Source organism: Streptomyces sp. NPDC057565 (assembly GCF_042801455.1).
Lineage (GTDB): Bacteria > Actinomycetota > Actinomycetes > Streptomycetales > Streptomycetaceae > Streptomyces > Streptomyces yanii.
This window is the reverse complement of record NZ_JBHVFU010000025.1, coordinates 1-56,873: the sequence shown is the minus strand read 5'-3', so window position 1 is coordinate 56,873 and position 56,873 is coordinate 1. Positions and strand designations below refer to the sequence as shown.

General features: G+C 69.8%; 53 protein-coding genes and 1 pseudogene (1 of these 54 running past the window's edge). 9 read left to right on the top strand and 45 right to left on the bottom strand.

Annotated features, from left to right (window positions below):
* On the bottom strand, window positions 1–246 hold the beginning of the coding sequence (gene rlmN / locus ACFU8W_RS31745) for a 23S rRNA (adenine(2503)-C(2))-methyltransferase RlmN (protein ID WP_384044387.1). Its footprint begins 861 nt before the window's first position; the window shows 246 of its 1,107 coding nt (coding positions 1–246); it begins with the start codon at window positions 244–246; the stop codon falls past the left edge of the window.
* 417 nt (window positions 247–663) lie between these two features.
* On the opposite strand from rlmN, the gene ACFU8W_RS31740 reads away from it, so the two are divergent.
* A complete protein-coding gene (locus ACFU8W_RS31740) occupies window positions 664–909 on the top strand; it encodes a hypothetical protein (RefSeq protein WP_384044384.1) in 246 nt (81 codons plus the stop codon).
* A gap of 286 nt (window positions 910–1,195) precedes the next feature.
* Here the strand turns inward: ACFU8W_RS31740 and ACFU8W_RS31735 are convergent, their stop codons facing one another.
* The 5 genes from ACFU8W_RS31735 to rpsB form a co-directional block, all read right to left on the bottom strand.
* The gene (locus ACFU8W_RS31735; protein WP_384044381.1) at window positions 1,196–2,281 is read right to left on the bottom strand and encodes a phosphatidate cytidylyltransferase; all 1,086 of its coding nucleotides are present in this window, start codon (window positions 2,279–2,281) and stop codon (window positions 1,196–1,198) included.
* Window positions 2,281–2,838, bottom strand: a complete 558-nt coding sequence (gene frr, locus ACFU8W_RS31730) for a ribosome recycling factor (RefSeq protein ID WP_093899080.1) — start codon at window positions 2,836–2,838, stop codon at window positions 2,281–2,283. The genes ACFU8W_RS31735 and frr overlap by 1 nt, the downstream gene beginning before the upstream one ends.
* A gap of 181 nt (window positions 2,839–3,019) precedes the next feature.
* Complete coding sequence (gene pyrH, locus ACFU8W_RS31725) at window positions 3,020–3,796, bottom strand: UMP kinase (RefSeq protein WP_358860122.1); 777 nt, start codon at window positions 3,794–3,796, stop codon at window positions 3,020–3,022.
* A gap of 160 nt (window positions 3,797–3,956) precedes the next feature.
* Complete coding sequence (tsf, locus tag ACFU8W_RS31720; protein ID WP_266981015.1) at window positions 3,957–4,793, bottom strand: translation elongation factor Ts; 837 nt, start codon at window positions 4,791–4,793, stop codon at window positions 3,957–3,959.
* A gap of 102 nt (window positions 4,794–4,895) precedes the next feature.
* Window positions 4,896–5,789, bottom strand: a complete 894-nt coding sequence (gene rpsB / locus ACFU8W_RS31715) for a 30S ribosomal protein S2 (RefSeq protein WP_326792734.1) — start codon at window positions 5,787–5,789, stop codon at window positions 4,896–4,898.
* Window positions 5,790–6,067: 278 nt separating this feature from the next.
* Between rpsB and ACFU8W_RS31710 the strand changes: the two are divergent.
* A pseudogene (locus ACFU8W_RS31710) lies at window positions 6,068–6,649 on the top strand (murein hydrolase activator EnvC family protein); the annotation flags it as partial.
* A gap of 74 nt (window positions 6,650–6,723) precedes the next feature.
* On the opposite strand, the gene ACFU8W_RS31705 reads toward ACFU8W_RS31710, so the two are convergent.
* The 18 genes from ACFU8W_RS31705 to proS all read right to left on the bottom strand — a co-directional run bounded on the left by ACFU8W_RS31705 (window position 6,724) and on the right by proS (window position 21,189).
* Window positions 6,724–7,281, bottom strand: a complete 558-nt coding sequence (locus tag ACFU8W_RS31705; RefSeq protein WP_384044481.1) for a TetR/AcrR family transcriptional regulator — start codon at window positions 7,279–7,281, stop codon at window positions 6,724–6,726.
* A gap of 94 nt (window positions 7,282–7,375) precedes the next feature.
* Complete coding sequence (gene whiG / locus ACFU8W_RS31700) at window positions 7,376–8,212, bottom strand: RNA polymerase sigma factor WhiG (protein WP_266981018.1); 837 nt, start codon at window positions 8,210–8,212, stop codon at window positions 7,376–7,378.
* A gap of 280 nt (window positions 8,213–8,492) precedes the next feature.
* Window positions 8,493–9,695, bottom strand: coding sequence for a DNA-processing protein DprA (gene dprA / locus ACFU8W_RS31695; protein WP_384044478.1), 1,203 nt, complete (start codon window positions 9,693–9,695; stop codon window positions 8,493–8,495).
* A 32-nt stretch (window positions 9,696–9,727) separates the two neighbouring features.
* On the bottom strand, window positions 9,728–11,353 hold the full coding sequence (locus tag ACFU8W_RS31690) for an ATP-binding protein (RefSeq protein WP_345510612.1): 1,626 nt from the start codon (window positions 11,351–11,353) through the stop codon (window positions 9,728–9,730).
* Window positions 11,353–11,712 carry a YraN family protein gene (locus tag ACFU8W_RS31685; protein ID WP_266981022.1) on the bottom strand — a complete coding sequence of 120 codons (360 nt, stop codon included), beginning with the start codon at window positions 11,710–11,712 and terminating at the stop codon, window positions 11,353–11,355. Before ACFU8W_RS31685 ends, ACFU8W_RS31690 begins: the two co-directional genes overlap by 1 nt.
* A gap of 120 nt (window positions 11,713–11,832) precedes the next feature.
* On the bottom strand, window positions 11,833–12,141 hold the full coding sequence (locus ACFU8W_RS31680; protein WP_055699425.1) for a DUF2469 domain-containing protein: 309 nt from the start codon (window positions 12,139–12,141) through the stop codon (window positions 11,833–11,835).
* A 64-nt stretch (window positions 12,142–12,205) separates the two neighbouring features.
* Window positions 12,206–12,694 carry an NUDIX hydrolase gene (locus ACFU8W_RS31675; RefSeq protein ID WP_384044374.1) on the bottom strand — a complete coding sequence of 163 codons (489 nt, stop codon included), beginning with the start codon at window positions 12,692–12,694 and terminating at the stop codon, window positions 12,206–12,208.
* A complete protein-coding gene (gene lepB / locus ACFU8W_RS31670; protein ID WP_384044371.1) occupies window positions 12,684–13,433 on the bottom strand; it encodes a signal peptidase I in 750 nt (249 codons plus the stop codon). The genes ACFU8W_RS31675 and lepB (ACFU8W_RS31670) overlap by 11 nt, the downstream gene beginning before the upstream one ends.
* Before the next feature lie 51 nt (window positions 13,434–13,484).
* The gene (gene lepB, locus ACFU8W_RS31665) at window positions 13,485–14,378 is read right to left on the bottom strand and encodes a signal peptidase I (protein ID WP_384044475.1); all 894 of its coding nucleotides are present in this window, start codon (window positions 14,376–14,378) and stop codon (window positions 13,485–13,487) included.
* Window positions 14,284–15,354 (bottom strand): signal peptidase I, encoded by a 1,071-nt coding sequence (gene lepB / locus ACFU8W_RS31660; RefSeq protein ID WP_384044368.1) that lies wholly within the window; start codon window positions 15,352–15,354, stop codon window positions 14,284–14,286. The genes lepB (ACFU8W_RS31665) and lepB (ACFU8W_RS31660) overlap by 95 nt, the downstream gene beginning before the upstream one ends.
* The gene (lepB, locus tag ACFU8W_RS31655) at window positions 15,347–16,114 is read right to left on the bottom strand and encodes a signal peptidase I (protein ID WP_384044365.1); all 768 of its coding nucleotides are present in this window, start codon (window positions 16,112–16,114) and stop codon (window positions 15,347–15,349) included. The genes lepB (ACFU8W_RS31660) and lepB (ACFU8W_RS31655) overlap by 8 nt, the downstream gene beginning before the upstream one ends.
* Window positions 16,115–16,159: 45 nt before the next feature.
* A complete protein-coding gene (gene rplS, locus ACFU8W_RS31650) occupies window positions 16,160–16,510 on the bottom strand; it encodes a 50S ribosomal protein L19 (RefSeq protein WP_093899094.1) in 351 nt (116 codons plus the stop codon).
* A gap of 128 nt (window positions 16,511–16,638) precedes the next feature.
* A complete protein-coding gene (gene trmD / locus ACFU8W_RS31645) occupies window positions 16,639–17,460 on the bottom strand; it encodes a tRNA (guanosine(37)-N1)-methyltransferase TrmD (protein WP_384044362.1) in 822 nt (273 codons plus the stop codon).
* Window positions 17,460–18,029, bottom strand: a complete 570-nt coding sequence (gene rimM, locus ACFU8W_RS31640) for a ribosome maturation factor RimM (protein ID WP_384044359.1) — start codon at window positions 18,027–18,029, stop codon at window positions 17,460–17,462. Before rimM ends, trmD begins: the two co-directional genes overlap by 1 nt.
* Window positions 18,030–18,108: 79 nt before the next feature.
* On the bottom strand, window positions 18,109–18,348 hold the full coding sequence (locus tag ACFU8W_RS31635; protein WP_005311361.1) for an RNA-binding protein: 240 nt from the start codon (window positions 18,346–18,348) through the stop codon (window positions 18,109–18,111).
* A gap of 2 nt (window positions 18,349–18,350) precedes the next feature.
* On the bottom strand, window positions 18,351–18,794 hold the full coding sequence (rpsP, locus tag ACFU8W_RS31630; protein WP_037689851.1) for a 30S ribosomal protein S16: 444 nt from the start codon (window positions 18,792–18,794) through the stop codon (window positions 18,351–18,353).
* A gap of 157 nt (window positions 18,795–18,951) precedes the next feature.
* A complete protein-coding gene (locus tag ACFU8W_RS31625) occupies window positions 18,952–19,545 on the bottom strand; it encodes a hypothetical protein (RefSeq protein ID WP_030928573.1) in 594 nt (197 codons plus the stop codon).
* A 228-nt stretch (window positions 19,546–19,773) separates the two neighbouring features.
* Window positions 19,774–21,189 carry a proline--tRNA ligase gene (gene proS, locus ACFU8W_RS31620; protein ID WP_384044356.1) on the bottom strand — a complete coding sequence of 472 codons (1,416 nt, stop codon included), beginning with the start codon at window positions 21,187–21,189 and terminating at the stop codon, window positions 19,774–19,776.
* A gap of 228 nt (window positions 21,190–21,417) precedes the next feature.
* On the opposite strand from proS, the gene ACFU8W_RS31615 reads away from it, so the two are divergent.
* Complete coding sequence (locus tag ACFU8W_RS31615; protein WP_384044353.1) at window positions 21,418–22,287, top strand: methyltransferase domain-containing protein; 870 nt, start codon at window positions 21,418–21,420, stop codon at window positions 22,285–22,287.
* A 28-nt stretch (window positions 22,288–22,315) separates the two neighbouring features.
* Here the strand turns inward: ACFU8W_RS31615 and ftsH are convergent, their stop codons facing one another.
* From ftsH to ACFU8W_RS31585, 6 genes are all read right to left on the bottom strand, one after another.
* Window positions 22,316–24,229 carry an ATP-dependent zinc metalloprotease FtsH gene (ftsH, locus tag ACFU8W_RS31610; RefSeq protein WP_384044350.1) on the bottom strand — a complete coding sequence of 638 codons (1,914 nt, stop codon included), beginning with the start codon at window positions 24,227–24,229 and terminating at the stop codon, window positions 22,316–22,318.
* Between the two features lie 191 nt (window positions 24,230–24,420).
* Window positions 24,421–25,971, bottom strand: a complete 1,551-nt coding sequence (gene ffh, locus ACFU8W_RS31605; RefSeq protein WP_345510624.1) for a signal recognition particle protein — start codon at window positions 25,969–25,971, stop codon at window positions 24,421–24,423.
* Window positions 25,972–26,103: 132 nt separating this feature from the next.
* Window positions 26,104–28,557: a [protein-PII] uridylyltransferase gene (locus ACFU8W_RS31600; protein WP_384044347.1), complete on the bottom strand. Its 2,454-nt coding sequence runs from the start codon at window positions 28,555–28,557 to the stop codon at window positions 26,104–26,106.
* 31 nt (window positions 28,558–28,588) lie between these two features.
* Window positions 28,589–28,927 (bottom strand): P-II family nitrogen regulator, encoded by a 339-nt coding sequence (locus tag ACFU8W_RS31595; RefSeq protein ID WP_069170469.1) that lies wholly within the window; start codon window positions 28,925–28,927, stop codon window positions 28,589–28,591.
* Window positions 28,924–30,279, bottom strand: a complete 1,356-nt coding sequence (locus tag ACFU8W_RS31590) for an ammonium transporter (protein ID WP_384044344.1) — start codon at window positions 30,277–30,279, stop codon at window positions 28,924–28,926. Before ACFU8W_RS31590 ends, ACFU8W_RS31595 begins: the two co-directional genes overlap by 4 nt.
* Window positions 30,280–30,635: 356 nt before the next feature.
* Window positions 30,636–32,111 (bottom strand): hypothetical protein, encoded by a 1,476-nt coding sequence (locus ACFU8W_RS31585; RefSeq protein ID WP_384044341.1) that lies wholly within the window; start codon window positions 32,109–32,111, stop codon window positions 30,636–30,638.
* 413 nt (window positions 32,112–32,524) lie between these two features.
* Here ACFU8W_RS31585 and ACFU8W_RS31580 point away from each other — a divergent pair, with 413 nt between their 5' ends.
* Window positions 32,525–33,172 carry a bifunctional DNA primase/polymerase gene (locus ACFU8W_RS31580; RefSeq protein ID WP_384044338.1) on the top strand — a complete coding sequence of 216 codons (648 nt, stop codon included), beginning with the start codon at window positions 32,525–32,527 and terminating at the stop codon, window positions 33,170–33,172.
* Window positions 33,173–33,251: 79 nt separating this feature from the next.
* Here ACFU8W_RS31580 and ftsY read toward each other — a convergent pair whose 3' ends face one another.
* The gene (ftsY, locus tag ACFU8W_RS31575; RefSeq protein WP_384044335.1) at window positions 33,252–34,463 is read right to left on the bottom strand and encodes a signal recognition particle-docking protein FtsY; all 1,212 of its coding nucleotides are present in this window, start codon (window positions 34,461–34,463) and stop codon (window positions 33,252–33,254) included.
* A 109-nt stretch (window positions 34,464–34,572) separates the two neighbouring features.
* On the opposite strand from ftsY, the gene ACFU8W_RS31570 reads away from it, so the two are divergent.
* Together ACFU8W_RS31570 and ACFU8W_RS31565 are read left to right on the top strand one after the other, a co-directional pair.
* Window positions 34,573–35,964: a purine-cytosine permease family protein gene (locus ACFU8W_RS31570; protein WP_384044332.1), complete on the top strand. Its 1,392-nt coding sequence runs from the start codon at window positions 34,573–34,575 to the stop codon at window positions 35,962–35,964.
* Between the two features lie 58 nt (window positions 35,965–36,022).
* The gene (locus tag ACFU8W_RS31565; RefSeq protein WP_384044329.1) at window positions 36,023–36,982 is read left to right on the top strand and encodes an LLM class flavin-dependent oxidoreductase; all 960 of its coding nucleotides are present in this window, start codon (window positions 36,023–36,025) and stop codon (window positions 36,980–36,982) included.
* A gap of 79 nt (window positions 36,983–37,061) precedes the next feature.
* Here the strand turns inward: ACFU8W_RS31565 and ACFU8W_RS31560 are convergent, their stop codons facing one another.
* The 4 genes from ACFU8W_RS31560 to ACFU8W_RS31545 all read right to left on the bottom strand — a co-directional run bounded on the left by ACFU8W_RS31560 (window position 37,062) and on the right by ACFU8W_RS31545 (window position 43,555).
* Window positions 37,062–38,480: a sugar porter family MFS transporter gene (locus ACFU8W_RS31560; RefSeq protein WP_384044326.1), complete on the bottom strand. Its 1,419-nt coding sequence runs from the start codon at window positions 38,478–38,480 to the stop codon at window positions 37,062–37,064.
* Window positions 38,481–38,697: 217 nt separating this feature from the next.
* Window positions 38,698–42,327, bottom strand: coding sequence for a chromosome segregation protein SMC (smc, locus tag ACFU8W_RS31555; protein ID WP_384044323.1), 3,630 nt, complete (start codon window positions 42,325–42,327; stop codon window positions 38,698–38,700).
* A gap of 294 nt (window positions 42,328–42,621) precedes the next feature.
* On the bottom strand, window positions 42,622–42,834 hold the full coding sequence (locus ACFU8W_RS31550; RefSeq protein ID WP_018551753.1) for a hypothetical protein: 213 nt from the start codon (window positions 42,832–42,834) through the stop codon (window positions 42,622–42,624).
* Window positions 42,835–43,273: 439 nt separating this feature from the next.
* On the bottom strand, window positions 43,274–43,555 hold the full coding sequence (locus tag ACFU8W_RS31545) for an acylphosphatase (RefSeq protein ID WP_384044320.1): 282 nt from the start codon (window positions 43,553–43,555) through the stop codon (window positions 43,274–43,276).
* 148 nt (window positions 43,556–43,703) lie between these two features.
* Here ACFU8W_RS31545 and ACFU8W_RS31540 point away from each other — a divergent pair, with 148 nt between their 5' ends.
* Together ACFU8W_RS31540 and ACFU8W_RS31535 are read left to right on the top strand one after the other, a co-directional pair.
* Entirely contained in the window at window positions 43,704–44,636 is a 933-nt protein-coding gene (locus ACFU8W_RS31540; protein WP_384044316.1) for a CAP domain-containing protein, read from the top strand.
* A 938-nt stretch (window positions 44,637–45,574) separates the two neighbouring features.
* A complete protein-coding gene (locus ACFU8W_RS31535; RefSeq protein ID WP_384044313.1) occupies window positions 45,575–45,979 on the top strand; it encodes a winged helix-turn-helix transcriptional regulator in 405 nt (134 codons plus the stop codon).
* On the opposite strand, the gene mutM is transcribed toward ACFU8W_RS31535, so the two are convergent.
* The 9 genes from mutM to ACFU8W_RS31490 form a co-directional block, all read right to left on the bottom strand.
* Window positions 45,969–46,838, bottom strand: a complete 870-nt coding sequence (gene mutM / locus ACFU8W_RS31530; protein ID WP_384044310.1) for a bifunctional DNA-formamidopyrimidine glycosylase/DNA-(apurinic or apyrimidinic site) lyase — start codon at window positions 46,836–46,838, stop codon at window positions 45,969–45,971. The genes ACFU8W_RS31535 and mutM overlap by 11 nt on opposite strands.
* Before the next feature lie 143 nt (window positions 46,839–46,981).
* Entirely contained in the window at window positions 46,982–47,806 is an 825-nt protein-coding gene (gene rnc, locus ACFU8W_RS31525) for a ribonuclease III (protein ID WP_266981073.1), read from the bottom strand.
* A 19-nt stretch (window positions 47,807–47,825) separates the two neighbouring features.
* Complete coding sequence (rpmF, locus tag ACFU8W_RS31520) at window positions 47,826–47,999, bottom strand: 50S ribosomal protein L32 (protein ID WP_003965982.1); 174 nt, start codon at window positions 47,997–47,999, stop codon at window positions 47,826–47,828.
* 2 nt (window positions 48,000–48,001) lie between these two features.
* Entirely contained in the window at window positions 48,002–48,670 is a 669-nt protein-coding gene (locus ACFU8W_RS31515; RefSeq protein ID WP_345510642.1) for a DUF177 domain-containing protein, read from the bottom strand.
* Between the two features lie 185 nt (window positions 48,671–48,855).
* Window positions 48,856–49,917 carry a cell division initiation protein gene (locus tag ACFU8W_RS31510; protein ID WP_345510643.1) on the bottom strand — a complete coding sequence of 354 codons (1,062 nt, stop codon included), beginning with the start codon at window positions 49,915–49,917 and terminating at the stop codon, window positions 48,856–48,858.
* Window positions 49,918–50,015: 98 nt separating this feature from the next.
* The gene (gene coaD / locus ACFU8W_RS31505; RefSeq protein WP_345510694.1) at window positions 50,016–50,495 is read right to left on the bottom strand and encodes a pantetheine-phosphate adenylyltransferase; all 480 of its coding nucleotides are present in this window, start codon (window positions 50,493–50,495) and stop codon (window positions 50,016–50,018) included.
* 26 nt (window positions 50,496–50,521) lie between these two features.
* Window positions 50,522–51,106 (bottom strand): 16S rRNA (guanine(966)-N(2))-methyltransferase RsmD, encoded by a 585-nt coding sequence (rsmD, locus tag ACFU8W_RS31500; protein WP_376339913.1) that lies wholly within the window; start codon window positions 51,104–51,106, stop codon window positions 50,522–50,524.
* A gap of 116 nt (window positions 51,107–51,222) precedes the next feature.
* Window positions 51,223–53,442, bottom strand: a complete 2,220-nt coding sequence (gene recG, locus ACFU8W_RS31495; protein WP_384044304.1) for an ATP-dependent DNA helicase RecG — start codon at window positions 53,440–53,442, stop codon at window positions 51,223–51,225.
* 217 nt (window positions 53,443–53,659) lie between these two features.
* Window positions 53,660–55,297: a DAK2 domain-containing protein gene (locus ACFU8W_RS31490; RefSeq protein WP_345510645.1), complete on the bottom strand. Its 1,638-nt coding sequence runs from the start codon at window positions 55,295–55,297 to the stop codon at window positions 53,660–53,662.
* A gap of 257 nt (window positions 55,298–55,554) precedes the next feature.
* Here ACFU8W_RS31490 and rpmB point away from each other — a divergent pair, with 257 nt between their 5' ends.
* Window positions 55,555–55,740 (top strand): 50S ribosomal protein L28, encoded by a 186-nt coding sequence (gene rpmB, locus ACFU8W_RS31485; RefSeq protein WP_030928661.1) that lies wholly within the window; start codon window positions 55,555–55,557, stop codon window positions 55,738–55,740.
* Window positions 55,741–55,847: 107 nt separating this feature from the next.
* On the opposite strand, the gene thiD is transcribed toward rpmB, so the two are convergent.
* Window positions 55,848–56,663 (bottom strand): bifunctional hydroxymethylpyrimidine kinase/phosphomethylpyrimidine kinase, encoded by an 816-nt coding sequence (thiD, locus tag ACFU8W_RS31480; RefSeq protein ID WP_384044299.1) that lies wholly within the window; start codon window positions 56,661–56,663, stop codon window positions 55,848–55,850.
* Window positions 56,664–56,873: the final 210 nt, after the last annotated feature.

Here is a 56,873-nt window from a genome sequence, read left to right as displayed (position 1 = left end):
CATCAGGTCGGGGAACATCGCCTCGGCGAGCTTGTCCCGCGAACCGGCCGGGATGTTGGTCCACTCGGCCGGGTCGTGCGCGTACCGCGCGAAGTAGTGCTGCGACAGCTGCTGCGCGCGGAACGGCTTCTCGCCGATCGCGGCGACGGCTTCCTTGCGCTCGGCGGGCGTGAGGTCGGCAAGGTGCCGCGGCGGCTTCTTGGTTCCGCGGGGCGCGACGAAAGTGAGTTCTCCGGGCTTAGGCATGGTCCGTCCAGTGTCGCAGACACGCCGTGGCAGTAGTGGCCTTCACCAGCTCAGGAGGGATGAGGGGCACACGAGCCCGGTCGACGTCGGCCGTCATCAGTCGACGTCGACGGCCTTTTGGCGGCCCACGGACGGCCCGGCCGCATGCAGGACAGTGACCGATCGCACCACAGGCAGGTGGTGCGCACAACGGCCCACCGCGCCCTAGAATCGAATATGTGTCCGAAAACTGCTCTCGCCCGGATCGCCCGCGCATCGTTCGCGAGTGCCAGACGTACCAGCTGGGCGAACCGGTCGCGCCATGCCGAGCCGGAGAAACGCGAGGCTGAGGCACACAGGGGTACCCGACCTGCCTCCATCGGCACCCGCCCGTGCCCGTACCGCCGACCCGACAGAGCCAAGAGAGCGAGGAGTGCTTTGAGTCGCGAGCTGCCGGACCCCGAGGACACGCGTGACGCACCGATCGTCGTGCACCGAGCAGCAGGAGCGGGTGGCCGTCGAGTGACGATCCGCGCTCGGACCGCGGGCCTCGCCCGCAGCGACGCCGACGTGGTCGAGTTCCTCCGCCGCGCCGGCCTGCCGGACGCCGACGACGTGCTGGACGACCCCCGGTGGGTGGAGTGGCAGGGCGGCCGACCACACGAGTACGGCGCGGCCCGATAAGGGACTGTCCGGACAGGTTGGCGGCGCGACTGTGCTCGCCGGGGAACTGAACGGCTGCGGCCGCGCATGAGACTGTGAGCCGGTGAGATCGGGGCTCAAGGGCGATCAGTGATGTTGTTGCCCGAGACGCAGGTCGAACGGCGCCTGTGTCCCGTTCCTGGCCGAGTTCTCCGGGCTGAGGCACGGTTCGTCCGTGTCGCGGACAGAAGAGTGAGGGCCCGCCGTCCTGTGGACGACGGACCCTTACATGGAGAAACTCAGGTCGGGATGGTGGCGGCCCGACTTCTCAGGTGGAGCCGACGAAAAGCACCAGCAGGAGCCAGACCACCGGAGCGGTCGGCAGCAGCGAGTCCAGTCGGTCCATGATCCCGCCGTGACCGGGCAGCAGCGTGCCCATGTCCTTGATCCCCAGATCCCGCTTGATCATGGACTCGCCCAGGTCGCCGAGGGTGGCGCTGGCAGCGACGGCGAGGCCGAGCAGCAGCCCCTGCCACCACGTGCCGTCATCGATCAGGAACTCCATGCACAGCGCGCCGGCGACCATCGCGAAGGCGACGGCTCCGAACAGTCCCTCGCGGGTCTTCCCGGGGCTGATCCGCGGCGCGAGCTTGTGCTTGCCGAAGCGCCAGCCGACGGCGTACGCGCCCGTGTCGCTGACCACGGTCAGCAGGAGGAAGGTGAGGACCCGCTGCGGCCCGTCGTCCGCGCTCAGCAGCATCGCGACGAACGTGGCCAGGAAGGGTACGTAAAACGCGGCGAAAACACCGGCCGTGACGTCCCTGAGGTATCCCTCGGGCGGCTCGGCCATCCGCCAGACCAGCACCGCCAGGGCGGTCAGCGCCATGGCGACCCAGGCGCCCTCGGCTCCGCGCATGTAGCCGGCCACGACCATCGCCGCGCCGCCGATCGCGAGCGGTACGAGCGGTGCCTTGATGCCCTTGCGCTCCTGCAGCCGGGAGGTGAGCTCCCAGAGACCGACGACGACGGCGATCGCTATCACGCCGATGAAGACGGCCTTCACGATGAAGAGCGAGGCGACGATGACGGCCCCGAGCCCCACACCGACCCCTATGGCGGCTCGCAGGTCACGACCCGCACGTTTCTTCTGCGGGGGCGGCGGCGCGGTGGACATGGGCTCCTGCGGCTTCTCGTCACGGTACGGGGGAACGCCGCGCCGGCCGGAGGCTCCCCCGTTCCGGTCGTCACGGTCGTCAGCGTCTCTACCTGCGTCGGGAACGTCCGGCACGATGGGCATGGGCCGAGTGTGCTGGGCGTCATGCACATCGTATGCAGGACCCGCGGGGGCAGCCCTCATCTCGGGCGTACCCCCGTAGCCGGCTCCCTGCGGGGCGCCCCAGGAAGAGTCGTTCATCAGACTTCGAGCAGCTCGGCTTCCTTGTGCTTGAGCAGCTCGTCGACCTGCGCGACGTACTTCGCAGTGGTGTCGTCGAGCTCCTTCTCGGCGCGGCGCACCTCGTCCTCGCCGGACTCCTTGTCCTTGACCAGCTTGTCCAGGGTCTCCTTCGCCTTGCGGCGGACGGCCCGGATCGAGATCTTGGAGTCCTCGGCCTTCGTCTTCGCGACCTTGATGTAGTCGCGACGACGCTCCTCGGTGAGGTCGGGGAAGGTCACTCGGATGATATTGCCGTCGTTGCTCGGGTTGACGCCGAGGTCGGAGTCGCGGATGGCCTGCTCGATGTTGCGCAGCGCGCTCTTGTCGAACGGCGTCACGACGGCCATGCGCGGCTCGGGAACCGAGAAAGAGGCCAGCTGGTTGATCGGGGTCAGGGCGCCGTAGTAGTCGGCGACGATCTTGTTGAACATCGCCGGGTGCGCACGGCCGGTGCGGATCGCGGCGAAGTCCTCCTTCGCGACCACGACGGCCTTCTCCATCTTCTCCTCGGCCTCGAGGAGGGTTTCTTCGATCACCACGTGCTCCTGCGTGTCTTGAGTGGGCCCGGCGTGCTCGGGCCCGGCGGGTCCTGCGTCGCGTCCTCACCTGCACGGTGTCCGACCGGCAGGCCGTTGTCCATCCTTCGGGACCGTCCCCCGGGTGTCCCCGGCCGGGCCCGGGACCGTCGGGGGATTCCCCCGGGCGGCCCCCCGGTTGTCAGGCCCGGGTGCCCTGGTCGCTCACGAGCGTGCCGATCTTCTCACCCTTGACGGCGCGGGCGATATTGCCGGCCGCGGTCAGCTCGAAGACGAGGATCGGCAGCTGGTTGTCACGGCAGAGCGTGATGGCGGTGGCGTCGGCAATCTTGAGATCACGGGCGAGTACCTCGCCGTACTCCAGCGCGTCGAACTTCACCGCGTCGGGGTTGGTCTTCGGGTCGGAGTCGTAGACCCCGTCCACCCCGTTCTTACCCATGAGCAGGCCCTCGGCGTCGATCTCCAGGGCGCGCTGGGCGGCGGTGGTGTCGGTGGAGAAGTACGGCATGCCCATACCGGCGCCGAAGATGACGACGCGTCCCTTCTCCAGGTGCCGCACGGCGCGCAGCGGGATGTACGGCTCCGCGACCTGCCCCATGGTGATGGCCGTCTGGACGCGGGAGTCGATGCCCTCCTTCTCCAGGAAGTCCTGGAGCGCCAGGCAGTTCATGACGGTGCCGAGCATGCCCATGTAGTCGGACCGGGCTCGGTCCATGCCGCGCTGTTGGAGCTCGGCGCCGCGGAAGAAGTTGCCACCGCCGATGACAACCGCGATTTCCGCACCGCCCCGGACGACAGCCGCGATTTCCCGGGCGATGGCGTGTACGACGTCGGGGTCGACGCCGAGGCCCCCGCCGCCGGCGAATGCCTCTCCGGACAGCTTCAGCATGAAGCGTCCGGCCACCTTGCCGTCCTCGCGCTTGTGGTCACCTTTGGCGGCGTCCGCGCCCTTGTTCATGGAGATTCTCCTCGTGCACATACGAAGAAGGCCATTGCCGGTGGGTCTGGTGTCCCTCAGCGGCAATGGCCTCCTCGTCAGATCTGCGGTCGTACGGCGGGTGTGCGGCCGTACGACTGCACCAGACCCTATCGGGGTCCACCGTTTTTCGCGGACGGACTCAGATGCCGACCTTGATGCGCGAGAAGCGCTTCAGGGTGACACCGGCCTCGTCCAGGACCTTCTGGACGGACTTCTTGTTGTCCTTGGCGAAGGCCTGCTCCAGGACGACGACGTCCTTGAAGAAGCCGTTGACGCGACCCTCGACGATCTTCGGAAGGGCGGCCTCGGGCTTGCCCTCCTCGCGAGAGGTGGCCTCGGCGACACGACGCTCGTTCTCGACCGTCTCGGCCGGAACCTCGTCGCGGTTGAGGTACTTCGGGGCGAAGGCGGCGATGTGCTGCGCGACGTCCTTGGCGACCTCGGCGTTCTCCTTGTCCAGCTCGACCAGGACGCCGACCTGCGGCGGGAGGTCGGGCATGGTGCGGTGCATGTACGCAGCCACGTAACCGCCGGTGAACTGCGCGAAGCGGTCCAGGACGATCTTCTCGCCGAGGTTGGCGTTGGCCTCGTCGACGTAGGCCTGAACCGTCTTGCCGGCCTCGATCTCGGAGGCGAGCAGCGTGGCCAGGTCGGCCGGCGAGGTCGCGGCGACGTGGGCGGCGAGAGCGTTGGCGACGGCCAGGAACTTCTCGCCCTTGGCGACGAAGTCCGTCTCGCACTTCAGCTCGAGCAGGACGCCGGAGGTCTTGTCCTCGGAGATGAGGGAGACGACGGCACCGTTCTCGGCAGAACGGCCCTCGCGCTTGGCGACGCCCTTCTGACCCTTGATACGGAGCGCCTCGACGGCCTTGTCGACGATGCCGTCGGCCTCGTCGAGCGCCTTCTTGCAGTCCATCATGCCGGCGCCGGTGAGCTCGCGGAGCTTCTTGACGTCAGCGGCGGTGTAGTTCGCCATGAGTCTGTGTTTCTCTCTCGAAGTCTGAAAGATCTACGGGTGAACGGCGGGGGCGGTGCCTGTGGCACCGGCCCCCGCCGTCATTCAGCCGTGACGGAGTCGTCAGGCCTGCTCGGCGTCCGCGGCCGGAGCCTCGGCAGCGGCCTCGGCCGGCGCCTCGGCGGCGTCCGCGGCCTTCTCGGTCTCGGCGGAGGTCTGCACCTCGGCGTCCGCCTTCTTGTCGCCCTCGAGCAGGTCGCGCTCCCACTCGGCGAGCGGCTCACCGGCGGCCTTGTCGCCCGGCTTCGAGTCGCCGGTCGCAGCGCCGGAACGGGCGATGAGGCCCTCGGCGACGGCGTCGGCGATCACGCGGGTGAGCAGGGTGACGGAGCGGATCGCGTCGTCGTTGCCCGGGATCTTGTAGTCGACCTCGTCGGGGTCGCAGTTGGTGTCGAGGATCGCGACGACCGGGATGTGGAGCTTGCGCGCCTCACCGACGGCGATGTGCTCCTTCTTGGTGTCGACGATCCAGACGGCGCTGGGCACCTTCTGCATCTCGCGGATACCACCGAGGGTCTTCTCCAGCTTGGCCTTCTCGCGGGAGAGGACCAGGAGCTCCTTCTTGGTGAGGCCGGAGGCGGCCACGTCCTCGAAGTCGATCTGCTCGAGCTCCTTCAGACGCTGAAGGCGCTTGTAGACGGTGGAGAAGTTGGTGAGCATGCCACCGAGCCAACGCTGGTTGACGTACGGCATGCCGACGCGCGTCGCCTGCTCGGCGATGGCCTCCTGGGCCTGCTTCTTCGTACCCACGAACATGATGGAGCCGCCGTGCGCGACGGTCTCCTTGACGAACTCGTAGGCGCGGTCGATGTACGACAGCGACTGGAGCAGGTCGATGATGTAGATGCCGTTGCGCTCGGTGAAGATGAAGCGCTTCATCTTCGGGTTCCAGCGACGGGTCTGGTGACCGAAGTGGACGCCGCTCTCCAGCAGCTCCCGCATCGTGACGACGGCCATGGCCGTACTCCTTGAGGTACTCGGTTGTCGCAACCGCAGGATTGCGGTCGCGCCTGACGCCCCGACGCGCCATGCCACGAGGGACCGAGGAGCGCGGCCACCGTCCGCAGAGAGGGAGGTGGCGGGGCGTGCGAAGTCGACCCGGTGACCCGGATCGCCACAAGAAGTGTACGGGACCCGTCGAGTGCCGGGTGACGGCGCTGTCCACAACCGGCGAGTAGTCCACAGATCCGGTCCATGATCCCCGCGGATCCGCCGGGTGCGGAACGGTTCGGGGCATGCGATACAGACCTGAACCGACGGCTCGCCGGGCCCGGGCGGCGCTCGTGGCAGCACTCGTGGCGGCCTTCGTGACCGTGCTCACGATGCTGTGCGGTGCGGGCCGCGCCACCGCCGCGGACAACCCCACGCAGGACGGCGGGCGCGCGTGGCCGCTCGCGGGGCGTCCCGTGGTCGTACGGGGGTGGGAGCCGCCGGCCGGGGCTTACGTGCGGGGGCACCGTGGCGTCGACCTCGCCGCCGCTCCGGGTGCCCGGGTGCGAGCCGCCGCCGGCGGCCGGGTCTCGTTCGCGGGGCGCGTCGCGGGGCGGGGGGTGCTGTCGATCGAGGTGGCGGGCACCGGTGATCCGCCGCTGCGCACGACGTACGAGCCGGTGCGGGCACTGGTCCCGGAAGGTGACGAGGTCCGCGCCGGCCAGCCGGTCGCGGTCATGGAGGCCGGACCGTTCCACTGCGAGTCCGGGTGTCTGCACTGGGGGCTGCGGCGTGGTGACGCATATCTGGATCCGCTGTCGCTGCTGCCTCCGGCGCTGCTGCGGCGGGGTCCTTCGCGGCTGCTGCCAGTGTTCGGCGTACCGGAGCTGCGGGCGCCGGGCGCCGTCGGGTACACAGCCCCTGCCGTGTTCCTCGTCGCGGCGGCGACCGGATGCGGGCGTCAGCCCCGTACGCCTCGCAGGACCATGGCGACGGCGGTGTCAGCGATCACCTCGGGCGCCTCCGCCACGCCCAGTTCGATACGGCGCACGGCGGCGTCCACCGAGCCCTGCAGCAGCATCGCCGCCAGCCTCGGCTGTTCATGGCCGAGGTCACCGAGCGCCTCGACAATCATGGCGATCAGCCCGCCGTGGGCCGCCCGGATCTTCTCCCGTGCGCCTGCGTCCAGCTCGCTCGCCGAGATGGCGACAACAGCGCGGTGCCGCCGGTCCCCGACCAGATCGAGCTGGCGGCGTACATACGCCTCGATCTTCCCCTCGGGTGTCTGCGCCCGCTCCATCGCGTTCTCGACCTCGGCCGCCCAGACGGGGAAGTCGACGGCGCACAGCTCCTCGACGACGGCCGCGCGGGAACGGAAGTACTCGTAGACGGAAGAGCGCGCAAGGCCCGTGCGCTCGGCGAGAGCGGGGAAGGTCAACGCCTCCGTACCGCCCTCGGACAGCAGGGAGCGGGCAGCGTCCAGGAGGGCGCCGCGCTGCATGGTCCGGTGCTCGGCCACGGAGGCCGCTCGAATCCTGGGCACGGATCCACTCTACGGCGGCAGGTGTTCGAGAGGGGCGCGGGCAGCCGACATCGCCCGGCCGGACGCCTGCTCAACGTCCCGCGTCGGCCAGTTTCGCGCGGAGCTGCAGCACCGATTTGGTGTGGATCTGGCTGACCCGGCTCTCGGTCACCCCGAGCACGTTGCCGATCTCGGCGAGGGTGAGCCCCTCGTAGTAGTAGAGGGTGACGACCGTCTTCTCGCGGTCCGGGAGCGTGTTGATCGCCCGGGCGAGCAGCCGTCGGAGCTCGCGGTCCTCGGCTACCTCCACCGGATTGTCGGCGGCGGTGTCCTCAAGGGTGTCCATCAGACTCAGCCGGTCGCCACCCTCGCCGCCGACATGCAGCAGCTCCTCCAGCGCGACCACGTTCGCCAGCGACAACTGGCTGAAAACCGCATGCAGTTCTTCCAGGGCGATGCCCATCTCCGCCGCGACCTCCGCCTCGGACGGGGTACGCCGCAACTGCGCCTCCAGTGTCGCGTAGGCACGCTCCACGGCCCGCGCCTTCTGCCGTACGGAGCGCGGGATCCAGTCGAGCGCCCGGAGTTCGTCGATCATCGCGCCGCGGATGCGCGTGATCGCGTACGTCTCGAATTTGATGGCCCGTTCGATGTCGAACTTCTCGATCGCGTCGATCAGTCCGAAGACTCCCGAGGAGACGAAGTCCGCCTGCTCGACATTGGACGGCAGCCCCACGCTCACCCGGCCCGCGACGTACTTCACCAGCGGCGAGTAGTGAAGGATCAGCTGCTCCCGCAGCCGGCCGTCGCCCGTGGACTTGTACGAACGCCACAACTCGTCGAGCGAGGAGGGGGCAGGGGGACGCACAGTGCCACGCGCAGCGGGTGGCACTGCTGCGCGGTCAGACCCGGAGGTGTGCTGGGGCATGTGGTGCCTTGAGCCGTTCTGCTGTGAAGTGCTGGGGGACTTGTGTCTGAGTCGGATTCCTTGTGAGCGTAGCGTGACTGAAGCGTCGCGGTGCGCGCAGGATAAAGCATCGACGCCGGGTACTTCTGGGGGAACAGACACGACTACGCTCCGGGCCCGTCGCCTTTGCAGCGGTCCCGGAGGGGTCGCTGAAGGATCCGCCGAGGTCACCGGCATCACCTTTTCACCCGAATGCTCCAGGTCAAGGACCGCCTCGCCGCGCGCCCCCATTGCATGCCGACTACCGCGTCAATCGCCATCCATCGCCATCACGTTCGACGAACCCCAGTGAGTGGAGTTCGTACAACTTTCCGAGCGCTTCGTCGGTGCCGGTGCCCGCGGTGCGGGCGATGTCCCTCGCGTTGACGGAACCGCGGGAGGGCAGGGCGTCGAGGATTCGGGCGCAGACGGCGTCCAGCAGGTCCCTGGGAAGCAGAGGACCGCGTCGGGCGGGAGCGAGATCACCGATGTCCCCCACCAGTTCGGCCACCTCCGAGGCATCCGTGACCAGGACGCCTTCGCCCCGGAGCAGTTCATGGACACCGGCCGACAGTCCGCTGGTGGCGGGTCCCGGAACCCCCATGGTGAAGCGGCCGAGCTGCTGAGCCCTGCGCGCCGTGACCAGCGAACCGCTGCGGTACTGCGCCTCCACCACGACCGTTCCCCGCGTCAACGCGGCAATCACCCTGTTCCGAAGGACGAATCTGCTGCGTGTCGGATGATCGGACGGTGGCAACTCTCCGATGACCAGACCCTGTTCCGCCACGCGTCCGATCAGCTCGGCATGGCCTCGGGGATAGGCGACGTCGACGCCGCAGGCCAGAACCGCCATCGTCGCCCCGCCGGCCGCGAGTGCGCCACGGTGTGCCGCCCCGTCCACTCCGTACGCGGCGCCCGACACGACCACCCATCCCAGCTCCGCCAGCCCGGAAGCGAGGCTCGCCGCCATATGCGCCCCGTACGGAGTGCAGGCGCGTGCACCGACCACGGCGACGGAACGCAGCGCCCAGAGCCGCAGATCGGCCCGGCCCCGCACCCAGAGCGCGGTCGGCCTGGAGTCGCCCAGGTCGTCGAGCTGGCTGGGCCACTCCCGGTCACCGGGACAGACCAGGCGGCCGCCCACCGCGGCGACCGCCGAGAGGTCCCCCTCGGGCTCGGCCGACCCGACCCGCAACCGGTATCCGGCGAGCCGCTTCGGTGTCATGCCGCTCAGCTCTTCCGCGGTCCCGTCGCGGGACGCGAGCCGCCGCATCAGCTCGACGGCGCCGACTTGGCGCAGCCAGCGGCCACCGTGCTCGTCCCCCGGCTCCAGCACGCGGGTCAGCGCAGCCCGTGCCAGCCGCTCCCGCTCCCCCACCGTCCCCGGCGCGCGTACCGGTTGGCGGCCGCTCACCGCCTCCTGCCCAAGCCCTGGTGCGTGCTCTCCCACCGACTCCGGCGTCATCACGCCCCGCCCCTCGCCGTAGCCCCCCGGCGTCATGACGTCCCGCCCCGGGCCAAGGCTCCCCGGGCGATCCCGGTCCGTAGTTCCAGGGCCACCGCGATATCGGACGCCTCCGGGCGATCCGCGCCGCGCAGATCGGCGACGGTCCACGCCACCCGCAGCACCCGGTCGAGTCCCCGCGCGGTGAGCAGCCCCCGCTCCATGTCCCGTTCGGCCTCCATGAGTGCCCCCGGCGCGGCGAGCAGCCGGGTTCGCAGCTCATGGCCGGGTACCTCGCTGTTGGTGGTCCACCCCGTGCCCGCAAGCCGCGCTGCCGCCCGGGCCCTGGCTTCCCGTACGCGCGCCGCGACGACGGCCGTGGACTCGCCCCGGCCTCTGAGGCCCATGAGGTCCTCGCGCGTGACCGGTGCGACGACCACCCGCAGATCCACCCGGTCGAGCAGCGGCCCGGAGAGTCTCGCCTGGTAGCGGCGGACCGAAGAGGGCGGGCATTCGCAACCGGCGCCGGTGAGGGTGTGGCGCCCGCAGGGGCAGGGATTGGCCGCCAGCACCATCAGGAATCTGGCGGGCAGCCGCACCACTCCGGCGCTGCGCGCCACCACCACATGCCCCGACTCCAGCGGCTGACGCAGCGCGTCGAGCGCCCGGACGGAAAACTCCGGCGCCTCGTCCAGGAACAGCACACCCCTGTGGGCCAGGGAGACCGCCCCGGGCCTCGGTAGCCCGTTCCCCCCGCCGACCAGCGACTGCATCGTCGCCGAGTGGTGCGGCGCACAGTAGGGCGCCCGGGTGATCAGCGGCTCACCCGGCGGCAGGATGCCCGCCACCGAGTGCACCGCGGTCACCTCCAGGGATTCCTGCCGACTCAGCGTCGGCAGAATCGCGGACAGCCGCTCGGCCAGCATGGTCTTGCCCGCGCCCGGCGGTCCGGAGAGCAGCAGATGGTGCCCGCCCGCCGCTGCGACCGCGAGGGCCAGACGCGGCGTCTCCTGGCCGGCGACGTCCGCCAGGTCCGGGGGACGTCCCTCGCCCTGCGCTGAGACCCGTGCCAGTCCGCTGCCGATGCCCGCGCCCGGCACCATCAGCCCCGCCAGCATCGTGGAGGGGCGGCCTTCCTCGTCACCCTCCCGCTCGTCGGGGACCGGCTCGTCGCTGAGCACGGCGATCAACTGCCGCAGGCTCCGCACCCCGAGGACCGAGACGCCGGGCACCAGCGCCGCCTCGCCCGCGGTCTGTTCGGGCACGACGACCTTCCGGTACCCCGCCTCCGCAGCGGCAAGCACGGCAGGGAGCACACCGCGGACCGGCCGCACCCGGCCGTCGAGGCCGAGCTCCCCGATCATCACCACATCGGAGATGGCCGAGGGATCGATCCGCTCGGCCGCGCCGAGTACGGCACACGCGACAGCGAGATCGAAGCCGCTGCCTCCTTTGGGCACGGAAGCCGGGGAGAGCCCGACCGTGAGTTTCTTCTGCGGCCACTCCGCCCCGGAGTTGACCACGGCGGCCCTGACCCGGTCCCGACTCTCCACCAGGCTCTTGTCCGGCAGACCGACCAGGGTGAACGCCGCCACCCCCGGCTCCAGGTCCGCCTGGACCTCCACCACCACGCCTTCGACGCCGACCAGCGCCACCGAGCACGCCCGCGCGAACCCCATCAGGCCACCCCGCGCGCGTGCTCGACGACCGGCGCGCCCCGTCCGGGCAGCATCACGCCGATCAGATCGATCCGCACCCCGCCCGGCGGCGGGCCGCCGTTCCGGTCGAGCCAGATCTCGGCGAGCCGCCGCAACCGGTCCGCCTTCACCGGGCTGACGGCCGCCATCGGATGCTGGAACGCCCCCGCTCTGCGGGTCTTGACCTCGCAGACGACCAGCGCGTCCCCGTCCATCGCCACGATGTCGATCTCACCGGCGCGACAGCGCCAGTTCCGTTCCAGTACGGCCATGCCGGCGTCGGTCAGCAGCCGCGCCGCCAGATCCTCGCCGTACCGCCCGAGTGCCCCCCGTGCGTTCATTCGGCACCACCTCCGGCACCGACGATGACGCGTCCGAGCCCCGCTGGTGGATCTTGGTGGACAACTCGGCGGTTGTGGACAACCCGGCCACCCGAATGGACCGGCGACCGCCGCAGCGGCTCAGCTGCCCGGAAGTTCCAGATCGCTCTTGCTGAGTTCTTCGATGTTGACGTCCTTGAAGGTCAGGACGCGTACCTGCTTGACGAACCGGGCGGGCCGGTACATGTCCCAGACCCACGCGTCCGCCATGGACACCTCGAAGAAGACCTCACCCTGAACCGAGTGCACCTGCATCTCGTAGTCGTTGGTGAGGTAGAAGCGCCGTTCGGTCTCGATCACGTATTTGAACAGACCGACGACATCTCGGTACTCCCGGTAGAGCTTCAGCTCCATCTCGGTCTCGTACTTTTCGAGGTCCTCGGCGCTCATTGGCATGTTCCCCTTCAGCCGTGCGTCCACCTATTGTGCGCCAGGCTCCCGCGCCCCCGAAGGCTTAGGCGATTTCGGGGGCCAGGACCACTGGCGTACGCGGCGGACCCTCGTCGAGCAGCGTGCGCAGCAGCCCGGCGAGCCTGGTCGGGTACACCGTCTCACGCGCCACCGACAGTTCGCTGCAGGTCCACCACCTCAGGCCCGAGACACTGCGCTGTTCCAGCCCGGTGAGCCCGCTCAGTTCCGTGTCGGTCTGCGTGGTACGTGCCAGGTAGTACCACTCGTCCTGGTCCCAGCGCCGCCCGTCGAACGGGAAGGAGCAGATGCGCTGCCAGAGCACGGGGCCGAGCTCGACGTCCGTGATCCCGGTCTCCTCGGCGAGCTCGCGCAGCGCGGCCTCCTCGCGGGTCTCGTCGCCCTCCAGGCCACCTCCGGGCGTGAACCACCAGGTGGTGTCGGGATTGTCCGGTTCGTAGCCGTGCATCAGCAGAATGCGGTCGTCGGGGTCGAGCAGGATCACCCGGGCGACCTTCCGGATCTCAGCGGGCACCCGCAGGCACCTTCCCGCCCTGTTCGCGCCTGTTCCGTGCGGACCGCGCCGCGATCGGCCCGTACGCCGCGCCGCCGACGATGAGCACCACACCCGCCACCACGGCCCCGACCTGCAGCTTCAGCGGTCCGGGCTGCGACACCCCGCCGGGAAGAACCGCGAACGCCTGCGGTCGCTCGATCATCCCGTTCATCGGCCAGGCGACGGCGTCCACCCGGGCCCGCACGGCACTGCGCGGTACCGAGCCCTGCCCCGGGTCGTCGAGGTGGACCCGGGAGTCCAGGGAGCCGCTGCGCTCGTCGCCGAGGAGGAAGAGCTGCCCCTTGGGCACCTCCGCCGAGAAGTTCTTCACCGAGGCGAGGCTCTTCGTCTGCAGATACGGTTCCTCAATGGGCTTGCCGTTGACGGTGAGCCGGCCGTTCTTCTCGCAGCAGGCGATCAGGTCGCCGCCGATGCCCACGACCCGCTTCACCATGGGCATGTCGCCCCACGCGGGGTCCTTGAAGACCACCACGTCACCGCGGCGCACCTCGGCGCCGTCCACCCGCTCCGCGAGCACCCGGTCACCCGCGCGCACCGTCGGCGTCATCGATTCGGTCGGCACGGTGTACGGCTTGTACACCACCGCCGCCCAGGCGAATCCGCCGAGGAAGAGCACACAGCCGACGGCCACGGCCAGCCCGGACAGCATGCTGCCGAGCCGACCGTGGCCGTCACTCGTACGTCCTGTTCCACTCATCCCAGCGTCCCCCACCTCGGAGATCGACAATCGCTGATCCGAGTCGGCACCCTACCCGGCAGTACGCCCGGCGGTCAGCCTCCTGCGACGCCACAACACGAGCGGCAGCGCTCCGGCTACACCGAGTGCTCCCGGCGCCAGCCCCATCGCGGCGTTCAGCCCCGGCTGGTCGAAGGTGCTCGGAACCGGCAGGGTCGCCCAGCGGTTGATCGGCCATGCCACCACGATGGCCCGGCCGACCACCTCGTCCGTGGAGACCGTGCCCTGACCAGGCAGCTCCTGGTGGTAGCGGGAGTCCAGGGAGTTCTGGCGATGGTCGCCCATCACCCAGATACGGCCCTGGGGCACCGTGATCGGACCGAACGGCTCGTCGTTGCACGGGGTGTTCCCCGGGTAGATGAACGACTGCTCGTCCAGCGCCTTGCCGTTGACGACGACCGGCCCGTTCTTCCTGCACTCCACCGTGTCGCCGCCGACCGCGATGACCCGCTTGATCAGGTCCTTCTCCTCGGCGGACGGCATCAGCCCGATGAAGCTGAGGAACTTCTGCGCAAGGTTCGGCTGGGGCGTCGACTCGCCGTCCACCAGCCAGCCGCCCGGGTCGTGGAAGACCACGACCTCGCCGCGCTGCGGCTCGGAGCCGAACCAGGGGGTCAGCTTGTCGACCAGCACCCGGTCGCCCCGCTGGAGCGTGTTCTGCATCGAGTCCGAGGGAATCGAGAACGCCTGCACCAGAAACGTCTTGATCAGCAACGCCAGAATCAGCGCGATGCCGATGAGCAGGGGCAGCTCCTTCCAGAAGGAGCGTGGCTTCCCCGGAGCCCTGCCACCACCGTCCGGGGAGTCGCCGTCACTCTCCGCCCGGTCCGGCGTCACCTCGGCAGACCTTTCGCTCTCGGGCCGGTCCTCGGGTTCGTCGTGTCCGGATCGTGCGCCGACCGCCAAATCCCCCACATCCACTCCTCACTCCGTGCCACCGCCTGCCCCCTAGTCGGTGCAGGCCCACCACTCCCATAACGAGCGGGAGTTCCGCAGGGGTCGGGAGCCGGACCATTCCATTGAGGTCCTGGGACGACACACTATTCGACGGTGCGTACGCCACCGACGTCCCGGCGCGCGCGTCCGGGACCGAAGCGAACGTCTCGGGCTCTTCCAGTCCCCGCCAGTGCCCGAAGGGCCAGGCGATGACGACAGCCCGTCCCACGACCGCGTCCTCGGGGACCGTGCCGTGATCCGGCTCGTCCAGGTGGAAGCGCGAGTCGGCGGAATTGGAGCGGTGGTCGCCCATGACGAAGATTCGGCCGGCCGGAACCTTTACCTCGAATTTGAGCGTGGAGGGCGGATTTCCCGGATGAAGATAGGGCTCGTCGAGCGGTATGCCGTTGACGGTGACCCTGCCGTCCTTGTCGCAGCACTTCACGGTGTCACCGCCGACGGCGATCACCCGCTTGATCAGATCCTGTTCGTCGTCGGACGGCAGCAGCCCGATGAAGGTCAGCACTTCCTTCACCTGTTTGACGACGACGGGCGGATCCTGCTTCGCGACGTTCTCCTGCCGCAGCCAGCTTCCCGGATCCTTGAAGACGACCACGTCGCCGCGGTGGGGCTTGGATCCGAACCAGGGCGTCAGCTTGTCCACCAGCACCCGGTCGCCGATCCGGATCGTCTGCTCCATCGACCCGGACGGGATCACGAAGGCCTGCACCAGGAACGTCTTGAGGACGAGCGCGATGAGCAGCGCCACGGTGATGAGGAGGGGTATCTCCTTCACGGCGGACCTGCGCCGCCGCCGTTTGACCCGGCGCGCCAGCTTGCGCCGCTCCGCCCGGGTCGGCAGGGAGCGCGCGGCCGTCGGCCTGGTGCCGGTCGGCAGCGGAACGTCGGCGTCCGACCCGCCGCTCGCCCGTCCGCGGTTACCCATGCGTGCCGCCCGGTATCCGTACGGAGTCGAAGGCGCCGGTCTTCGGGATCGATCCCAGCCGGCCCAGCGGCCAGCCGATCCAGTCCACCCGGCCGATGACCATGTCGACCGGCACCATGCCGCCGCCGGGCTCTCCGAGATGGTCACGGGAGTCGCGGGAGTTGCTCCGGTGATCGCCCATCATCCACAGCGTGCCGTCGGGGACGACGATGTCGAAGGCCACCCGGGACGGGTCGTCGCCGGAATGGAGATACTCCTCGTCCAACGGCGTCCCGTTCACCTCGATCCTGCCCTGCTTGTCGCAGCAGACCACCCGGTCGCCTCCCACGCCCACCACCCGCTTCACGAAGTCGGTCTCGGCAGGTTCCGCCAGCCCCAGGGACGCTGCCGCGCCGTGCAGCAGCCCGGTGACGGGGTTCTCGGCGGGTGCCACCTGGACGAAGGAGCCGGTGCCGTCGAAGACCACTACGTCACCGCGGTGCGGTACGGAGCCGAAACGGTACGCCAGTTTGTTGACGAGCACCCGGTCCCCCACCCGCAGGGTGGACTCCATCGAGCCGCTGGGGATCAGGAACGGCTGCAGCACATAGGTACTGAAGAGCAGCAGGAAGACCGAGCAGACAGCGCCGAGGAAGGCCGCACGCCGCCACGACAACGAGGCGAACCGGTCCGGGATACGCGAAGAGCGCGACCTCTCCTCCGCCCCTGCTTCGGGTGCGGAGGAGCGGTCGCGCTCCGTGTGCTTTGCTTCCGTGTCCATCGGAGCCAGAGCTTATCCGGCCGAGCCGCGGAGCTGGGAGTTAGCTCAGTTGTCGCGCTTCTCCTTGATCTTCGCGGCCTTGCCGCGCAGCTCACGGAGGTAGTACAGCTTGGCGCGACGGACGTCACCGCGGGTGACGAGCTCGATCTTCTCGAAGATCGGGCTGTGCACCGGGAAGGTGCGCTCGACGCCGACGCTGAAGGAGACCTTGCGGACCGTGAAGGTCTCGCTGACGCCAGAGCCCTGGCGGCGGATGACTACGCCCTTGAACTGCTGGATACGGGAGCGGTTGCCCTCGATCACTCGCACGTGGACGTTGACGGTGTCACCGGGACGGAACGCCGGAACGTCCGTACGCAGGGAAGCGGCGTTGACGCCATCGAGCAGGGAAGCCATGTTGTCTGCTTTCTTCGCCGATGCCACAGGTCATCGACGGGAGATCGTAAGGAGATGGGGCGCTGATCGCGTCGGGCGGGCGTCGTTCCCCCTGTGGCAGGGGCGCACACCGGACGTACAGCAGCGGCTTATTCTTCCACGGCTTCGGGCCTGCGCCAAAATCGGCCACCGGGCTCCGGGGACCAGCCGAGGATGGAGAGGATCTCACGGTCCTTCTTGTCGAAGGCGCTCGCCTCGCAGCGCTCGATCAGATCGGGCCGGTTGAGCGCGGTGCGGCGGAACGCCTCGTCCCGCCGCCAGCGCGCGATCTTCCCGTGATGACCGCTGAGCAGGACGTCCGGAATGCCCCGGCCGCGCCACTCGGGGGGCTTGGTGAAGACCGGCCCCTCCAGCAGATCGGCCATGGCGCCGGGCGCGAAGGAGTCGTCGCGGTGCGACTCGACGTTACCGAGCACGCCGGGCAGCAGCCGGGCGACCGCCTCCGTGATCACCAGTACGGCGGCTTCCCCGCCGGCCAGCACGTAGTCCCCGATGGAGACCTCGACGACCGGCATCCGCGTGGCGTACTCGTCCATCACCCGACGGTCGATGCCCTCGTAGCGGGCCGGGGTGAAGATCAGCCACGGTCGCTCGGAGAGCTCCACGGCGAGCTTCTGGGTGAACGGGCGGCCGCTGGGCGTCGGCACCACGAGCACCGGAGAGTGCGCCCCCGCCTCGTACCCGTCCGCCAGTGCCTCGTCCAGGGCGTCGCCCCACGGCCCGGTCTTCATGACCATGCCGGGACCGCCGCCGTACGGGGTGTCGTCGACCGTGTTGTGCCGGTCGTAGGTCCAGTCCCGCAGATCGCGCACGTGCACATCGAGGCGCCCTCGGGCGCGGGCCTTGCCGACGAGCGAGACGTTCAGCGGTTCCAGGTACTCGGGAAAGATCGTGACGACGTCGAGCCGCATCAGGCTTCGTTCTCCTGCTCGGCGGCCTCGTCGTCCCTCGCGGAGGCGACCACGGCCTGGCTGTCGTCGATCAGGCCGGGCGGCGGGGTGATGACCGCGCGCTGCCCCTCCAGATCGATCTCGGTGACGATCTCCTCGACGAACGGAATCATCACCTCGCTGCCGTCCGGGCGCTCGACGATGAAGAGGTCCTGGGACGGCAGGTGCGAGATCTCGGTGATCCGGCCGATCTCGGTGCCGTCGGCGAGAACCACATCGAGGTCGATGAGCTGGTGGTCGTAGAACTCCTCGGGGTCCTCCGGAAGTTCCGCCGGGTCGACGTCGGCGATCAGCAGGGTGTTCCGGAGTGCCTCGGCCGCCGTACGGTCCCGTACGCCCTCGAACCGCAGCAACAGCCTGCCACTGTGCACCCGGCCGGCCTCGATCGTCAGCGGTCCGTTCGCGGCCGGGTCGGTGGTGAGTACGGCCCCGGGGCCGAGCCTGAGCTCCGGCTCGTCCGTGCGTACCTCGACGGTGACCTCGCCCTTGATGCCGTGGGCGCGGCCGATCCGCGCAACTACCAGCTGCACCTTGTGTCTCTCCTGTCATACGACGACGGGCCGGGGCGGGCGCATGGCCCTCCCCGGCCCGTGCCGGTGTTCAACTCTGTCAGCGAACCTGGTCCACGTCGACGAGGTCGACGCGGATGCCACGGCCGCCGATGGCGCCCACGACGGTTCGCAGCGCGCGTGCGGTGCGGCCGTTGCGGCCGATCACCTTGCCGAGGTCATCGGGGTGAACCCTGACCTCCAGCACACGACCACGGCGCAGGTTGCGCGAGGCGACCTGCACATCGTCGGGGTTGTCGACGATGCCCTTCACGAGGTGCTCGAGAGCCTCCTCGAGCATGCTCAGGCCTCGGTCGACTCGGCGGGCGCGGCAGCGTCAGCAGCCTCGTCAGCCTTCTTGTCGGACTTCTTTGCCTTCTGCGTGATGGCCTCGCCCTTGGACTCCTCGCCGGTGTCCTTGGCCAGGGCCTCGAACAGGGCGCGCTTGTCAGCCTTGGGCTCCGGCTGCAGCAGCGGCGCGGGGGCCGGGAGACCCTTGTGGGCCTGCCAGTCACCGGTGAGCTTCAGGATCGCGAGAACCGGCTCGGTCGGCTGGGCGCCGACAGACAGCCAGTACTGCGCACGCTCCGAGTTGACCTCGATGCGCGAGGGGTTCTGCACCGGGTGGTACAGGCCGATCTCCTCGATGGCCCGGCCGTCACGGCGGGTACGGGAGTCGGCGACGACGATGCGGTAGTGAGGCGAACGGATCTTGCCCAGACGCTTCAGCTTGATCTTGACTGCCACGGAAGTGGTGTCTCCTGGTCTATGACGTGGTTGGGCACAACGAAGATGCCACGTGGGGTTGCGGTACTCGGGTGCCCGATGGACGCGTCAGCCGGAGGAGAGAGGGGTCCTGTGCGACTGTCGAGTACAGCTTGCCATTGTGCCACACCACGTCGGGTCACCCCACCGCGACCGCTGCTTCCGGGATACGGAACGGCTTCCCGCAGCCCCCGCAGACGATCGGCGCCTGGGCGAGGACCGAGGGAACGACCCGGACGTTGCGTCCGCAGTCGCAGACGGCCTTGACCCGCACGCCTCCACCGGAGGAGCCGTGCCGGGCGGCGGGCCCACGGAAGGAGCGCTTGGTGTCGGCGGCGGTGGCGACCGTGTGCGCCTTGAGGGCGCGCTGCAGCCGCTCGATCGTCGGGCGGTACCTCCGCTTCGCCTCGGGATTGAGCGTGACCAGCGAGAAACCACTGCTGGGGTGGGGTTCCTCGGCATGGTCGAGGCCCAACTCCTCGGCGATCGCGAGGAATCTGCGGTTGTGGTAGCGGCCGGCGCGGGAGGTGTCGCGGACACCTCGTGCGGCGGCGATTCCATGGACTGCCTCATGCAGCAGTCGCTCGAAGGAGAGCTCGGCGCCACAGGCGGACGACGACTCTCCGATCAGGGACTCTGGCGCGGCAAGATCGGGCAGCTCGGGGTGGTACCGCTGAATGTCGGCCCACGCCTGTGCCAGCTCTGCGGCAAGTACAGGTGGTGTCGTGCTCACGTCGTGACAACGAGCGCGAGTGCCCCGGTGTTCCTATTCCGGGGCATCCCAAATAAATTGCACGTACCAGTCAGTTGCCGTTGATGCGCCCTGACGAGGGCGGGTGCGCCGATCTGTGGAGAACTCTCACAGCTCACACCAAGGTGGTACGTAGTGCCGGGTACGCCCCGGTGCGTAGACAATGCCCACGCGCCGGGGTTCCGACGGCTCCAGGAGCGCCAGGGGGCCTCAGTAGGCGCGGGCCACGACGGCGACACTACCCGGGGCGTCGTCCGACTCCGGCACCGACCCGTCCTCGGCCACCAGACACCGCACCGACGCCCCGTGCTCCGCGAGCCGGGCCTCCCCCGCCGGGCCGAGAACATCCCACGCAATACGCGCCCAGCCACCCGCTGCCGCCGCCTCCGCGGCCTCGTCGACGGTGGACACCTCGCTGGTACGGGACTCGCGGCGGGCCCGGGACTCGCGCAGCAGCGTCGCCTGGTCCTCCTCCAGGACCGCCGGGAGCAGGGCCGGCAGTGCCTCGATCGCGACCGGCTCCTTCCCGCCCGGGATGCGGCGGGCCAGCATCGCGGTGCCGTTCTCCAGGTCCCGCGGACCGATCTCGATCCGTACGGGCACGCCCTTCAGCTCCCAGTCGACCGCGCGGCGGCCGAACGGGGTGTCGGTCCGGTCGTCGATCCGGACCCTGATCCCGGCCTCGCGCAGCCGGTCGCCGATCTCACGGACCGCGGTCAGTACCGCCTCGTCCCCCTTGATCGCGAGGACGACCACCTGCACGGCGGCGAGCCGCGGCGGGACGCGGAGCCCCCGGTCGTCACCGTGGGACATGATCAGGCCGCCGACCATCCGGGTCGAGGAGCCCCAGGAGGTCTGCCAGACCAGCTCCTGCACGCCCTCCCGGGACAGGTACTCGGTGTGGAACGCCTTGGCGAAATTGGTGCCGAGCTCATGGCTCGTACCCATCTGCAGGGCCTTGCCGTCGCCCATCATCGATTCGAGCGTGAGGGTGTTGATGGCGCCCGCGAACCGTTCGCTCGGGGTCTTGCGGCCGAGCACCACATCGATGCCCAGGACCTGGGTCATGAAGTCCGCGTAGACGTCCCGGTGGATGTACGCGGCGTAGTCGCGGGCGTCCTCGTAGGTCGCGTGGGCCGTGTGCCCCTCCTGCCAGAGGAACTCGGTCGTACGGAGAAAGACCCGCGGACGCATCTCCCAGCGGACGACGTTCGCCCACTGGTTGATCAGCAGGGGCAGATCCCGGTAGCTCTGCACCCATTTCGAGAAGTACTCATTGATGATCGTTTCGGACGTCGGCCGCACCACCACGGGCTCTTCGAGGTCCTTCCCGCCGCCGTGGGTGACGATGGCCAGCTCGGGTGCGAAGCCCTCGACGTGCTGGGCCTCGCGTGTCAGGTAAGACTGGGGGATGAAGAGCGGGAAGTAGGCGTTCTGGGCGCCCGCGTCCTTGATGCGGGTATCCATCTCCTGCTGCATCCGCTCCCACAGGCTGTATCCGTACGGTCGGATGACCATGGTGCCGCGCACCGGGCCGTTGTCCGCAAGTTCGGCCTTGTTGATCAGATCCTGGTACCAGCGGGGAAAGTCCTCGGCCTGGGGTGTGAGAACGGGTGCTTTTGCCATGGCGCGCATCGTACGGCGACATCGCCTGTCCCACGGAGTGACGGGACCGGTCACGGCCGACTGTCTGCGGGGGCGCACGACCGAGGCGCACAACCATTGCCCTCCGCCCTCTGGACGCGGCCCCGGATGCGCAGTTCTCTGACATACGGGGGGAGTGCGGGCACGCACACGCGGGGGCCGTCCATCACTCGGGAACGACCTACCTCTCGGCGGATTGGGGCGCTTTCCATGACACCAACGCTCGTCCGGCACCACGGGCAGACGGATCCGTCCGCCCCGATGGACCCCGGAACCCGTGCTCGTGACTGGGCCGAGATCCAGGAGCGGATGCTCGCGCCGCTGTACGAAGCGGTGTACGACCGGCTCGAAGTCGGAGCCGGTACGCGGATGCTCTCCCTCGGCTGCGGCTCCGGGCTCGCGCTGCTGATCGCGGCCGCCCGCGGGGCGCGCGTGACCGGGGTCGACACCGACCGTGAACGCCTTGATCTGGCCCGCGAACGGCTGCTGCCGGAAGCGGCGTGGGACGGCGGCCCCGATCCGGCCCCGGCCGGGCCGCCCCAACTCTTCGCCGGTGATCCGTCCGCCGTCGCACCGGCCGACGGTGTCCCGTACAACCTGCTCACCGTGTTCTCCCCGATCGGCTGTTCGGCGGGTGACTCCGAAGGGCTGCTGCCCGCCCTGGAGTCCGCCCTGCCGCTGCTCGCCCGGGGCAGCTCGGTGGTGCTGACCGGCTGGGGTCCACCTGAGCGGTGCGCGACAGCGGCGGTGCTCCGGGTGGCGGCCCGGCTCACCGACGGGGCCCGGACGCCCCGCGCGGGCGGGTGGCGCCCGGCGCGCAGGGACGATCTGGAGGACGTGGCGTTCCGGGCCGGACTGAATCCGAACGGCTCGGGGCGGGTGGCGTGCCCGTTCGGCTACGCGGACCTGGACAGTGCGGTGCGTGGGCTGCTGTCGACGCGGCTGTTCGATGCGGCGGTGCGGGCGACGGACCGCTTCCAGGTGGAGAAGGAGGTCGCGGAGGCACTGCACCCGCACCGGCGCCAGGACGGCACGGTGTGGATGCCGAATGTCTTCCGCTATCTCGTCTGCACCTCCTGAAGCCGGTGCGAACCGCGGTGGGGCGGTCCTACTTGGCCAGGCGCGGGATGCCGGCCGCCCGGTAGGCCGCCTCCTCGTCCAGCGTCTCGTTCTGCAGCAGCGCCGACGCCAGCGCGTCCAGCTTCTCCCGGTGCTCGCCCAGCAGCCGCTGCGCCTCGATGTAGCACTCGTCGACGATGCGCCGCATCTCGTCGTCCACGGCGTCCAGCGTGGCCGGCGCCGCCGAGAGCCCGTACGCCTGCTGGACGTCGCCCGGGATCGCCGTCAGCCTGCCGACCCTGCTGCTCATCCCCCAGCGTCCGACCATTCCGCGCGCCAGATTGGTGACCTGTTCCAGGTCACTCTCCGAGCCCGTGGTGACCACTTCGTAGACCAGCTGTTCCGCGGCCATACCGCCGAGGGCACCGATGATGCGGCCGCGCAGATACTGCTCGGTGTACGCGTACCTGTCGGCGTCCGGCGTCGAGAGAGTGACGCCGAGGGCCCTGCCGCGCGGCACGATGGTCACCTTGCGCACGGGGTCGGCGCCCGGCTGGACCATGCCGAGAAGGGCGTGGCCGCTCTCGTGGTACGCGGTCCTGCGCCGCTCCTCCTCCGGCATGACGAGCGGTCGTTCGGCTCCGAGCTGGACCTTCTCCAGGGCGTCCGACAGGTCGGTCTGGCTGACCTCGGACTGCTGGCGCTTGACGGCGAGAAGCGCGGCTTCGTTGGCGAGGTTGGCGAGGTCGGCACCGGTCATGCCGGGGGTCGTCCGCGCCACCTGACCGAGACTCACGTCCTCGGAGAGCGGGATCTGCCGGGTGTGGATCTTCAGGATGGCCTCCCGGCCGGTCCGGTCGGGAGGGCTCACCTGGACGATCCGGTCGAAGCGGCCGGGCCGGGTGAGGGCGGGGTCGAGAACGTCGGCGCGGTTGGTCGCGGCGAGGACGACGACGCCTTCCGATCCGGAGAAGCCGTCCATCTCGGTGAGGATCTGGTTCAGCGTCTGTTCGCGCTCGTCATGGCCGCCCATGCCGGAGCCGCCGCCGCGGGCCCGGCCGATGGTGTCGATCTCGTCGATGAAGACGATGGCGGGGGCGACCTTGCGGGCCTCCGCGAACAGTTCCCGTACCCGGCCGGCACCGACGCCGACGATCATCTCGATGAACTCGGAGGCGGAGGCGGAGAAGAACGGCACGCCCGCCTCGCCGGCGACGGCACGCGCCAGGAGTGTCTTTCCGGTGCCCGGCGGACCCGCGAGCAGTACTCCCCCGGGCATCCGGGCGCCCATCCTCCGGTACTGCTGCGGGTTCTTCAGGAAGTCGACGACGTCGTTGAGTTCGCCCTCGACCTCGTCGATGCCGGCCACATCCTCGAAGGTGGTGCGCTTGCCCGCCTCCAGTTCGACCGGTTTGGGCGGGGCCTTGCGGCCGAAGCCGCCCATCCCGCCGCCCATGCCCCGGGACATCCGCCGGGCGATGAGCACCCAGAGCAGGACGAGCAGCAGCATCGGCGCCAGCGAGATCAGCAGGTTGGCGAGGAAACTGCGTTCCTTGACGACCGGCTCGGCGGTGACGGTGACGTCGTCCTTGACCAGCTCGGCCCAGAGGTTGTCGTCGGCGAACGCGGGCCGCTGGGTGACGAACTTGGTGTACGTCTCGTCGGTGCCCGGGATCTTCGCTTCCTTCTTGAGCTGCCCCTGGATGGCATCGCCCTTGGAGTAGATCTTGGAGACGTTGCCCGCCGTGACCTGCTTGCTGAACTCCGTGTACGCGATGGTCGGCTCGTTCCTTCCGTTGAAGAAGGACAGCACCAGGTTGGCGAGCAGATAGACGGCCAGCGCGGTCAGCAGCAGTCCGCCCCAGCCGCCCGGCATCTTCCGGCCCGGCGGTGTGGGCGGTGGGGCACCTTCCGAGCGCCACGGCTGGTCGGGCCGATCGCGTGGCGGTACGGGATTGGTCACGCGCGCTCCTCTGCCGACAGCCGTTGAGCCGACATTAAAGGAGAAATACGACCAAAGCCCTCTGAGAAGCCGTCTGCTGGGCCCGTGGAGGGACGCCGACGCGATACGGGCGCGCAACCGGGTGGCACGGGTAAGGGGCACCCGCCCACGGCGAATGCCCCTTGCCTGTGTGCCCCTGCGGGCGTCGGGTGTCAGCCCGTGAACTTCTTGAAAGCGTCGGGGAGCTCGAAGTTCTGGTCATCCTGCGCCGGAAGACCGAACGCGCCACCCTGCGCCGCCGCCTGCTCGCGACGGGCGGCAGCGGCCTGTTCCTCGGCCTTCCGCTTCATCGGGTTGCCGCTCTTGCGCTTGCCCTTGGCCTGCTTGACCTGCTTCTTCTGCCGGCCCGCGCCGCCACCCATGCCGGGCATCCCCGGCATGCCCGGCATGCCGCCGCCCTGCGCCATCTTCGACATCATCTTGCGCGCCTCGAAGAACCGCTCCACCAGGTTCTTCACGGCGGACACCTCGACACCGGAGCCCTTGGCGATACGGGCCCGGCGCGAGCCGTTGATGATCGTCGGTTCCTGGCGCTCGTGCGGCGTCATCGACTTGATGATCGCGGCGGTGCGGTCCACGTCGCGCTCGTCGATGTTGTTGATCTGGTCCTTGATCTGCCCCATACCGGGCAGCATGCCGAGCAGCTTGGAGATGGAGCCCATCTTCCTGACCTGCTCCATCTGGGCCAGGAAGTCGTCGAGGGTGAAGTCCTTGCCCTTGCTGGACGCCAGCTTGGAGGCCATTTTGGCGGCCTCTTCCTGGCTGAACGTCTTCTCCGCCTGCTCGATCAGGGTGAGCAGGTCACCCATGTCGAGGATGCGGGACGCCATGCGGTCGGGGTGGAAGGCGTCGAAGTCCTCGAGCTTCTCACCGTTCGACGCGAACATGATCTGCTTGCCCGTGACGTGGGCGATCGACAGGGCCGCACCACCGCGGGCGTCACCGTCGAGCTTGGAGAGCACCACACCGTCGAAGCCGACGCCGTCGCGGAAGGCCTCGGCGGTGTTGACCGCGTCCTGGCCGATCATCGCGTCGACGACGAAGAGGATCTCGTCGGGGCTGACGGCGTCGCGGATGTCCGCGGCCTGCTGCATCAGCTCCTCGTCGATACCGAGGCGGCCGGCGGTGTCGACGATGACCACGTCGTACTGCTTGGCGCGGGCGTGCTCGATGGAGTCCTTGGCGACCTGGACCGGGTCACCGACGCCGTTGCCCGGCTGCGGGGCGTAGACCGCCACACCGGCGCGGTCGGCGACGACGCTCAGCTGGTTGACGGCGTTGGGGCGCTGGAGGTCACAGGCGACGAGCAGCGGGGAGTGGCCCTGGCCCTTGAGCCAGAGGCCGAGCTTTCCGGCGAGGGTGGTCTTACCGGCACCCTGCAGACCCGCGAGCATGATCACGGTGGGCGGGTTCTTGGCGAACCGCAGCCGCCGGGTCTCGCCACCGAGGATGCCGACAAGCTCCTCGTTGACGATCTTGACGACCTGCTGGGCGGGGTTCAGCGCCTGGGAGACCTCGACGCCGCGCGCCCGGTCCTTGACGTTGGCGATGAAAGCGCGCACGACGGGAAGCGCGACATCGGCCTCGAGCAGGGCGATACGGATCTCGCGGGCCGTGGCGTCGATGTCCGCCTCGGACAAGCGGCCCTTGCCCCTGAGGTTCTTGAAAGTCGCGCTAAGGCGGTCGGAGAGAGTATCGAACACGGCGCTCGTCGGTCCTCAGGGTCGGGGTCGGGTGCAGGTCAGTCGTCCCCAAGGGTATCCGGACACCGGGAAACGCAAAGCCCTCGCCCGTTTCTCGTGACGGACGAGGGCCCTTCCGCGTGGTCGCGGGAGTCAGCCCAGAGCCCGCTCGACCTCTCGGGCCAGCTCTGTTGCGCGTGCGTCGGACAACGGCTCCCCGTCCGCCCCTGTGACATAGAAGGCATCCACCGCATTGGCGCCGAGCGTCGACACGTGTGCGCTGCGCACCCGTACCGCGCTCTGTTCCAGCGCCCGCCCGATCCGGTGCAGCAGCCCCGGGGCGTCCTGGGCGCGCACCTCGATCACGGTCGCCAGCCGCGAGCCCGCCGCCGCGACCGTCACCCGAGGTGGTGGCGCCTTCACCCCGCGACGCCGCGGGTAGGCGGCTTCGCGTTCGGCGAGACGGGCCGGGATGTCGAGGGAACCGTCCAGGGCGCGGACGAGATCGGCGCGGAGCCGGGCTGCCTGCGGCAGGGAGCCGTATTCCGCCGCCACCCGCCAGCTGAGCAGCAGCACGTCGACGCACTCGCCGAGCTCGGTGGGGAGTTCGACGGCGCGCAGGTCGGCCGCGCGGACGGTCAGACGGTGCAGGGCGAGGACTCCGGCGGCGGCGGGCAGGACGCCCGGGCGGTCGGGGAGGGCGATGAGGAGTTCGACACCGATGGGTTCCGGTTCGCCGTCCTCGTTCGGGGTCTCGGCCTGGGCGTGCAGGGCGAGGACGGGTTCGCCGGTGCGCAGCGCCTCGATGGCCAGCCGTTCCTGTTCGGCACTGGGTTCGACGGGTTCCGGATCGGCGGTTGCCTCGCCGGCGAGGACCGCGGCGACACGTGTGACGAGGTCGGCGACGAGGGAGGCGCGCCAGGTGGACCATGCGGCGGGCCCGGTGGCGAGCGCGTCGGCCTCGGTGAGGGCGTGCAGGAGCTCCAGCGTGGACGCGCTGCCGACGGCGGTGGCGACGGAGCGGACGGTGGCCGGGTCGTCGAGGTCACGCCGGGTGGCGGTCTCGACGAGCAGCAGATGGTGGCGTACGAGGGTGGCGATGACGCCCACGTCGTGCTGGTCGAAGCCGATCCGGGCGGCGACGTCGCGGGCGATGACCTCCCCTGCGACGGAGTGGTCGCCGGGCCAGCCCTTGCCGATGTCGTGGAGCAGGGCGGCGACGAGCAGGAGGTCGGGGCGGCCGACGCGGCGGGTGAGCGAGGAGGCGCGGACGGCCGCTTCGACGAGGTGACGGTCGACGGTCCAGGTGTGGACGGGGTTGCGCTGCGGGCGGCAGTGGACGCGTTCCCAGTCGGGCAGCAGCCGGGTGATCAGCCCTTCCGCTTCAAGGGCCTCCCAGACGGGGATGGTGGCCTCGCCCGCGCCGAGCAGGGTGACGAGTTCCTCACGGGCCTCGGCGGGCCAGGGCACGGGCAGCGGGCGGGCGGCGGCGGCGAGGTGGCGCACGACGTGGCGGGAGATCGGCAGTTCGGACTGGGCGGCCGCGGCGGCGGCGCGCAGGACGAGCACGGCGTCGTGTTCGGGGCGGGCCGTGCGGGCGAGGACGACCTCGCCGTCGGCCTCGACGACGCCTTCGGCGAGTGGGGTGCGTTCGGTGGCGGCGGTCTTGCCGCCGCCCAGCATGGCGCGCAGCCGGGGGCGTACGGACCGGGCGCGCAGGACGCGGTGGACCTCGCGCCAGGTGACGTCGGTGGCGTACGAGACGGTGCGCGCGGCCTCGTACACCTGGCGCAGCAGCGCGTCGGCGTCGAGGAGGCCGAGGGCGGTGGCGACCTGGTCCTGCTCCTGGAGAGCGAGGCGGTCGGTGGCGCGGCCCGTGGTCAGGTGCAGGGCGTCGCGGGCGTCGAGGAGGATGCGGCGGGCCTCGGCGAGGCCTTCACGGGGGGCGTCGGCGACCCAGGAGGCGGCGACGGCGCGCAGGGCGGTCGCGTCGCGCAGGCCGCCGCGGGCCTCTTTCAGGTCGGGTTCGAGGAGGAACTGGAGCTCGCCCTGGCGTTCTGCGCGTTCGCGGCAGAGTTCGTCGAGGGCGGGAAGCCGTTTGGGAGCCTGGTTCCGCCAGTCGGCGAGGATCGTGGTGCGCATCGCGGCGACCAGGCCGCGGTCTCCCGCGACGGGCCGGGCGTCGAGCAGTCCGAGCTGCACCTTGAGGTCCTCGGCGGCCGTCTTCCGGGCTTCGCCGGGGGTCCGTACGGAGTGGTCGAGGGCGAGGCCGAGGTCCCAGACGGGGTACCAGATGCGGTCGGCGAGGGAGGCGACGGCTCCGGCGTCGGCGCTGCCGTCGTGCAGGAGCACGAGGTCAAGGTCGCTGCGCGGGGAGAGTTCGCCGCGGCCGTAGCCGCCGACGGCGACGAGGGCGGCGCCGCGGACGCCGGTCTGTTCGGTAGCGGTGGCGAACAGGGCGGTCAGCCAGTCGTCGGTGAGTGAGGCGAGGGCCGCACGGCGCGGCGGCCCGGGCTGCGCCTTCTCCTGGAGGAGGCGCAGCCGGGCCGCCGCGTAGCCGCTGGGTCCCGAGTCTTCGGATTCGGTGGTCACTTCGGTGCTCGTCACCCAGCTGCCTTTCAGTTTGCGAGACCGTCGGTCAGAGTGCGTCCGGGCCGCGTTCGCCGGTGCGGACCCGTACGGCTGTCTCGACGGGAACGCTCCAGACCTTGCCGTCTCCGATCTTGCCGGTTCGGGCGGCCTTGACCACGACATCGATGAGCTGTTCGGCGTCCTCGTCCTCGACGAGGACCTCGATACGGATCTTGGGGACGAGGTCGACGGTGTATTCGGCTCCCCGGTAGACCTCGGTGTGGCCGCGCTGGCGCCCGTATCCGCTGGCTTCCGTGACCGTGAGGCCCTGGACGCCGAAGGCCTGGAGGGCCTCCTTGATCTCGTCGAGCCGGTGCGGCTTCACGACTGCCGTGATGAGCTTCATGCGTCCACCTTCTTGGTCTGCGCTGCTGCCGTGGTCTCCGATGCCGGTGCGGAGGCCGTACGCGGGGCCGCACCGCCGCCGGCGCCGCTGAAGTCGTACGCGGTCTCGGCGTGTTCGACCTGGTCGATGCCGGAGATCTCGTCGTCCTCGTCGACCCGCATGCCGATCGTCCTGTCGAGGAGGAAGGCGAGCGCCGCGGAGACGACCAGAGAGTACGCGAGGACTGCGAAGACCCCGACGGCCTGCTTGCCGAGCTGGTCGAGGCCACCGCCGTAGAAGAGGCCCTTGGCGTCGGACTGGACACCGCCGGTGGCGAAGAAGCCGATGAGGAGCGAGCCCGCGATACCGCCGACGAGGTGGACGCCGACGACGTCCAGGGAGTCGTCGTAGCCGAACTTGTACTTGAGGCCGACCGCCATGGCGCAGAGCACACCGGCGATGGCACCGACGGCGATGGCTCCGAGCGGGCTGATCGCGCCGCCGGACGGGGTGATGGCGACGAGGCCGGCAACCGCGCCGGAAGCGGCGCCGAGAGTGGTGAAGGAGCCGTGGCGGAGCTTCTCGTAACCGAGCCAGGCGAGCATCGCGGCGGCGGTGGCGACCTGCGTGTTGACGAACATGACCGCGCCGACGCCGTCGTCGTTGCCGAGCCACGAGCCGGCGTTGAAGCCGAACCAGCCGAACCACAGGAGACCGGCGCCGAGCATGACGAGCGGCAGGCTGTGGGGCCGCATCGGGTCCTTCTTGAAGCCGACCCGCTTGCCGATGACGAGGATCACGCCGAGGGCTGCCGCACCCGCGTTGATGTGGACCGCCGTACCACCCGCGAAGTCGATGACACCGAGCTCGAAGAGCCAGCCGCCGGCGCCCCAGACCCAGTGCGCGACCGGGAAGTAGACGACGGTCACCCACAGGACGACGAACAGCGCCCAGGAGGTGAACTTGACGCGGTCGGCGAGGGCACCGCTGATCAGCGCCGGAGTGATGATCGCGAACATCAGCTGGAAGACGGCGAAGACGTAGACCGGGATCGTGTAGCCGTCCCAGAGCTGGGTGATGCCGATCCCGCTCAGGCCTGCGAAGTCCGAGCTCCAGCCGATGAGAGAGCCGATGTCGGTGCCGAAGGCGAGACTGAATCCGTACAGCACCCACAGGATCGTGACGATCCCGAGGCTGATGAAGCTCATCATCAGCATGTTGAGGGTGCTCTTGACGCGGACCATGCCTCCGTAGAAGAAGGCAAGACCCGGAGTCATGATCATCACCAGGGCCGAGCAGATGAGCATGAACCCGGTGTTGGCGGCAGACAGCGTCGGGGCGTCTGCGGCAAGCGTCGTGATGCCTGGGGGCATCGGCGTCTCCTCGTCGTCGGTGCGGCCGCGGGGGGCGAAACGTGCGGGACCACTGTGGAAAAGGTGCGGGCCGGTTATGCGCCATGAGATTCGCCCAGCGCGGTTTCCGCCGATGCCGCACGGTGTTTCGCCGCAGTGACGAAGAGGCGTGGCGTGTTACGTCCCCATGAACCGCGAGTGGCGTATCCGCGGCCGGGCCTACCCTGCGGCCGTGGCCGCATACGGTGCGGTTACAACTCTGGAGTACGGGAACGGGAACGCGAACCGGCCACGCCGATCACCCGCTGACCTGGCAAGGGGGAGCCGAAGTCGGTCTGTGCGGGGTGATCGTCGTGGCCGGAGTGAGGGGTGCCCGGTCAGACCGCTTCGGCGGTCTCGGGCAGCTGCTCGGTGAGCAGATCGGTGAGTTCCGCAACCGCGGGCATGTCGCCGAAGTCCCTGGCAGCGGTGTCGACGGTCTTCCGCAGCCGGGTGTTGACGCGCTCGGAGCGGACCTTCTTGGCGACCCGCAGGGCCCGCTCGGCGAGCACCGTGGACTGTTCGGGTTCGCGCTTGAGGAGATGGACGGTGGCGAGGCCGACCAGGTTCAGCGCGTACGACCGCTGGTGCTCGTCGTCCTCACCGAAGAGCTTGACGGCCTTCTCCATGATCGGCTCGGCGAGCGAGGCGTACGTGGGGCTGCGGCCGGCCACATAGGCGAGGTCACGGTACGAGTGGGAGTTCTCGCCGTTGAGTTCGGCCTCGGAGAAGAAGCGGATCCAGTCGGGCTCCGGCTCGCCGTCGATCCCGGCGTCGAGGAAGGTGTCCTCGGCCATTCGGACGGCTCGCTTGCACTTGCTCGGTTGGCCCATGTTGGCGTACGCGCGGGCCTCCATCGCATACAGCATGGCCTGGGTGCGCGGGGTGGCGCAGTCCCGGCTGCCGTACTGGGCGAGATGGATGAGTTCGAGGGCGTCGTCGGGCCGTCCGAGATGGATCATCTGGCGGCTCATGCTCGACAGGACGTAACTGCCCAGCGGTTTGTCGCCGGCCTCCTTCGCGGCGTGCAGCGCGAGGACGAAGTACTTCTGGGCCGTGGGCTGGAGACCGACGTCGTAACTCATCCAGCCCGCCAGTTCGGCGAGTTCGGCCGCACACCGGAAGAGCCGCTTGGCGGTGGCCGCGGGCTGCGGTTCCTGCAACAGGTCGGTGACCTCGTGAAGCTGGCCCACGACGGCCTTGCGTCGCAGTCCGCCGCCGCACTGCGCGTCCCACTGGCGGAACATCACGGTGGTGGATTCCAGCAGGTCGAGCTCGGGGGCGGAGAGCCGGGAGGGACGCCGGGCGGCGGCCGCCGGCTCGGGCTCCGCCGGTGCCGCGACGGGGACCGGCACCAGCCAGCGCTGCATGGGTTCGATGAGGGTCGGACCCGCGGCGAGGGCGAGCGAGGTGCCGAGGAAGCCGCGGCGGGCGAGCATCAGGTCACTGCGGGAGAACTCGCTGAGCAGGGCGACGGTCTGCGGGCCCGCCCAGGGCAGGTCGACGCCGGACACCGACGGTGACTGATGGGCGGAGCGCAGTCCGATGTCCTCGACGGCGACGACGGTGCCGAAGCGCTCGGAGAAGAGCTCGGAGAGGATGCGCGGGATCGGTTCGCGCGGCTGCTCGCCGTCGAGCCAGCGCCGCACCCGGGAGGTGTCGGTGCTGATGTGGTGGGCGCCCATCTGGCGCGCCCTGCGGTTCACCTGCCGCGCCAGCTCGCCCTTCGACCAGCCGCTGCGCACGAACCATGATCCCAATTGCCCGTTGGGGCGCTTACCGGCATTCGTATCGCCTGCGCCGCTGCCACTCACTGGAACGCCCCCATCCCTCGGAATACTGTCGCGCGAACCACTATCAGATTGCCGTGAGCCAAAGCCGTCCCTATGGGGGTGGGGCGCCATCGAACAGGAAATCGGATTGCCTCCGGCATACCCAGAGGTGCACATACTTCCATGGTTCGTGTACCGACAGTAATCCCACGATCACCGCCTCGGCGAGGGCGTTGACAGAAACGCCACCATTCGCCACCCCTTTGGGGGAACGCGCCTGCCGTCCGGCGCGATTCACTTGACAGACGACGATCAGCAGTGGAAGCAGTGGTGCACACAGGGGCGCGTGGTTCGTGTCGCACGACCCCCGGCGCTGCCGGATCGTCGTGGCGACGGAGTGTCACAACAGTGCTCCGCGTCGTAACCACCGGCGAGCCGGACCCGTTGGAGGGGGCATGGGCTTCACGATCGGCGGCATCCGGGAGATGCGATCCGGCTCACGGCGTCGAGGCCGTACGGCCGAGTGCACCGCGGTGGCCGAGTACACAGGACTGTGGGGCTGGGCCGTCGCGCCGGGGGCGCGGGCCGTGGCAGGGAGGTGCTCCTGCGGGGACACCGCCTGCCTCTCCCCCGGCGCTCATCCGCTGGAGTTCGCCGACGAGGTGCCGGCGGGCGCCACGCTGGACACGGCGGCACGCGCATGGGCGGAGGTGCCGGGCGCTTCGATGCTCCTGCCGGTGGGGCGGACGTTCGACGTGCTCGACGTCGCCGAGCAGGCCGGGCGGCGGGCGCTGGTGCGGCTGGAGCGGATGGGGCTGCCGCTGGGCCCGGTGGCCGTGACGCCGTCCGGAAGGGCGCAGTTCTTCGTCGCAACGGGCGCCGCCGCCGAACTTCCGCAGCTGCTGTACCGGATGGGCTGGGACGACGCGGATCTGAATCTGCGGGCGCTGGGGCCCGGCTGCCACATCACCGCACCCCCGTCGGACGAGGGCGGTCTCGGCCCGGTCCGCTGGCTGCGTCCGCCGGTCCTGGACACGGCCGCCACACCACCGCAGGCGCGGCTGCTGCTGGGCACCCTGGCGTACATCTGCCACCGCTCGTAGCGGTGGGAACGACGGCGCCGGGCGGGCTCGCTGTCGAGCCCGCCCGGCGTTCGGGGGCGAAGGAGCCGCGGTCGGCCCGTCAGTCGCCGATCAATGCGTCGACGAACGCCTCCGGCTCGAACGGAGCCAGGTCGTCCGGCCCCTCGCCGAGGCCCACGAGCTTCACCGGTACGCCCAGTTCGCGCTGGACGGCGATGACGATGCCGCCCTTGGCGGTGCCGTCCAGCTTGGTGAGGACGATGCCGGTGATGTCGACGACCTCGGCGAACACCCGTGCCTGAACCAGGCCGTTCTGCCCGGTCGTGGCGTCGAGGACGAGCAGGATCTCGTCGAGCGGGCCGTGCTTCTCGACGACGCGCTTGACCTTGCCGAGCTCGTCCATGAGTCCGGTCTTGGTGTGCAGCCGGCCGGCGGTGTCGATGAGGACGACATCGGCACCCTCGGCGATGCCTTCCTTCACCGCCTCGAAGGCGACCGACGCAGGGTCGCCGCCCTCGGGTCCGCGCACGGTGCGGGCGCCGACGCGCTCGCCCCAGGTCTGGAGCTGTTCGGTGGCGGCGGCACGGAAGGTGTCGGCCGCGCCGAGCACGACGCTCCGGCCGTCGGCGACGAGGACCCGGGCCAGCTTGCCCGTGGTGGTGGTCTTGCCGGTGCCGTTGACGCCGACGACCATCACGACGCCGGGCGTGTCGACACCGCTCTCCGTCTTGACCGCACGGTCGAAGTCGGTGCCGAGCAGAGTGAGGAGCTCCTCGCGCAGCAGGGTCCGCAGCCCCTCGGGGGTACGGGTACCGAGGACACGGACGCGCTCACGGAGCCGCTCCACCAGCTCCTGGGTGGGGGTGACGCCGACATCGGCGGTGAGGAGGGTGTCCTCGATCTCCTCCCAGGTGTCCTCGTCGAGGTTGTCACGGGACAGGAGCGTGAGCAGCCCCTTGCCGAGGGTGCTCTGCGAGCGGGCGAGCCGGGCGCGCAGCCGTACGAGACGGCCGGCGGTGGGCTCCGGGATCTCCAGCGCGGGGACTGCGGGCGCCGCCGGCTCGGCGACTGCCGGGGCTTCCTCGGCGGGAACCTCGACGCCGGGAAGACCGGCCTCCTCGATGGTGCGGCGCGGTTCCTCGCGCGTTGGCTCGGCTTCCTCGCCGACATGGGGTTCGGCGGGAGTGATGGTCGGCGTGCTCGACGGTGCCGGGGGCAGCTGCCTCTTCTTGCGGCCGCTGACCACGAGCCCGCTGATCAGGCCGGCCACGACCAGGGCGGCGATGACTACAGCAAGGATGACGAATTCCATAACCCACCCAGTATCAGTCACATACCCGCCGGGTGGCGGCCCCGGAGGACCGCTCCGGGATCCGGAAGGTCGTTATGGCCCTTTTGGCGGTAAAGGTACGATCCCGCTCGTGGAGACCCGCGGCCTGGAACCCGTCCCCGACAGTGAGCGCACCGGCCGGGTCCGCACCCTCTTCCCCACCTGGGCCGCCGCCAATATGACCGTGCTGCTGCTCGTCATGGGCGCAGGACTGATCGTCTTCGGCGGCCTCAATCTCTGGCAGGTGGCGTTCGTCGCGGTCACGGCGCCCGTCATCGGGTACGGACTGGTCGGCGCGGTCTCGATCGCGGGGACGCGCGGCGGGGCACCCGGCCTGGCGCTCTCCCGGGCCGTCTTCGGGCAACGCGGCAACCTGCTGCCCGGTGCGCTGATCTGGGTCGCCCGCTGGGGCTGGGAGACGGTGAACGCGGTCACCGGCGCCTACGGCCTGCTGGCCGTGTGCGATCTGCTCTTCTCCGTGAGGGCCGACACCGCGCCGATCATGGCGGCGCTCGTGGTCTTTGTCGCGAGCAGCTTCCTGGTGTCCGGACTCGGTGTGGGCGCGCTGCGGCTGTGCTGCACCTGGTCGGCGTACCTCTTCGGCGGATTCAGCGTCCTCGTACTGATCCATCTGAGTGCCGGAACGCAGTGGCGGGCCCTCCTGGACCGCCCCGCGGGTCCGACGGCACTGATGGTCGCCGGCGTCGGCACGCTGGCGGCCGGGGGCATCAGCTGGGCGCCGACCGGCCCGGACTTCACGCGTTATCTGCCGCGGACCGCGTCCGGCCGGTCGGTGGCCGGGGCGACGGTGGGTGGTGCGGCGCTCGTCGTTCTGCCGTTGGTGGTCATGGGCGCGGTGATGGCGGTCGCCACCCCGGACCTGGCGGTCAGCAATGATCCGGTCACCTTCATCGGCGCCTCGCTGCCGGCCTGGATCTCGGTGCCGTATCTGCTGACCGCCGTGGTCGGAATGGTGCTGATCAATGCGATGTCGATGTATTCGGCCGGTTTTGCCGCACAGACACTGGGACTCACACTCCCTCGCATCTGGGCGGTCGGCGTGAATGCCGCGATCAGCCTCCTTCTGGGGAGTCTGCTGATGATGGTGGCGACGAGTTTCCTGGATTCGTTCATCTCCTTTCTGACCTTGCTCGCCGTGACGTTCTCGGCGTGGATCGGAGTGTTCGGAGTGGATCAGCTGCGGGGACGTACGTACGACGCGGCGGCGCTGCTGGACACCAGTCCGGCAGGCGCCTACTGGTACACGGGCGGCTTCGCCGTGCCCGCCGTCGCGGCGTGGTGTGCGGGGCTGACGGTGGGGCTGCTGTTCACGGGCGTGAAGTGGTTCTCCGGCCCGCTCGCCGCCACCTGGATCGGCCGCAACGGCCTGGGCTGGGCGGCCACGATCGCCGTCTCCGGGGGGCTGTACGCACTGCTGCCGCGGCCCGCCGGGCACGAGGACGACACACCCCTACACTTCTGACGCCGCGTCAGCTACTGTCCCGCCTCGCCAAGCCCGCCCGGCGAAGGGGACACGCGTCATGGCCTTCACAGTGGTCCGGTTCAATCTCGTCGATCCCGATGCCACCCCCGCGTCCCTGTCGGACCGCTACCGTGCGGCGCTCGAGATGGCCGCGTACGCAGACGCGCACGGCGTGGACACCGTACAGACGGAGGAGCACCACGGCACCGCCAATTCCTGGCTGCCCTCCCCCTTCGTCTTCGCCGGGTCGGTCTTCGGCGCCACCCGCCGGATCGCGGTCACGGTCTCGGCGATCATCGGGCCGTTGCACGATCCGCTGCGGCTGGCCGAGGACATCGCGGTCCTCGACCTGCTGAGCGCGGGCCGGCTGGTCACGGTCGCGGGCATCGGCTACCGGCCCGAGGAGTACGAACGGGCGGGCGTCGAATGGGGCAGGCGCGGCCGGCTCCAGGACGAGCTGCTGAAGACCCTGTTGCAGGCGTGGACCGGTGAGCCGTTCCCGTACCGCGGCCGTACCGTCAGGGTCACCCCGCGCCCGTACACCCGGCCGCATCCACTGCTGCTGGTCGGCGGCAGCTCGCGGGCCGCGGCGCGACGGGCGGCGCGGCTGGGGCTGCCGTTCTTCCCGAGCGCGCACCTGCCGGAACTCGAGGCGTACTACCACGAGCGGCGCGCGGAGCACGGGACGGAGGGCTTCTGCATGATGCCGCCGGCGAAGACACCGTTGCTGCATGTGTCGGAGGATCCGGAGCGGACGTGGGACCGGTACGGCGAGTACTTCCTGCACGAGGCGCGGACCTACGCCTCCTGGCAGTCGAAGGACATCCGGTCGGCCGTGCGCTCGGCGGCCACGACGGTGATGGAGCTGCGGGACGAAGGGGTCTACCGGATCGTCACCCCGGATCAGCTGGCCGCGCTGGACACCGACAGCCTGGTGCTGCATCCGCTGTGCGGCGGGATGCCGGTCGAGGAGGGGTGGCGCAGCCTGCGACTGTTCTGCGAGGCGACCGCCGGCTGACGTACGCAGGGACGACCACGCGTCCCCGGCCCGCGGGCGCGGGCCGGGGACGCGTGGTCGAGGAGAGGGGCAGCGGGGATTAGCCCATCTCCTCCAACGCCTTGCCCTTGGTCTCCTTCACGAACTTGAGCACGAAGGGGATCGAGAGCACGGCGAAGCATGCGTAGATGATGTAGGTGCCCGACAGGTTCCAGTCGGCCAGGCTCGGGAAGCTCGCGGTGATCGCCCAGTTGGCGATCCACTGAGCGGACGCGGCGACACCGAGCGCGGCGGCGCGGATCTTGTTCGGGAACATCTCGCCGAGGAAGACCCAGACCACCACACCCCATGACAGGGCGAAGAAGAGCACGAAGACGTGGGCCGCGACGAGGGCGACGACACCCTGAGTGGTGGGGAGTTTGCCGTTGATCAGATCGGCGGAGAAGGCCCAGGCCTCGCAGGCCAGCGCGATCGCCATACCGGTGGAGCCGGCGAGCGCGAGCGGTTTGCGGCCCACTCGGTCGACCAGGACCATCGCGATCACCGTACCGATGATGTTGACGATCGATGTGGTGAACGACCAGAAGAACGAGGCGGTCGGGTCGATACCGACCGACTGCCACAGCGTCGCCGAGTAGTAGAACGCCACGTTGATGCCGACGAGTTGCTGGAACACCGAGAGACCGATACCGACCCAGACGATCGGCAGGAAGCCGAAGCGACTGCCGAGCAGGTCCTTGAAGGTGGACTTGTGCTCGCGGTGCATGGCTGTCTGGATCTCGGCCACGCGGGCGTCGAGGTCGACTTCCTTGCCCTCGACCTCGGCGAGGATCTCCTTGGCCCGCTCGCTCTTGCCGACGGAGATCAGGTAGCGCGGCGACTCGGGGATCGCGAACGACAGCAGGCCGTAGAGAAGCGCCGGGACGACCATGACACCGAGCATCCACTGCCAGGCCTCGAGGCCGCCGATCGTTCCGCGCTGCTTGCCGTCGGCGAGCTGGAGGATGCCGAAGTTCACCAGCTGCGAGATGGCGATGCCGATGACGATCGCGGCCTGCTGGAAGGAGCCGAGCCGGCCGCGGTAGGCGGCGGGCGAGACCTCGGCGATATAGGCCGGGCCGATGACCGAGGCCATGCCGATGGCGAAGCCGCCGATGATCCGCCAGAAGGCCAGGTCCCAGAGGGCGAACGGGAGCGCGGAGCCGACCGCGCTGATCGCGAAGAGCACCGAGGCGATCCGCATACAGCGGATGCGGCCGATCCGGTCGGCGATACGACCCGCCGTGGCGGCGCCGATGGCGCAGCCGATCAGGGCGATGGCGATCACCTCGGCCAGCGTTCCGGAGCCGATGCCGTAGCGGTCCCGGATCGCCTCGACGGCGCCGTTGATCACAGCGCTGTCGTAGCCGAAGAGGAAACCGCCCATCGCAGCGGCTGCCGTGATGAAGATGACGTGGCCGAGGTGCTCCGGATGGGCCGCGCGGGCTCCGGATCCCGGTGTCTGCGATGTGCTGGTCACATGAACTCCTGGTGCCTGGCCGCGTCGTCAGGCGTGGGGGGAACTCTTCCAAGTGGCACATACCTTCAAAGGCGCCACCACTTGAAGTTAAAAACGACGTCTCAGAGAGTATGCCTTCAAGTTTCGAAGTCAACTTTCACCTGCGGCCTGGCATTGACTGACATCTACCCAGGACCACCCAAAAGGCATGTTGAAGACTTGAAGATTTAGTAAAGCCTCAGCGGAGCCGCTGGCTGATGACCTTGGAGACCCCGTCACCCTGCATCGAGACGCCGTACAGCGCGTCCGCGACCTCCATCGTCCGCTTCTGATGAGTGATCACGATGAGCTGCGAGCTCTCCTGGAGCTCCTCCATGATCCGGATCAGCCGCTGCAGATTGGTGTCGTCGAGCGCCGCCTCGACCTCGTCCATCACATAGAACGGACTCGGCCGGGCCTTGAAGATCGAGACCAGCAACGCCACAGCTGTCAGGGACCTCTCGCCGCCCGAGAGCAAGGAGAGCCGCTTGACCTTCTTGCCCGGCGGGCGCGCCTCGACATCGACCCCGGTCGCCAGCATGTTCTCGGGGTCGGTCAGGATGAGCCGCCCCTCACCGCCCGGGAAGAGCCGTGAGAAGACGCCCTCGAACTCACGGGCCGTGTCCCGGTACGCCTCCGTGAACACCTGCTCGACCCGCTCGTCGACCTCCTTGATGACCTGCATCAGATCGGCCCGGGTCTTCTTCAGGTCTTCGAGCTGCTCGGAGAGGAACTTGTGCCGCTCCTCCAGCGCCGAGAACTCCTCAAGGGCGAGCGGATTCACCTTCCCGAGTTGCTGATACGCCCGTTCGGCGGACTTCAGCCTCTTCTCCTGCTCCGCCCTGACGAACGGCTTCGGCTGGTTGCGCGGGTGCTCCGGGTCCTCCGGCAGCTTCTCACCCTCCGCGGCGGGCGACGGCGGCACCAGCTGGTCGGGGCCGTACTCGGCGGCCAGCCCGGCCGGCTCCACACCCAGCTCCTCAAGGGCCTTCGCCTCCAGCTGCTCTATCCGCAGCCGCTTCTCGGCGCCGAGCACCTCACCGCGGTGCACGGAGTCGGTCAGCTTGTCCAGCTCGCCCTTGAGTTCGCGCCCGTGGCCACGCTCGACGATCAGTTCCTGCTCGCGCTCCGCCTTCACCGCCTCGGCGGCGACCCGCTCCTGCCCGGCCCGTTCGACGGACACCTCGACGTGGGCGAGGAGCTGACGGGCACCGGAGGCGACGGCCGAGGCCACCGCGGCCTCGTGGCGCAGCCGGGCGCGGCGCTGCTCGGCACGGGCACGGGCCTCGCGTTCGGCGCGGGCACCGCGGTCGAGGGAGTCCGCACGCCCGGCGAGTCCCTTGACCCGTTCCTCGTGGGTACGGACCTGGAGCCGGGCCTCCATCTCCGTCTGGCGGGCATTGGCACCGTCCGCGGCGAGCCGGTCGCGCACGGAGTTGTCGGGCTCCTCCTCGACCGGCATCTCCTCTGCGACGAGCAGCCGTTCGGCCAGCTCCTCGGCCTCCTCGGTCGCCCGCTCCAGGGCGTCCTGGGCGCGGGCCGCGGAGGCGGCCGACCGCTCGGCCTCGCCCGCGGCGCCGCGGGCCTGCCCCGCGAGCCGGCCGAGCTGCTGGGCCACCCCCGACTTCTCCCGTTCGGCGGCCCTGCGCCGCTCCCCCAGCTCCTCGACGAGCACGGCGCAGGCACTGCGCCGCTCCCCCGCGAGCCGCTGGGCCTCTGCCAGCTCGATGCACCGGACAGCGAGGTCCGCCAGTTCGGCAGCGGCCTCGTCGACGGAGGCCTGCACTTCGAGCAGGCTGGGCGCCCCGGCGGAACCGCCGTGCGCGAAGTGCGCCCCGAGGACGTCTCCTTCACCGGTCACGGCGGTCAGCTCGGGATGCACGGCAACAAGATCCTCGGCGTCCTCCAGGGTGGGAACGACGACCATGCCACGCACGAGCCGGCGCACGGCGGCCATCAGCTCAGCGGGCCCCCGGACGAGATCGGCGACTGCGGGCGGGGCATCCGAGGCAGCGGCGGGCGCCGAGCCCTGCCCGGGTACGTCCGCCGTCGCGGCCCCGCCCTGGACGGGCACCTGCCCCGTATCGGCCTCGGGCGCACCCGCACCCCCCAACAACAACGCCGCCCGCCCCGCGTCCTGCTTGCGCAGCAGCCGGATGGCGTTCGCTGCCGTAGCCGGGTCCGTCACCGCCACCGCGTCCGCCGCCGCGCCCAGTGCCGCCGCGACCGCTACCTCATGGCCCGGGGCCACCGTCAGCAGTTCCGCGGCCGGGCCGAGCAGGCCCGACAGGCTGTCGCGCGAGGCGAGCAGCGCACCCGTGCCGTCCTTGCGGCGCAGGCCCAGGGCCAGGGCGTCGTGCCGGGCCGAGACCGCCGCCCGCTTCCGTTCCGCGCCGGTGGCGGCCTCCCGGGCGGCGGAGAGGGCCGACTCCGCCTCGACGAGCTCCCGCTTGGCGGCGTCGTGGCGCTCACCCAGCTCCGCGTCACCGGCGTCCAGCCCCTCCACCTCGGCCTTGAGCTGCTCGTACTCCTCCTGCGCCCTGACCGCCCGCTCCTGCGCCTCGTCACGCGAGGCGGCCAGCCGGTCGATCTCCGCCTGCGCCGAACCAGCCCGGCTGCGCGCCGCGTTGACCTGCCCGGTCAGCCGCGCGAGCCCTTCGCGCCGGTCGGCGATGGCGCGGGCCGCGTCCTTGAGTCTGCGCTCCTCGGCCGCCAACTCCCGTTCCAGCTCGGCCCGGTGGGCAGCGGTGTCCTCCAGCGCGTGTTCCGCCGCCTCCAGCGCGGCCCCCAGTTCCGCCTCCTGCTCCCGGATCCGGGCGGCCTCGCGCTCCATGCTTTCCGGGTCCCTGAATCCCGTACCGCGCCGCTCCTCCTCGGGCGCGGCGGTGGCGCTCTTCACCCGGGCATCGGCCAACGAGACCGTGCCGCGTACCCGCTCGGCGAGCTGCGACAGCTCGTACCAGGTCTGCTGGGCCCGCTGCAGGCGCGGCGCCAGCCGTCGCACCTCGTCCTCCAGCTCCGCCTCACGCGTCAGGGCCGCCTTCAGCTCCGCCTCCGCCGCCTCCCGGCGCTGCTTCAGCGCCGCTTCGTCGGCGATCTCGCTGCGCAGCGCGTCGTGCAGCCGCACCAGGTCGTCGGCGAGCAGCCGCAGCCTCGCGTCGCGCAGATCGGCCTGGATGACGGCGGCCCGCCGGGCGACGGCCGCCTGCCGGCCCAAGGGCTTCAACTGCCGCCGCAGTTCGTCCGTGAGGTCCTGGACCCGGGCCAGATTGGCTCCCATCGCGTCCAGCTTCCGCAGCGCCTTCTCTTTCCGCTTGCGGTGCTTGAGCACACCGGCGGCTTCTTCGATGAATGCGCGGCGCCCCATCGGATCGGCATGGAGTACGGAGTCCAGCTGGCCCTGTCCGACGATGACGTGCATCTCCCGGCCGATACCGGAGTCGGAGAGAAGTTCCTGGATGTCGAGGAGCCGACAGGTGTCGCCATTGATCTGGTATTCGCTGCCGCCGTTGCGGAACATGATCCGCGTGATCGTCACTTCGGCGTACTCGATGGGCAGCGCACCGTCGGAATTGTCAATGGTCAGCGACACCTCGGCGCGTCCGAGCGGCGGCCGCCCGGTGGTGCCGGCGAAGATCACGTCTTCCATCTTGCCGCCGCGCAGGGATTTGGCTCCCTGCTCACCCATGACCCAGGAGAGCGCATCCACCACATTGGATTTGCCCGAACCGTTGGGACCGACGACGCAGGTGATCCCCGGTTCGAACCGCAGGGTCGTGGCGGAGGCGAACGACTTGAAACCACGCAGGGTCAGGGCCTTGAGATGCACGCCGCCGGACTCTACCTTTCGCTCTCGGTTTCACTGATGAAGGTGCAGGGCACATCAGACGGTAAGGGAAGGGGGGTACGTCCGGGGCGGGTCTGTCGCGGTCGGGGGAAAAGAAAGAAGGGACGCCGAAGCGCCCCTTGCAAATCTTGTGCAGTGCTGCGTGACGGATCAAAGAACGCGGCGGATCAAGAAGGCGACAGATCACAGTGATGATCTTCAATGATCCGGTGACGATCCGGTGATGAACTCAGACGGCTGACGCGAGCAGCCCGACCGGCCCCTGTGGGCCCTCGGTCAGGTCAGCGCCGGCTCCGCCTGGGGTACGTCGATGTCGATGCTGTCGAGCAGCGACTCTTGGTGCTGGGCGGCGGCGTTGAGCGCGTCGTTCTCGTCCTGGATCCGTACGAGCTCGGATTCCAGGTCCTGGACGCGCTGCTGGAGCCGTCGCATCTCGGCGAGGAGTCGCGGGTCGGAACCGCCGACGTAACCGAGAAGCGCCTTTGCCATGATGGATGGTCCTCCACACTGAGTGACCGACCGATGCGGTGTGGGTCGTGAGGGAATCGCACCCGCGGTGCTCGGCAGTGCTCTGTCATCACTGCGGTTCTGCTGCCAAAGAGCTCTGCCAAACAGCTGAGGTGCGCGGGGATTTCAGCGTCTCACCAAAAAGTTTGACGGTCAACACGATCACACCCCGTAGACGCGGGTGACCCGGGGGCGCGCGGCTTGACGATCACGCGGCGCGACTCTCCTGCGGGGCCCTGGGGGGCGTGGAGATCATCCTTACTGCCGCAGCCTGGCACGACAACCGAATCTTGGCAACCATCCGGTCCTTCCGCAGGTCATTTCATGTGTACGCAGATGAGCGGCCCGTATCGTCACCCCTCGCCGCCTGTCGAACACGGTCCGAACACGGCCCCGAATTGGGACCTCATTCAGAACGGGATCAGCGGATCGCAAACCCCTCGTAACCGCCGCGCGGGGTGTCCCAGATCTCAGTGACTCCATCCACGCGTCCGGGTGTGTCGTCGGAGCGCAGCCACTCCAGCAGCCGGTGGCAATTCTCACGTTGCCCCTCGGCGACAATCTGTACTCGACCGTCGTCGAGATTGAGGGCGAATCCGGTGAGGCCGCCGATCTCCAAAGCATTTGCCCTGGTGAACCAGCGGAACCCTACTTGCTGTACTCGGCCGCGTACCCAGGCGGTGAGTCGTACATCTTCGCTCATGGCCGAACGCTATCCGGCCACTTGCTCAACGGTCACTTCGCCCCGTTGAGCCATGGCGTACAGTCCCGTCGAAACCAGAGCCTCACTCGATCAGGTGAGGCGTATTGACGCCGATCCTGGCGTCCAGACCGTCAGAAGGGGACAGCAGATGGGACGCCATCGACGCTCCGCCGCAGGTCCCGTGGCAGGTTCGGCCGCTGACACGTCCGCGGCCGCGAAGGCCCGCGTGCGCCGCGGCGCACGCCGCAGGAAGCGGTCGGGCATGCCCGTGCGTACGGGACTGATCGGCGTCTCCGCTGCGATGGCCGTCGGAGCCGTGGCCGTGGCTTCGGGTCTGCTGCCCGGCGGCGGCGCGTACCACGTGACCGGTGGCGCGGCCACCGACCAGATCCGCTCCCAGGGAGCGCCGGACCTGCTGACGCAGGGCGGCTCCACCGCCGCTCCGGCCGACCGCGGTATCGCGTCGGCCGAGGCCGGCCGCAGCACCGAGCGTTCCCCGGGGCCCCGGAAGTCCGAGCGGTCGGGCTCCCCCAGCACCTCGGCCACGCCGTCCGTCTCCCCTTCGAAGACGGCCGAGCGGACGGAGACGACGAAGGCGCCCGCGGCGGCCGGGACGACCGGTTCCGCGCCCTCCGCCACGGCCTCGGCGGCGCCGACGACATCGGCGGCCGCTCCGGCGCGCAGGGCCACGACCCCGGCCGGCGACACCTCCGCCCAGGCTGCCGTGCTCGCGCTGGTCAACCAGGAGCGCGCGAAGGTCGGCTGCAGCCCGGTCACGGCCAGTGCCCCGCTCACCTCGCTCGCCCAGAAATTCAGTGACGACATGGCGGCCCGCGGCTTCTTCGACCACACCGACCCCGACGGCCGGACCCCCTGGGACCGCGCGTCGAAGGCCGGTGTGAAGGGGCTCGGCGGCGAGAACATCGCCCGCGGCCAGGCGGACGCACAGGCGGTGATGGACTCCTGGATGAAGAGCGAAGGCCACCGCGCAAACATTCTCAACTGTGACTACAAGACCCTCGGCGTGGGAGTGCACTTCGGCTCCGGCGGCCCCTGGTGGACCCAGGACTTCGGCTTCTGAGATTTACGCAGGTCGGCGACCCATCAGCTTTCTTGGGCCGTCTCGGGGCCGTTATCGGCAACCGAGGCGGCCCGAACTGTGTCCACGGCGGCCCCGCGTACGGTCTCGCTCGGCGGCCGGCGAGATCATGCCGAGCGACTTCTACCGGCCGATCGTTGCCGCCACCTTCGGCACCGTGACCCATGCGATCTTCCCTGTTGCCGGGCAGCGGGACGGAGACGCCGAGATCGTCGCGCCGAGCGGCCCCCGTACGGCTCCGCGCCGTAGACTTGTCAGGGAGCTTGAGCCTTGCCAGACGTCCGATTCAGGCGAGCCCTGCGAGATTGATCCGGCCGAGGGCGGCGGGATCGGAGTTTCCCGCGGCTCCGGCCAACGCGGGCTCTCTCTCCAATGAGTGGAAGCCTCTGCCTCGCTTTGTGAGCGTGGAATCCCCTCAGGGAGGACGTGGGCCAGATGAGCCATCTTGTGAGCCCGGTGCCCATCAGTGACATCACAGTTGCCGCTTCGGATGTGCGCTGGATTTTCCCCGTCGGTATAGCAGTGGTCGTAGTCGCCGTTCTGCTTGGCCTCGTCTGGTGGGACGCGCGCCGTCGGTCTCGGGCACAGCAGCAGGGACCACGGGCCGAGCGTTCCTCCCGAAGCGGCGAGAACTTGAGGAATGCAGATGATTTCGGGGAAGGCCTCAGCCCATATGAGATCAACCGGCCCTCTTCGCCGAGGAGCATACGCAAGGAGGACAACGGTGGGGCTCTTGGTAGGAGAGGACCCGGCGGCTGACGGGTCGGCGACATCGGCGGCACTTGCCGAGATCATCGCGCGGTCGAAGTCGGAATGTCGCAGGCCGGCCCCGAACCGACCGCATGAGCCGCACTCCTGCCTGCTTACGCCCGCACAGCGCACTCCAAAAGAGAGCACTGTGCGGGCGTAAGCTGTTTTTCATGGACGAGACCACCCCGCGGGACGGCGCCGACAGCCTGGCCTTCGACGTGTTCTCCCGGCAGTGCCCCTCGCGCGGCACGCTGGAGCACGTCACCGGGCGCTGGGGCAGCTTGACGCTGACCGCGCTCTACGAGACGGGCGCCCGCTTCAACGAGCTGCGCCGCAGGGTCGACGGGGTGAGCGAGAAGATGCTCTCCCAGACCCTTCACGCGCTGGAGCGGGACGGCCTCGTCCTCCGGGAGGCACAGCCCACCAATCCTCCGCGCGTCGACTACGAGCTGACCCCGCTGGGACGCGAGGTCGCCGGCCGGCTGCTCGGGCTGATCCAGCTCGTCGAGAGCCGGATGTCCGAGGTCCTCGACGCCCGCAGCCGTTACGACGAGGCGCGCGAGGTCACGCTCTAGGGGTGTTGGTGCGCGGCGGCCGCTGACAGCTCGGGCAGTAGTAGCTGGAGCGGTTCATCCACGGGCGACGACGCATCGCCGTGCCGCACCGGTGGCAGGGCTCGTCCTCACGCCCGTACGCGTCGAGCGACCGGTCGAAGTAGCCCGACTCGCCGTTCACATTGACGTAGAGGCTGTCGAAGCTGGTGCCGCCCTGGGCGAGCGCCGCGTTCATCACGTCGCGGACATGGCCGAGCAGCTCGGCCGACTTGGGCCGGGTCAGGGTCGCGGTGGGCCGGTCGTAGTGCAGCCTGGTGCGCCAGAGCGCCTCGTCCGCGTAGATGTTGCCGACGCCGCTGATCAGCGACTGGTCGAGCAGGGCGCGCTTGACCGTCGTACGGCGCAGACGCAGAGCGCTGTGGAACGCAGCGTCGTCGAAGGCGGGGTCCAGGGGGTCGCGGGCGATGTGCGCGATGGTGTCGGGCAGCCCGTCCGGGGTGTTCTCGTGGACGGAGAGCCCGCCGAAGGTCCGCTGGTCGACGAAGCGCAGCTCGGTGCCGAGGGCGTCGTCGAAACGGATCCGTATCCGGAGATGCTTCTCGTCGGGGGTGTCCTGCGGCTGTACGAGCAGCTGACCGCTCATGCCGAGGTGGCCGAGGAGCGAGGAGGCGTCGTCGTCCAGCGGAATCCACAGGTACTTGCCACGGCGCATGGCCGTACCGAAGCGGCTGCCGCTGAGCCGGGCCACGAAGTCCGTGGAACCCGCGAGATGGCGGCGGACCGCGCGCGGGTGCAGGACCTCGACCTCACCGACCGTACGGCCGGTGACCCAGCGATCGAGACCGCGCCGTACGACTTCGACCTCAGGCAGCTCGGGCACGGAGTGGCTCCTCAAGAGACTGAACAGTTTAGGGGGTGTACGGCCCTGGTCCACCGGGCACAGCGGGACGTGACTGTGCGACCGCGCCCCGGGTCCGGACAGGAAGAACCCCCCGGTGCACGAGGCACCGAGGGGTTCCCGGGTCAGGCCGGAGTGACGTCCGTGGACGGCACCGGGTCGGCAGGGGTGTCGGCGGCCCCTCCGTCGGCTGCGGCCTTCGCCGCGGCCTCCCGCTGCTCCGCAGCGGCGCTGATCTCGCGCCAGGCGGACTCCGCCGCCTGCTGCTCCGCTTCCTTCTTGCTACGGCCGGTGCCGGTGCCGTACGAGACACCACCGACGCGAGCAGCAGCAGTAAAGGTCTTCTCGTGGTCCGGGCCGGTCTCCGTGACGAGATACTCGGGGACTCCGAGGCTCTCGCTCGCGGTGAGCTCCTGGAGGCTGGTCTTCCAGTCCAGGCCGGCGCCGAGATTGGAGGACCTGTCGATCAGCGGGTCGAAGAGCCGGTGGACCAGCTCCGAGGCCGCACTGAGGCCCTGATCGAGATAGACCGCGCCGATCACCGCTTCCAGCGTGTCGGCGAGGATGGATGCCTTGTCCCTGCCGCCCGTGCCCTCTTCGCCCCGGCCGAGCCGGATGAAAGAGCCGAGGTCGAGGCCGCGACCCACCTCCGCAAGTGCGCGCGAGTTGACCACCGCGGCCCGCAGCTTGGCCAGCTGGCCTTCGGGCAGGTCGGGGTGGGTGCGGTACAGCGTGTCCGTGACCACCAGGCCGAGTACCGAATCCCCGAGGAATTCGAGCCGCTCGTTGGTGGGCAGGCCGCCGTTCTCGTATGCGTACGAACGGTGGGTCAGCGCACGCACCAGAAGGGCGGACTCAAGGTGATACCCGAGCCGCCCTTCCAGAAGCGTGTGGGACGAGGCTGTGTTGACGTTGTCTGCCTGCTTCTTGGCGTGGGACAACTCAGACATCGGGCCTCTCACCAGCCGCTCAGACTTCGAGGACCTGGCGCTTGTTGTACGTGCCGCAGCTGGGGCACGCGATGTGCTGCAGCTTCGGCTCCTGGCAACGCTCGCACGAAACCAGGGTGGGGACCGCAGCCTTCCACTGCGACCGGCGGTGGCGCGTGTTGCTGCGCGACATCTTCCGCTTCGGAACAGCCACGGCTACTTCTCCTGCTTCTCGTCGACGCCCGCTTCGGCGCCGCCCATGTTGTCCTTCTCGCCGTCCTGAACGGTCTCGGCGAGTCCTTGCAATGCCGCCCAACGGATGTCGACGGCATCGTGGTGGTGACCGGGGTTCTCGTCCAGCCTGATCCCGCATTCGGAACACAGGCCGGCACAGGTCTCCCGGCACACCGGCTGCATCGGCAGTGCGAGCACCACCGCATCACGCAGCACTGGTTCGAGGTCGAACAAGCCGTCCTCGACGAAGAGCCTGTCCTCGTCGTCCTCGGCGTCGTCGGCCGGTTCCGCTTTGACGCGGCCCCGGTCATCGGCGTCAGGGTACGAGAACATCTCCTGGAAGTCCGCCACAACCTCTTGGCGCAGCGGCTCCAGACACCTTACGCACTCCCCCTCGGCCGACGCACGGGCGGTGCCTGTGACAAGCACCCCTTCCATGACCGATTCGAGGCGGAGGTCCAGCTCCACGGGTGCGCCTTCCGGCACACCGATGACCCCGTCGATACCGAGGTCCTGGGGCGCGTCCACCGAGCGGGTCAGCCGCAGGAGGGCACCGGGACGCCGACCCAGCTCGTGCGTATCGAACACGAGAGGGTTTCGGTGGTCGAGGTGGCCGTTCAGGGCTTTTCCTGCTTTCGAAATCGTATGCATGGCGCACAGCGCACCGTGGGAGGGGCCGACCGGATCGGAGTCGAAGCGGGCAGCCGGGATCGCAGACGTACTCGCGACCGAAGAACCAGGATACTTGACGCGTTACCCTGCTCCCAACCGGGGCCGATTCCGGTCCCGAACCGGCCGGAACCGGTCGCGTTCGGCCCGTGTCCGGGGCGCCCCGGTCAGCGCTCCTGCTCGTACCGGCGGAGCTGATCGATGTCGATCATGCTGGTGTCGAAGAGGCTGGTCTCGTCGAGGGCGCTCTCGCCCTGCGACTGAAGGGGCTGGTGCGTCGGCATCGGCTGCTGCCACCCGTCGTACCCCTGCGGCTGCAGCTGCGCCTGGCCCTCGTCGTAGCCCTGCTGCTGATAGGTGGCGTACGGGTCCGGCTGCTGCTGGTACCCGTACATGTCCTGCTGCGGCTGCTCCTGGTACGCGTACGGCTCCGCATAGCCCGGCTGCGCCTGTGCCGGGAAGTGCGGCTGGGACACCGGCTGCGGCTCCGGGGTGGCGAGCTCGGCGAGACCGGCCCAGTGGTCCTCGTCGCTGGTGTGGCCCTGGCTGCCCGCGGCGTCCTGGGCGGCCATGTGCGCGCCGAGCTCGTCGGTGGCGACCCGGCCGTGCAGCTTCTGCCGGCCGTGGCCGACCGCTTCCAGGGTCTTGGCGAGCACGGCCTCGAACGCGCCGAGCTTGGTGTCCACATACTCGTCGGCGCGGCGCCGGAGCGTCTCCGGGTCGGCGCTGCGCTCGGGGGCCTCGGCGAAGTCGCGGTCCTCGTACCCCTGCTCGTCGAAGCCCTGGCCACGACCGAGGAGCTTCTCGCGGCCCCGGTCGACGGAGCCGATGGTCTTGGTGAGGACGACCTCGAAGTTGGCGAGCTTGCTGTCGACGTACTCATCGGCCTCGGCGCGTACCTCGTCGGCCTCCCGGCGGGCCTCGCCGAGGATGCGATCGGCCTCGGTCCGGGACTGCCGGGCGATCTCGGTGTCGGAGATCAGTGAGCCGCGCTGGGCGTGGGCGGCCTCGATGATCCGCTCGGCCTCCTGTCGGGCCTGCTCGACCATCTGCTCCCGGCCGCCGATGAGCTCCTGGGCGTGGGCGAGTGAGCCGGGGAGGGCTTCACGCACCTCTTCGAGCATGGCGAGCAGATCGGCGCGGTTGACCACGCACGACGCCGACATGGGCATGGACCGGGCGTTCCCGACCGCTTCGACGATCTCGTCGAGCTTCTTCTGCACGTCCACCGTGTGCTCGCCACTCTCTACTGCTGATTGGAGACGGACGGGACGACTGTACGGCCAGTCGGCGCCCGTCCGACACCGGGTGACGGACTGTCAGTGCATCACTGCTGGGCGAGACGTGCGACGAGTGCCTCGTGGACCAGCGGCGGCAGCAGGTGCGAGACGTCGCCACCCCAGGTCGCGACCTCCTTGACCAGGGAGGACGACAGGAAGCTGTACGTGGGATTGGTCGGCACGAAGAGCGTCTCGACCCCGGAGAGGCCGTTGTTCATCTGGGCCATCTGCAGCTCGTAGTCGAAGTCGCTGACGGCCCGCAGGCCCTTCACGATCGCCGGGATGTCGCGCTGCTTGCAGAAGTCGACCAGGAGGCCGTGGAAGGACTCGACCTCGACATTGCCGAAGTCCGCGGTGACCTGACGGATCAGCTCGATCCGCTCGTCGATGGTGAACAGGCCCTTCTTGGACTGGTTGATCATCACCGCGACATGTACGACGTCGTACAACTTCGAGGCGCGGCCAATGATGTCGAGGTGTCCATTGGTGATGGGGTCGAACGACCCCGGACAGACGGCGCGGCGCAACTTGAGTCCCTCGCTCTCCGGTGCGGTCATCGTGCGTCTTCGCACGTAGAGGCGGCGCGACCGTACCAAAGCGTTCCCTCACCGTAGCGACGGGCCCGCAGTGGCTCGAATCCCTTGGGCCAGTTGAATTCTCCGCCTCTGGTGCTCCGTTCCACGGTGACGAGGGCATCGTCCGTGAGCCAGCCCTGAGCACGGAGTGTGAGCAGTATCTCGCCAAGATCGCCATCGGTGACGGCGTACGGCGGATCCAGGAAGACCACGTCGTACGGGTCCGCGGGCGCCGGTCCTGTCACGATCTGTTCGGCTTTGCCGGTACGGACTTCGGCGCCGGGCAGACCGAGCGTACGGACGTTGTCCCGGACCGTGCGGGCGGCCTTGGTGTCGGCCTCGACGAGCAGGGCGTGTACCGCGCCGCGGGAGAGTGCTTCGAGACCGACGGCGCCGGAGCCCGCGTAGAGATCCGCGATTCGGATGCCCTCCAGGGTGCCCAGGAGCGCTTCCCAGGTGGAGAACAGGCCCTCGCGTGCGCGGTCCGAGGTGGGGCGGGTGCCGGTGCCGGGCGGGACGGCCAGGCGGCGTCCGCCGGCCGAGCCGGCGATCACGCGGGTCATGGGTGTCTGATCCTCGGGTCGGGGGGGTGGCCCGCCGGAGTGGGACGGGCGCCGTGCGTCCCACGATATGGCGTCCGGCCCGCCGAGGCCCGGGGGCCCCGTGCGTGCCCCCGTCCTCAGCCCTTGTCGAGGTACTCCTCGCGCTCCTTGTCGAGCAGGGCGGACAGCGCGGTGCGCAGCTCCGGCAGGCGGTCCAGGTCCGGGTCCGCGGCGACGATCGTCGCGGCCTCCTCGCGGGCCGCGGCGATGACCTCCTCGTCGTCGATGACGGAGAGCATCCTCAGGGAAGTGCGGACCCCGGACTGGGCCTGGCCGAGGACATCGCCCTCGCGACGCTGTTCGAGGTCGATCCGGGACAGTTCGAAGCCGTCGAGGGTGGCGGCGACGGCGGAGAGCCGGGCGCGGGCGGGGCTCGCCTCGTGCGCCTCGCTGACGAGCAGGCAGAGACCGGCGGCGGAGCCGCGGCCGACCCGGCCGCGGAGCTGGTGGAGCTGGGAGACGCCGAACCGGTCGGCGTCCATGATCACCATCGCGGTGGCGTTGGGGACGTTGACCCCGACCTCGATGACGGTCGTCGCGACCAGGACGTCGACCTGGCCCGCGGCGAAGCGCCGCATCACGTCGTCCTTGTCGTCGGGGTTCATCCTGCCGTGCAGCACCTCGATGCGCAGACCGGTGAGGGCACCCTTGGCGAGCTGTTCGGCGATCTCCAGGACCGCGAGCGGCGGGCGCTTCTCCCCGTCCTCCTCCGCAGCCTTCTCCGCGGCCTTCTTCCTGCTCTTCTTCTCGGCCTCGTCGTCGGCGTCGTCACCGATCCGGGGACAGACGACGTATGCCTGATGCCCGTTCCCGACCTCCTCGCGGACCCGCTCCCAGGCGCGGCTGAGGAAGTGCGGCTTGTCCTTGGCGGGCACGACATGGCTGGCGATCGGCGATCGGCCCGCCGGCAGCTGGTCCAGGACGGACGTCTCCAGGTCGCCGAAGACCGTCATCGCGACCGTGCGGGGAATGGGGGTGGCGGTCATCACCAGCAGGTGCGGCGGCTGCTTCCCCTTGGACCGCAGCGCGTCGCGCTGTTCCACTCCGAAGCGGTGCTGCTCGTCGACGACGACCAGCCCCAGGTCGTGGAACTGCACCTTGTCCTCGATCAGCGCATGCGTGCCGATCACGATCCCCGCCTCGCCGGTGATCAGGTCGAGCAGCGCCTGACGGCGGGCCGCCGTCCCCATGGACCCGGTCAGGAGCACCACCTTCGTACCGAGGTCGGAGCCGCCCAGCATGCCGCCTTCGGCGAGCTCGCCCATCATTTCGGTGATGGAGCGGTGGTGCTGCTGGGCGAGCACCTCGGTGGGGGCGAGCATCGCGGCCTGTCCGCCCGCGTCGACGACGGCGAGCATGGCGCGCAGCGCGACCATGGTCTTCCCGGACCCCACTTCGCCCTGCAGCAGCCGGTGCATCGGGTGCTCGGTCGCCAGGTCGTCGAAGATCTCCTTGGAAACCTTCTCCTGGCCCTCGGTGAGGGTGAACGGCAGTTTGGCGTCGAAGGCGTCGAGCAGCCCTCCGCGCCTGGGTCTGCGTGCCACCGCCGGGAGCTGGGTGTCCGCGTACCGGCGGCGGGCGAGCGCGACCTGCAGGACGAAGGCCTCGTCCCACTTCAGCCGGTCCCTGGCGTCGGCGATGTCCGCCTTGGTCTGCGGGCGGTGAATCTTGAGCAGTGCCTCGGGCAGCGGGGTGAAGCCGCGCCCCTCGCGCAGCGGGAGCGGCAGCGGGTCGACGGCGTCCCGGGCACTGGGCAGCACGGTGTCGACGGCCTTGGCGATCCGCCAGGAGTCGAGCTGCTTGCAGGCGGGATAGATGGGCAGCAGCCGCCCGGCGAAGGCGTCCACCGCCTCCGTGGCCTCGTCGGCGTCCGCTGTGTCGAGCAGCTGGTACGTGGGGTGCGCGAGCTGCATCTTCCGGTTGAAGACGGAAACCTTGCCCGCGAACATCGCCCGGCGGCCCGGCAGCAGCTCCTTGTGCGGCTTGTGCACGCCGTGGCCGAAGAAGACCAGCTGCAGCCGGCCGCTGCCGTCGGTGAGGGTCACCTCCAGGCGCTTGCCCCTGCCGTTGTTGAACATCATGATCCGTGCGTCGGCGACCTGGGCGACGACGGTCACGTGCTCGTCCAGCGGAAGGTCGGCCAGCGCGGTGAGCTGGCCGCGCTCCTCGTACCGCCGCGGGTAGTGGTGCAGCAGATCACCGACCGTGTGCAGGCCGAGGTGCTCGGCCATCACCTTCGCGGTGGCACCGCCGAGCAGCTTCTTCAGGGGTTCATCGAACGCGGACACGCGATCCATTGCACACCACGCCACTGACAGAAGTCGCCCGCACCACCGGAACCCCCTGGTCGGAAACGTCTGCGCGCACCTGGGATCGGTCCGAGACCGATGTGCACAGCCTGTCGGCGACGATCGGCCGCAGCCCCCGACGTGACGGGGCGGAGGGGCTGGCCCCGGCGCGCACCGACTTCCCCGGCCGGCGATCGAGCACAACGCGCCCCGGGGGCGCGTTCTCCTACTCCACCCCGATCAGCAGCGGAGCGCACTGGCGGCCGCCCCGGTACACCACCGTGTCCACCGCCAGGTACCCCTCGCGCACATGCTCCTGCAGTGCCTCCGCCAGGCTGTCCGGCACGTCCTCGCCCAGGACCAGCGTCACGAGTTCACCGCCCGCCGACAGCATCCGGTCGAGGACGGCCCGGGCCGTGCCGGGCACGTCCTCGCCGATGACCGCCACATCGCCGTCGATCAGCCCCAGGATGTCGCCGGCCTGACAGATGCCCGCCATGGTCCACGACTGCCGCTCGGCGACGGCCAGTTCGGCGTACCGGGTGGCGCCGGCCGCGGCGGTCATCGCCACCACGTCCTCGTCGAAGCTGCGGTCCGGTTCGTGGACGGCGAGCGCCGCGATGCCCTGGACGGCCGCGCGGGTCGGGATCAGCGCGACCCGGATGCCTTCCGTACGGGCCTGCTCCGCGGCCGCCGCGGCCGTGTGGCGCAGCTCCGCGTCGTTGGGCAGCAGGACCACCTCGTGGGCGTGGGCGCGACGGATGGCATCGACCAGTTCACCGCTGGCGGGCGGCTCCCCGGGGCGGGCGAGCACCGTGGTCGCGCCCGCCTCCGTGCACAGCCCCGAGAGCCCGTCGCCCGGGACCACCACAACGACACCGCGCTGCGCGGGCTCGCTGAGGTGGGGGTGGACCCGGTCGGCGCCGAAGTGGGTGATCCGGATCCGGTACGGCCTGCCGGCCTCGACTCCGGCCTCCACCGCCGCACCGGCGTCGTCGACATGGACGTGGACGTTCCACAGCCCGTCGCCGCCGACCACGACGAGCGAGTCGCCGAGCCCGTCGAGCCGGGCCCGCAGCCGGTCGACGGCGTCGTCCCGGGCCTCCAGGAGATAGATCACCTCGAAGGCGGGTCCGTCCGCCGGTCCGCCTGCCGCGCAGTCGTCGGCGGCGGCAACGGTCACGGGGGCGATGTCGGGCGTCACCCAGGTCCCGCGTGCGGGCGGCTCACCGGAGACCGCCTCGACAAGCGCCCCCAGGACGGTCACCAGGCCACGGCCTCCGGCGTCGACGACTCCCGCCCGCCCGAGGACGGCGAGCTGCCCGGGAGTCGCGTCCAGTGCCGTACGCGCCCCTTCGTACGCCGCCTGCGCGACCGCTTCCGGTCTCGGGTCACCCGCCGTTCGCCCGGCGGCCTCGGCGGCCGCGGTGGCCACGGTCAGCACCGTGCCCTCGACGGGGTGCGCGACGGCCTGCCGGGCGGCCTCGGCGGCCCGGGTCAGGGCGCGGCGCAGATGGTCCGCGTCGTGCCCGTCGGCCAGCACCCCCGCCATGCCGCGCAACAGCTGCGCAAGGATCGTGCCGGAGTTGCCGCGGGCGCCGATCAGCGCCCCGTGTGCCATGGCCCGTACGACATCGGCGAGAGCGGGCACGGACGTACCGGTCTCGTGGGCGGCGAAGACCGCCTCGACGGCGGCCGCTGCCGATTCCACCGTCAGATAGAGGTTGGTGCCGGTGTCCCCGTCCGCGACGGGGTAGACGTTGATCGCGTCGATCGCCTCACGCTCCCGGCCCAACGCCTCCAGCGCCAGTGAGCACCAGGCACGCACCGCGACGGCGTCCATGTCGTCGGCGGTCTGCGGCACCTGGTGTTCCTCCTGGAGAGCGGCCGTGCGGGCTGACTGAACCGCAGACTAGTCCCGCCCGGTGCGTCCGGCGGGGACAGGGGCGGGGCAGACGGCGGGGAAACCCATGGTAGTTTCGTTCTACCGACGCGGCCGTTGTATGCTGCTTCGGTTGCCCGACGAGAGTCGGGCCTTTCCTCCGGTACCGCCACTTCAGTCAAATGATTCCGGCGCGCCGGAATTCACTGTAAGTGCACCTGAAGTCTTTGGAGTGACCCGTGGCTGCCAACTGCGACGTCTGCGGCAAGGGGCCGGGCTTCGGCAACAACATTTCGCACTCGCACCGCCGTACGTCCCGTCGCTGGAATCCCAACATCCAGCGCGTGCGTGCCGTGGTCGGTCGGACGCCGAAGCGGCTCAACGTCTGCACCTCGTGCATCAAGGCCGGCAAGGTCGCGCGCTGACGTTCCCGTCGTAGCGCAGCCTTCCGGTTGCCCAAAAAGCCGGTCCACCTCGGTGGACCGGCTTTTTGCTGTGCGCCCCCACTCCCCGTCTCCCCGTCGTGGGGCCGTTACAGCTGCCAGCCGTGCCGGACCGGGCCGATCCCGGTGCCCAGCGGGAAGCCCGCCGCGATCGCCCCGGTGACGTACGCCTTCGCGGCCCGTACGGCCGTCGGTACGTCGTCGCCCCCGGCCAGCCCGCAGGCGATCGCGGAGGCGAGGGTGCAGCCCGTGCCGTGCGTGTGCCGGTTGTCGTGGCGGGGGGCGCGCAGCCAGTGCTCCTCGGTGCCGTCCGTGAGGAGGTCGACCGGTTCACCCGGCAGGTGCCCGCCCTTGATGACGACCCAGCGCGGCCCGTATCCCAGGATCTCCGCCGCGGCCTGCCGCATTCCGGTCTCGTCCGTGACCGTCACGCCGGTGAGCTGTGCCACCTCGTCCAGGTTGGGGGTTGCCACCGTGGCGACCGGCAGCAGCTTCGTCCGTACGGAATCGAGGGCTTCGGCGGCGAGCAGTGGATCACCGTGTTTGGAGACCCCCACCGGGTCGACGACCACCGGGGCATCCGTTCCCGCGAGAAGTGCGGCGACGGTCTCGACGAGGGCGGCCGACGCGAGCATGCCGGTCTTCACCGCCTGGACGCCGATGTCGTCGACGACGCTGCGGTACTGGGCGCGTACCGCCTCCACGGGCAGCTCCCATGCGCCCTGGACGCCCAGCGAGTTCTGCGCGGTCACCGCGGTGATCACGCTCATGCCGTGCACGCCGAGCGCCAACATCGTCTTGAGGTCGGCCTGGATGCCCGCGCCGCCGCCGGAATCGGATCCGGCGACGGTGAGCACACGGGGTGGAACGAGCGGTACCTGCGGGGCGGCAGAAGATATGGGCATACGCCTCAATCTAGTGCCCCTCCCGGCAAGCTTTGTCCCGTCGCGCCGCCCAGCACACACGCTCGCCGCGTTGGACGACGCTCCTCATGGGGCAGACATTGCCGGTCACGGCACCAGGGCGTGTGTCGGAAGTCCCGCCTGCCCCGCGACGCCCGGCACGCACGCTCGCTGCGTTGTCGGGCTCGCCCGAGTACGTCCCGTACGAGGACG

Bases quoted from the DNA above. Each gene is read 5' to 3' on its own strand.
- rpsB (WP_326792734.1), bottom strand. From the start codon at position 5,789: ATGGCCGTCGTCACGATGCGGGAGCTGCTGGAGAGCGGCGTCCACTTC.
- lepB (WP_384044368.1), bottom strand. From the start codon at position 15,354: ATGGGTAACCGCGGACGGGCGAGCGGCGGGTCGGACGCCGACGTTCCG.
- thiD (WP_384044299.1), bottom strand. From the start codon at position 56,663: ATGCCCATATCTTCTGCCGCCCCGCAGGTACCGCTCGTTCCACCCCGT.
- ACFU8W_RS31685 (WP_266981022.1), bottom strand. From the start codon at position 11,712: ATGAACGCACGGGGGGCACTCGGGCGGTACGGCGAGGATCTGGCGGCG.
- ACFU8W_RS31590 (WP_384044344.1), bottom strand. From the start codon at position 30,279: ATGCCCCCAGGCATCACGACGCTTGCCGCAGACGCCCCGACGCTGTCT.
- dprA (WP_384044478.1), bottom strand. From the start codon at position 9,695: ATGACGCCGGAGTCGGTGGGAGAGCACGCACCAGGGCTTGGGCAGGAG.
- trmD (WP_384044362.1), bottom strand. From the start codon at position 17,460: ATGCGGCTCGACGTCGTCACGATCTTTCCCGAGTACCTGGAACCGCTG.
- ACFU8W_RS31535 (WP_384044313.1), top strand. From the start codon at position 45,575: ATGGACGAGACCACCCCGCGGGACGGCGCCGACAGCCTGGCCTTCGAC.
- ACFU8W_RS31550 (WP_018551753.1), bottom strand. From the start codon at position 42,834: ATGGCAAAGGCGCTTCTCGGTTACGTCGGCGGTTCCGACCCGCGACTC.
- whiG (WP_266981018.1), bottom strand. From the start codon at position 8,212: ATGCCCCAGCACACCTCCGGGTCTGACCGCGCAGCAGTGCCACCCGCT.
- ACFU8W_RS31735 (WP_384044381.1), bottom strand. From the start codon at position 2,281: ATGAACGACTCTTCCTGGGGCGCCCCGCAGGGAGCCGGCTACGGGGGT.
- ACFU8W_RS31595 (WP_069170469.1), bottom strand. From the start codon at position 28,927: ATGAAGCTCATCACGGCAGTCGTGAAGCCGCACCGGCTCGACGAGATC.
- proS (WP_384044356.1), bottom strand. From the start codon at position 21,189: ATGGCAAAAGCACCCGTTCTCACACCCCAGGCCGAGGACTTTCCCCGC.
- ACFU8W_RS31635 (WP_005311361.1), bottom strand. From the start codon at position 18,348: ATGCTCGAGGAGGCTCTCGAGCACCTCGTGAAGGGCATCGTCGACAAC.
- ACFU8W_RS31580 (WP_384044338.1), top strand. From the start codon at position 32,525: ATGGGCTTCACGATCGGCGGCATCCGGGAGATGCGATCCGGCTCACGG.
- ACFU8W_RS31565 (WP_384044329.1), top strand. From the start codon at position 36,023: ATGGCCTTCACAGTGGTCCGGTTCAATCTCGTCGATCCCGATGCCACC.
- ACFU8W_RS31515 (WP_345510642.1), bottom strand. From the start codon at position 48,670: ATGCATACGATTTCGAAAGCAGGAAAAGCCCTGAACGGCCACCTCGAC.
- lepB (WP_384044365.1), bottom strand. From the start codon at position 16,114: ATGGACACGGAAGCAAAGCACACGGAGCGCGACCGCTCCTCCGCACCC.
- ACFU8W_RS31545 (WP_384044320.1), bottom strand. From the start codon at position 43,555: ATGAGCGAAGATGTACGACTCACCGCCTGGGTACGCGGCCGAGTACAG.
- lepB (WP_384044371.1), bottom strand. From the start codon at position 13,433: ATGAGTGGAACAGGACGTACGAGTGACGGCCACGGTCGGCTCGGCAGC.
- pyrH (WP_358860122.1), bottom strand. From the start codon at position 3,796: ATGAACAAGGGCGCGGACGCCGCCAAAGGTGACCACAAGCGCGAGGAC.
- tsf (WP_266981015.1), bottom strand. From the start codon at position 4,793: ATGGCGAACTACACCGCCGCTGACGTCAAGAAGCTCCGCGAGCTCACC.
- ACFU8W_RS31690 (WP_345510612.1), bottom strand. From the start codon at position 11,353: ATGGGGTTCGCGCGGGCGTGCTCGGTGGCGCTGGTCGGCGTCGAAGGC.
- ACFU8W_RS31540 (WP_384044316.1), top strand. From the start codon at position 43,704: ATGGGACGCCATCGACGCTCCGCCGCAGGTCCCGTGGCAGGTTCGGCC.
- ACFU8W_RS31615 (WP_384044353.1), top strand. From the start codon at position 21,418: ATGACACCAACGCTCGTCCGGCACCACGGGCAGACGGATCCGTCCGCC.
- ACFU8W_RS31680 (WP_055699425.1), bottom strand. From the start codon at position 12,141: ATGAGCGCCGAGGACCTCGAAAAGTACGAGACCGAGATGGAGCTGAAG.
- rplS (WP_093899094.1), bottom strand. From the start codon at position 16,510: ATGGCTTCCCTGCTCGATGGCGTCAACGCCGCTTCCCTGCGTACGGAC.
- rsmD (WP_376339913.1), bottom strand. From the start codon at position 51,106: ATGACCCGCGTGATCGCCGGCTCGGCCGGCGGACGCCGCCTGGCCGTC.
- recG (WP_384044304.1), bottom strand. From the start codon at position 53,442: ATGGATCGCGTGTCCGCGTTCGATGAACCCCTGAAGAAGCTGCTCGGC.
- rnc (WP_266981073.1), bottom strand. From the start codon at position 47,806: ATGTCTGAGTTGTCCCACGCCAAGAAGCAGGCAGACAACGTCAACACA.
- ftsY (WP_384044335.1), bottom strand. From the start codon at position 34,463: ATGGAATTCGTCATCCTTGCTGTAGTCATCGCCGCCCTGGTCGTGGCC.